Here is a 46,245-nt window from a genome sequence, read left to right on the forward strand (position 1 = left end):
ATGAAAAAAGCCAAAGAAGGAAAATGTGGCGAAGGTAAGTGCGGCGGCGAGATGAAAAAAGCGGCTGAAGGTAAAGCCAAAGAAGGCAAATGTGGTGAAGGTAAGTGTGGTGGTGCTAAATAATCAATCTGATGATTAGCAGGCTGATTTAGCAGCAGAAATCGATTTATAGCTTTCATGCCGATTAAATCTACGCCAATATAAGGCCTGTTATACAGGCCTTTTTAGTTGGTAACTTTCATTAATTTAACTGATTAATTGTGTGTTTGAGGTGATAAATGGCAAAACAAGCAACAGTGGGACTGGGTTTGCGCCGAGAAATGCTTGATGAGTTTTGTCAGCATGTGCCTGATGAAATAAACTTTTTCGAAGTGGCGCCTGAAAACTGGATGACCCTAGGCGGTAAGTTTGGTAAGCAGTTTAGGCAACTTACAGAGCAACATGAATTTTTTTGCCATGGTTTATCTTTATCTATCGGTAGCCCACATGCGTTAGATACTGAGTTCGTTAAGCAAGTAAAACGCTTTTTAGATAGCCATCAAATCAATATCTACTCTGAGCACTTAAGTTATTGCTCTGGTAGCGGCCACATGTATGACTTAATGCCGATCCCCTTTACCGAAGAAGCGGTAACTTATGTTGCAAAGCGTATTAACCAAGTTGAAGATATTTTAGAGCGGCCGTTTATTTTAGAAAATGTGTCTTTCTACGCTGCGCCCGGCGCGAAAATGACTGAGCAGCAATTTGTTAATGCTGTGCTGGATGAGGCAGATTGTAAACTGCTGCTTGATGTTAATAATATTTATGTAAACTCAATAAACCATCAATATGATGCCGCTGAATTTCTCAGCTCAATGCCGACCAAGCGGATTGAATATATGCATATCGCGGGTCATTATGAAGAATCATCCCAGTTAATGGTCGATACCCACGGCGCTGATGTGATTGATCCTGTTTGGCAATTATTGCAACAGAGTTATCAGCAACATGGGGTGTTTCCGACATTATTAGAGCGTGACTTTAATATCCCCAAAACCGCTGAATTACTGCAAGAGATCAATCAAATTCATCGCTATCAACAAGCCGCAAAAGCGATCAAAAGGAGTGCTTAATGGATTTTATTAACACTCAACAAGCCTTTATGGATTATATTCGCGATCCCAGCAAGCCACTGCCACAAGGCATGACATTTGAGCGAATGAATGTTTACCGTGAGCTATTTTTCAATAACATCAATGGCTTTGTGTCAGGCGCGTTTCCGGTACTGAAAAGTCTTTATACTGATGATGCATGGACCAAACTCATTCAACAGTTTTTTGTAAGTTTTGACTGTAAAACCCCCATATTTATTGAAATATCCCAAGAGTTTATCTGTTTTTTGCAAACTCAATATCAGCCTGCGGATTACGACCCTGCCTTTATGTTGGAGCTAGCACATTACGAATGGCTAGAGTTATATATTGCCACTGTTTTCGATGATGTTAATGAGCAGCCAATTGCCAAAGACTTGATTACCGAGCTACCGCTAAAGCTGTCAGTGACCGCCACTGTGGCGCAATATCAATATGATGTGCAGCACATCAGTGTCGATTACCAACCCACAGAGCCCAGTGAGCAGGGGCAAAGCTTTTGTGTTTATCGCGATGAACATGATGAAGTTAACTTTTTAAAGTTAAACCCATTAACAGCCCAAGTGTTAGCCTATATTGCTCAAGCCGAGCAATGTTACTTTAATGATGTATTGACATGGCTTAGCGAGACCTACCCACAGATGACGCCGGAAACCTTATCTAATGGCTGCTTGCAAATGTTGCAACAATTGGCCGACAAAAGGGTTATCTGTTCGTTAACACAGGCTGAAACAGTGGATAAAACTCCTACTTAATTTGTGGTTTATATTAAAAGTCTTTTTACATACAATAGCGCGAATTTTGTGATCCAGTTCACGCTGCTGTAAGGCGGCCAACATTACTGTTAGGAAGTAAAAACTATGAGTCAGCCGTTTAAAGACCCATTTAACATTATGTATTTTATTGGTTTTATTCTTGTTTTATTGTTACCAACGCTACCAGCGTCTCTATCTGCCTTGCGACTTGCAGGCTTAATTTAACTGCCAATCTCAGTTATTATACCGCTCAGTTAAGTCATAGAGTCGGTTATCCAAAAACCATTCTATTGAATGGTTTTTTTTGATTTGGGCTTGGAGTCATATGGCGTTAAAACGAGGCTTGTTCCTCATTACTGGTTTAACGAGCTTAACGCTTGGCACCATTGGTATTGTGGTGCCCTTATTACCAACAGTGCCTTTTATCTTGCTGGCTGCTTATTGTTTTGCCCGCTCAAGTACGCGGATGCATCACTGGTTGATGACTCATCCTTGGTTTGCTCAAGGGTTAAATGATTGGCAAGATAAACGAGCAATCAACAAACGGTTGAAGAAAAAAGCCATGATAATGACCACCTTAAGCTTTGTTGTGAGCATTTTAATTGTGCCATTAGTTTGGGTGAAAGTGATGCTCGCTTGCATGTTATGTTGCCTACTGGTTTATCTGTGGCAGATCCCAGAGTTAGATTAAAAGTTACCTTTAATTTGCTCGTTAGTTGCAACTATCTTAAAACATGCTTAGTATCACTGCCATTGAGTGATATGCCAGAAACTATATTTTCAATTTCAAGCTAATGATATTGAAAATGATGGCTATTAAAACATTCCTTTTACAATAGATTATCTAATATGACTATGAACTCAGAACGTTTAGCGCTTATCAAAAACAGTATTAAAGCTATTCCTGATTACCCAATCCCAGGCATTATGTTTCGCGATGTCACCAGCCTTTTAGAAGACTCTGAAGCTTATAAAGCCACTATCGCTTTATTTGTAGAGCATTATAAAGATCAAGGTTTCACTAAAGTTGTCGGTACTGAAGCGCGTGGATTTTTATTCGGTGCGCCATTAGCATTAGAGCTTGGTATTGGTTTTGTACCCGTACGTAAGCCGGGAAAATTGCCGAGAAAGACGATTGCGCAAACATACGATCTTGAATACGGTAAAGACACCTTAGAAATTCACGTAGATGCGATCACCCCTGAAGATAAAGTATTGGTCGTTGATGACTTACTTGCTACAGGCGGCACCATTGAAGCAACGGTAAAATTAATCCGTGAATTAGGCGGCGAAGTTAAGCACGCTGCATTTGTTATTTCTCTGCCAGATATCGGCGGCGAAAAACGTCTTGAAGGTTTAGGGGTTGAGTTATTGACCTTATGTGAGTTTGAAGGCGAATAGCCAAGCACGCATAATATGTTAGCGGCTTTGTTGAGCTTAACTCAATAAAGCCTGATTTTTGCTCTGCATCGATTGAATCTTCAGCAAATTATCCAGCCTTTTAGAGTAGCAATAGCCTGTGATTGATGAGCATGCTATTGTTATTTTTATTTTCGGGTACAATTAATTACCATTGGTATTATTTAGATCATCCCGTTTCATTAAAGCTTGGGGAATTCCATGTCTTATCAGGTGTTAGCCCGTAAATGGCGCCCTGCCAAATTTGAAGAAATGGTAGGGCAGTCACATGTTCTACTGGCACTTACAAATGCACTCACACAGCAACGATTACATCATGCGTATTTATTTACTGGCACTCGAGGTGTGGGTAAAACCAGTTTAGCGCGCCTATTTGCTAAGGGGCTTAACTGTGAGCAAGGGGTCACTTCTACACCTTGTGGCGTGTGTTCAAGTTGTGTTGAAATTGCCCAAGGCAGGTTTGTTGATCTTATTGAAGTGGATGCGGCCTCAAGAACTAAGGTCGATGATACCCGTGAGCTACTTGATAACGTGCAATATAAGCCTTCAAGAGGCCGTTACAAAGTCTACTTAATCGATGAAGTACATATGCTGTCTCGAAGTAGTTTTAATGCCTTACTGAAAACCCTTGAAGAGCCGCCTGAGCATGTGAAATTTCTACTGGCCACCACAGATCCGCAAAAATTGCCGGTGACTGTGTTGTCTCGCTGTTTACAATTTAATTTAAAAAGTCTGTCTCAAGATGAAATTACTAAGCAGCTAGATTTTATCTTAACTCAAGAGCAATTAACCTTTGAGCCCCAAGCATTAACACTATTGGCAAAAGCGGCTAACGGCAGTATGCGTGATGCCCTGAGCTTAACCGATCAAGCGATTGCCTTTGGTAGCGGCCAAGTGATGCACCAACAGGTGCAAACCATGCTTGGCAGTATTGATGCCCAGCAAGTCTTAGTGCTGCTAAAAGCCTTATGTGATGCCGATATTGCTAACTTAATGCAAACTATTCAGCAAGTGCTGAGTTTTGGCGCAGATGCCGATGAGGTGCTGCGCAGTTTATTGGAATTACTCCACCAAATTACCTTAACGCAGTTTGCGCCAGCCGCGGCGCAGCAGTCGTTATACAGCGAACAAATTTTAGCCTTTGCTCAGCAATTAACCCTTGAGCAAGTGCAGCTTTACTATCAGTTATTGTTAACGGGTCGCAAAGAATTAGGCTTTGCTCCTGATCCTAAATCAGGTCTTGAAATGGCGTTACTTAGAGCCGTGGCATTTGTACCTGAAAAGCCCGTTAAACGTTGGCACACCGATGAGCCAGTAACGATTTCATTGACGCCAGACCCCGTGACCCCAGAAACGGTTAAATCGGCGCCGGTTAGCTCGAAGGCTGACACTGCTACAAATAATGCAGGCGCTTCAGTTGCAGACAATGAAGCAATAACGGCTACTAAGCCAGCCCAAGTAAGCAATACTGCAGTTGATAGCAGTTCTGTGTCTGCGGCAATAACGCTGCCACAAACTGCAAGTATCGCAGCTGAGGACGATAATCTAAATGCTGCTCCCGAGATAGCCGCAGAGCAAGCTATTATCCTTAGTCAAGCTGACAGTTTAGGTTTCAATCAGCAAGCAGCGACTGAAACGCAAGCAGTTGACTCAGGCGTTATTGCAGCGCCAGCAGTTAAAGCCGCTGCAGTAGAAACACCTAGAGTAGAAACGCCAGCAATTGAAACTCAGCCTGTCACATCAACAACATCGTCAAATGAGATGCCCATTGATGCCTACGAGCAGTTTGCTCAGGCAAGTGACGAATCTTATGCTGAATTTGATAACGACGATCACAATCAATATCAGCAGGCAGAAGCAAGTGCTCCGCAAGCTAATGTTCAGCAAACTAGTGCCGCGCAAGCTAAGCTTGAGCAAACAACCGTTGATACTACAGAAGCTGACTTAAGCGACATGGATGCTTTACTTGATGCTGTGCTCGCTACCAATGATTCTTTAAAGGCGGAATTAAATTCGCTAGCCGAAGAAGGTGAACAAGCAAAAAAGCAACAGGCGGTAGCCAATCCAAGTATTAAAATTCCTGCACCCAAAGCGAAAATGCAGTCGATTGAAAATACCGCCACAGTTGATGCTACTATTGATGTAACCACGCAAGTAAACACAAGTGCAGCAAATGATGCAGCAGATAGACCGCCATGGGAAAAGCCCACTGAATTACCTGCAGCTTCAGTTTTAACTGCAATAGCAACAACTGAGCCTGAGGTGAGCCATAGTGCAGCAACTAACATGGCAGTTGACAATGCACAAACTACTATCGCCGCCGTTGAAGTGCCAACAAGCGCTGTTAATGAGGAGCCGGGAAGTCGTCAGCATGCACACACTGCCATAGCGTCAGCTGAGAATAATGCCCCAGTGGCTGAGACAGCAGTCGCTCACGTATCGACTGAAGTGGCATTAAACGGTCACCATGAAATCTCAGGTGATAGCCTAGATTTGCACTGGTACAAAATTATGTCGCAGTTAAGCATAGGCGGCAGGGTAAGACAGCTCGCCGTTAACTCGGTATGCCAACGACTGGACAATCCGATCCCGTTATTACTTAAACCGGATCAAAAACATTTATCCGCCGAAGTGGCGATTGAGCAATTACAAATTGCCTTATCGGAGCTTTTGGGCGAAGACACAAAGGTGCAAATTCAGGTTGGGCTTGATCCACAACATGAAACCCCACTTGAATTGCGTAAAAGATTTCATCGAGAGTTATTAGCTAATGCAAATTACGCTTTAATTAACGATGACAAAGTACAATGGATGTTTACTCGTTTAGCGGCTCAGCTAAATCCAGATACTTTAGTGTATCCGGTTGAAAAGCTACAGGCGATAGGGCAACAAATTCCAGCATTGACTGTTCAATAAAACAGCTAAAGCGTTATAGGCGTCAAAACTTTGATAGCAATAGCCGCGGATTTATTGCCAATTTATTTTTTTTCAGTAAGATTAGCCCCACTTTGGCTGCTTGCTAATAACCTAATTAAGAGAAAAGACTATGTTTGGAAAAGGCGGTATGGGCAACTTAATGAAACAAGCCCAAATGATGCAAGACAAAATGGCTAAAATGCAGGAAGAAATCGCACGCACTGAAATGACCGGTGAAGCGGGTGCAGGTTTAGTTAAAGTGACCATGACGGGTTCACACAACATTCGTAAAGTTGACATCGACCCTAGTTTGATGGAAGACGACAAAGAAATGTTGGAAGATCTTATTGCTGCAGCATTCAATGACGCAGCACGTCGCATCGAAGAAAACCAAAAGACAAAGATGGCTGAAGTCACTGGCGGTATGCAATTACCTCCAGGAATGAAAATGCCATTCTAAATCTTAAAGGTTTTAAGATTCAAAAGCCCAAGTTTATCTTGGGCTTTTTTGATCGCGTTTCGTTCAGATTAAATTTTCTGCTAAATTGTACCGCCATGTCAGAGTCTTATAAGGATATATTATGCTAACCAAGGTCGGTGAAACCGTTATAAAGTCGAAACACTTAGCCAGTTGTCATTGCGGCGCGGTTGTATTATCACTTTCATTACCCAATGGCATTGAAAAGCCAAGACGCTGTGATTGCTCAATTTGTCGCAGAAAAGGCGCCATTGTGGGCTCGGTAGAATTAGCTGGCATTCAAATCGTAAAAGGCGCGGATGCTCTCAAGTTATATCAATTTAATACCCACACTGCTAAGCACTACTTTTGTCGCCATTGCGGTATTTATACCCACCATCAACGTCGCTCTAATCCTACAGAATATGGCTATAACATTGGCTGCTTAGAAGGTGTTAATCCTTTTGATATTGATGATGTTGTGCTTAACGATGGTATAAATCACCCCGCAGACAGCTAAGCGATAAAAGCATTAATTTGTTAACCCAAGGTTAAAAATATTTGACATGGTTAATTGTTAGCCTAAACTAAAAGTGTGTCAAAAATAGTTAACACCAAGTGAGGTTTAATTAACATGAGTAATGCAAATAAATTACTGCAATGGCTGCAAGAAACGAGCTTTCGAGAAGTCACTTTATCCGTTGATTTACTGGTAACGGGCTATATTTTCTATTTTTATGGTAGCAGCTTATTTCATGCTAGCCCTGAAGAATTAGCTTCAATACAGTGGATTTCAGGTATCTTTTTAGAAATTATAATTTATTCAGTAGTGCTAATGGTGGTGAGCTACATTGCTCTGGCATTAATCACAGACGATGAACTGTCACAACCTATGGATGTACGCGAAAAACAAATTAATCTCATTGGCTATAAGTATTCAGCGATTATTTTGAATGTAGGCGTGATACTGGCCATAGTGCAATACAGTGTTGAAGCCAATGACCTTGGTCTATCACAATTGGGCTTTGCTCATGCGCCGCTGCATATTTTAGTGGTGTCTTTTTTGTGTGCTGAGCTGGCATTTTATGTGGTGCAGCTATACAAGGGGCGTACAGGTGATATTTATGAGTAAACCGGCGATTTCTAACGCTATCCGCACCTTGCGTTTTTTAAATGGTGAAATGACACAAAAGCAGCTTGCTGAATTAATAGGTGTCACTAGGCAAACCGTGATGGCCATTGAGTCTAATAAGTATTCACCCACTCTTGAAGTGGCTTTTAAAATTGCTGAAGTGTTTGAACTGCCGCTAGATCAGGTATTCAGTTATCACCCCGAAAGTGATACTAAGTCCTAGCACTAATAGTTAGCAAGCTAGCTAGCCTTGGCAACAGTTAATACTGACAAAGAAACGCTAACCGAACTGACGAGTTCTGTGTTGTGAGTAGCATTAGCAATAACATCATTCTTTTGTCGCAATCATAATTACAGTACCATACGCACATTGATGCTGATTGAATGGTTTATTAACTTAAATCAGCACGCTTAATTAATAAAATAAGGCAATGAAGTATTTATGAAATTTAGTCCACTGGTTGATGAGCTTATCGAATCTTTGCGCTGCTTACCGGGTGTCGGACCAAAATCAGCCCAACGCATGGCGTTTCAATTATTAGAGCGTAACCGCAAACAGGGCCATAAATTAGCCAGTGCGTTAGAACGTTCAATGAGTGAAGTGGGGCATTGCCAAGCCTGCCGTACCTTTACAGAAGAGCAGCTATGTCCGATCTGTAGTAGCCCTAAACGGGGTAATTCAGAAGTAATTTGTGTGGTTGAAACCCCAGCTGATGTGTTAGCCATTGAAGCGGGTGGCCATTTTAGCGGCCGCTATTTTGTGTTACTTGGGCATTTATCACCCCTTGATGGTGTGGGCCCTGAAGAGCTTGGCTTAGCGTTATTAGAGCAACACCTTGCATCAGATGATGTCACAGAGTTGATTTTAGCAACCAACCCCACAGTAGAAGGTGATGCCACGGCGCATTTTATTGCTGATATGGCCCGTAGACATAATGTAGTGATCAGCCGAATCGCCCACGGAGTCCCTGTTGGTGGTGAGCTTGAGTATGTTGATAGCACCACGTTAGCGTTGTCATTCAATGGTCGTATTCCGCTGTAGTTGCGAACTGTAGTTATAAACGATAGTTACGAACTGTAGTTATAAATGATAGTTGCGAACTATAGTTGTGAATTTGTGTCTTATTTTAAAGCCCAGCTTATGAGTGAGTAAGCTGGGCTTTTTGTTTCCAATATTAGCCGTTATTAGCTCAAATCGATTGCTAATCGCCAGTTATTTCGCCAGTTCATGGTTTTTTTTCAGCAATAAAATAATTTCCCCTTGAATTCTATTTATCGCGCCCCATTTCCTAGGTAACAAAGATTTTTATACCGTGTTGGATACAACATGGTTGATGTATTAACGTAAACAAGGGAAATTTTCATGTCTCAACAAGAAACGCATGGCTTTCAAACCGAAGTAAAACAGCTTCTACATCTGATGATCCATTCTTTATATTCAAATAAAGAAATTTTCTTACGTGAACTAGTCTCAAATGCTGCGGATGCGGCAGATAAGCTACGTTACTTAGCATTAACTGATAACGCATTATATGAAAGCGATACTGAACTGCGTGTTCGTATTAGTACCGATCAAGAAAAAGGCACTGTTACTATTGAAGATAACGGTATCGGTATGACACGTGATGGTGTGATTGAACATTTAGGTACGATTGCAAAATCAGGTACTGCAGACTTCTTTAAAAACTTATCAGGTGAAGAGTCAAAAGATTCGCAGCTTATCGGTCAATTTGGTGTAGGTTTTTATTCTGCCTTTATCGTTGCTGATAAAGTCACTGTACGTACCCGCGCAGCAGGTGCAGCAGTTGATCAAGCGGTTCTGTGGGAGTCAGCAGGTGAAGGTGACTTTACCGTTGATACCATCACTAAAAATAGCCGCGGTACTGAAATTACCCTTCATTTACGTGATGAAGAAAAAGAATTCGCTGATGATACTCGTTTGCGCTCAATCATTACTAAGTACTCTGATCATATCTCAGTACCAGTAGAAATGTTTGAAGCTGGCCTACCAGAAACAGATGGCGAAGATGGCGAGAAAATCCCTGCTACTGAAGGCGAGTGGAAGCCAATGAACAAAGCCACTGCGCTTTGGACTCGTAGCAAATCAGATATATCAGATGAAGAATATCAAGAGTTCTACAAGCATATTTCTCACGACTATGCTGATGCAGCAACGTGGTCTCACAACCGTGTTGAAGGTAAGCAAGAATATACCAGCTTATTGTATATTCCAACCAAAGCCCCTTGGGATATGTTTAACCGCGACGTTAAGCATGGTCTAAAACTTTTTGTACAGCGTGTATTTGTGCTGGATGATGCTGAACAGTTTATGCCAACTTATTTACGTTTTGTTAAAGGCTTAATCGATTCAAATGATTTGCCACTCAACGTATCGCGTGAAATCTTACAAGATAACAGCGTAACTAAAGCATTGCGCACTGGTGTGACTAAGCGCGTTCTTGGCATGCTAGAAAAAATGGCTAAAAACGATGCTGAAAAGTATCAAGCTTTCTGGGCTGAATTTGGTCAAGTATTAAAAGAAGGCCCAGCTGAAGATTTCGCTAACCGTGAGCGTATTTCTGGTTTACTGCGTTTTGCTTCAACCCATAACAATTCACCAGTGACAGATGTGTCATTAGATGATTACATCAGTCGCATGAAAGAAGGCCAAGATAAGATTTACTATATCGTGGCTGATAGCTATGAAGCGGCAGCTAACAGCCCGCATTTAGAGCTACTGCGCAAGAAAGACATTGAAGTTCTATTAATGTCAGAGCGCATCGATGAATGGCTAATTAACCACTTAACTGAATTTAAAGACAAGAAACTGCACTCAGTAACGCGTGGTGATTTAGAGCTAGGTGAACTTGAAGATGCTGCTGAAAAAGAAGCTCAAGAAAAGTTAGCTGGCGAAGCTGAATCATTAGTATCACGTATTAAAACAGCGCTAGAAGGTAAAGTATCAGATGTTAAAGTGACTTCTCGCTTAACGGATACCCCTGCATGTGTGGTTGCCGGTGAAGGTGAAATGTCATCGCAAATGATTAAGCTTATGCAATCAGCAGGTCAGCCTGTACCTGAGTCTAAGCCGACATTTGAAATTAACCCACAGCATCCGCTGGTTGAGCGTCTAAATGACGAGCAAGATGAGCTAGCATTTGCTAACTGGGCAGATTTGTTATTACAACAAGCTCAGCTTTCAGAAAAGGGCAGCTTAGCGGATCCATCGGCATTCATTAAGTTAACCAACCAAATGCTAGTGGCGAGCTTAAAATAGTCATTAGTATTGCAATAAAGCGGGCTTAGGCCCGCTTTTTGTTAGCTATCACGAAATAGTTAAAAGGAATCAATATGGAACATATTATTAATTTAACTAAAGAAAATATTCAGCAAATTGTTGATGCTTCGATGGATAACTTTGTGGTGATGTCTTTTTGGGCACAACAGCAACCGCAAAGTGTACAAATGCTACAAGTGATGGAACAGATTGCCAATGAGCAAGCTGGGCGCTTTATCCTTGCGAAAGTGAATTGTGAAGCTGAGTTAGAAATTGCTAATTACTTCCAAATTCAGAGCTTACCTACCCACCTAGTGCTGAGTAAAGGTCAGCCGGTTGATGGTTTCGCTGGGGTGCAAAGTGCAGCGCAAGTGAATGAATTACTTGATAAGCATCTTCCTGCGTTATGGGTAACAGATTTTAATGCTGCAAAAGCGATTTTGGTTGAAGCAGGCATTGAAAAGCCAAGCGACGAAAAACTTGAACAAGCCTTAGCATTACTGAAAAGTGCCTTTGCTGAATCTCAGCAACAAGCAGAAGTGGCCTTAGTGCTTATCGATGTTTATTTACAATTGGGCATACTGGCTGAAGCTAAGACCTTATTAGATACGATAGGGCTTGCAGATCAAGACAGTTACTATCAGAACTTAAAAGCCAAGTTAGCCCTAGCAGAAGACGCTGCAGATACCCCTGAAATTCGTCAGTTACAACAATCATTACAACAGCAGCCTGGTAATATTGAACTGACTATCGATTTGGCCAAAGCATTGAATCAAGCTAATCGTGGCGAAGAGGCTCTTGAGTGTTTATTTGCCATTTTAGAGAAAGATTTATCCGCTGCGGATGGAAAAGTTAAACAAGTGTTTATGGAAATATTGACAGCACTAGGGCAAGGCAACGCCATAGCCAGTCAGTATCGCCGCCGTTTATACAGTTTACTGTATTAAACACGGAAAATTTTCGTATTAGATATTGGTCTAAATCTTGAGGTTTTACCTTCTAAAGACCGTCTAAATGTGCGAAAATCGCCGCCTAAAAATATGAAAGCAATATAGAGGACTTTTGAGATGCGCATTATACTATTGGGTGCCCCTGGTGCCGGTAAAGGTACACAAGCTCAGTTCATTATGGAGCAGTACGGTATCCCACAAATCTCAACTGGTGATATGCTGCGTGCAGCAATTAAAGCTGGCACTCCGTTAGGATTAGAAGCTAAATCAGTGATGGATGCGGGCCAGTTAGTATCAGATGACCTAATTATTGGTTTAGTTAAAGAACGTATTGCCCAAGATGATTGTGCAAAGGGTTTCTTACTTGATGGTTTCCCTCGTACTATTCCTCAAGCAGACGCTATGGTTGCTAATGGAATTGAAATCGATCACGTGATAGAAATTGATGTGCCTGACGAAGAAATCGTTAAGCGTATGAGTGGTCGTCGTGTTCACTCAGGCTCTGGCCGTGTTTATCACATTATCTTCAACCAACCTAAAGTTGAAGGTAAAGATGACGTCACTGGTGAAGACTTATCTATCCGTCCAGATGATGAAGAATCAACTGTACGTAAGCGTCTTGGTATTTATCATGAGCAAACTAAGCCGCTAGTAGAATACTATGGTAAAGTCGCAGCTGCTGGTAACACTCAATACACTAAGTATGATGGTACTCAAACTGTTGCCGCTGTTAGCGCGCAAGTAAAGCAGTTGTTAGGTTAATACCTACAAAGTAGTATTTTTATACTGTTGAATTATAAAAAAAACCTGCATTGCAGGTTTTTTTATGTCATAAATAAAATCATCGTCACAAAAACTGAGAATGATTGACATCTATCTTGGTGTTGATTGTATTTGTGTTAAAATTAGCGTTTGGTAATAAGAACGTTTCTATTAAAGCGTTACTGTTTTCAAAAGCTGTGAATAACCCATAATCCTTATTGCATGGATGCCTACTCAAGAGAGTTTAAGATGAAGTTCCCTGGTCAACGCAAATCTAAGCACTATTTCCCAGTAAACAACCGAGACCCATTATTGGCTCAGTTAACCCAGCAAGAGCAGTCTGTATCTACCTATATTTGCGGTATTGACCAAACTCTTGTGGATATTGAAGCAAAAGTCGAAGATGAGCTACTGGGCCGTTACGGGCTTCCAAAAGGCAACTCAACTCTTATTGATGATCAGCAAGCTCACGAACTTTATAATGAACTAAAAAACAATGAGATGATCAGCGATGAATTTGCTGGTGGCACCATTGGTAATACCGTTCATAACTACTCAATTTTAGCTGATGACCGTTCGGTATTATTTGGCGTTATGAGCCAGAATATCATGGTCGGTAGTTATGCCTATCGCTACCTTTGTAATACCTCCTCTAAAGTGGACTTAAACTACCTGCAGCCAGTAGATGGCCCTATCGGTCGTTGTTTTACTTTGATCTCTGCTGAAGGTGAACGTACCTTTGCGATTAGCAAAGGTGCAATGGATAAGCTAACCCCAGAATATATTAATAAAGACGTGGTTCAAGGTAGTTCAGCGCTAGTTTTAACTGCGTATTTAATGCGTGCCAGCGAAGGTGATTTAATCACTGAAGCGGCAATGAAAGCGATTGAATATGCTAAAGAAGCCGATGTGCCAGTGGTATTGACCTTAGGTACCCGCTTCTTAATTCAAGAAGACCCTAAATGGTGGCAAGATTTCATTTGCGATAATGTAACAATTTTGGCGATGAATGAAGACGAAGGCGAGGCCTTAACGGGGTTCAGCGATCCGCTATTAGCCAGCGAAGCGGCCTTAGAGTGGTGTGATATGGTGTTGTGTACTGCAGGACCGTTAGGTTTATATACAGCAGGCTATACTGAAGACTCTGAAAAAAGAGCCACAGCCCATTTATTATTACCGGGCGCAATTCCTGAATTTAACCGTTACGAATTCTCGCGTCCTAAACGTAAATCAGACTGTACTACACCGATTAAAGTGTATGCTCATATCTCGCCTTATATGGGTGGACCAGATTATATCCGCAATACAAACGGTGCCGGAGATGGAGCGTTATCAGCATTACTGCATGACTTAGCAGCTAATACTTTCCATAAAACCAATGTACCGGGTTCAAGTAAGCATCAGCGTGATGGCCTGTGTTATTCATCTTTCTCGCAAGTGTGTAAATATGCTAACCGCGTCGCTTATGAAGTATTAGCCCAGCATAGCCCAAGATTATCTCGTGGTTTACCTGAGCGTGAAGATAGTTTAGAAGAGTCATACTGGGAAAGATAACCAGACAGGTTTTCCGTTTATATAATCAGTGACTAAATCAAGGGCAATCACCAAGTGGTGATTGCCCTTTTTGTTTGCATCAAGATAAACAAGTACTTGGTAGACGCTGAAAAATTCAGTAGGATGTTGAATATGCAGAAACATACCTCATTTTAAGTAATTCTGGTTTTAAAAATACATTGGAGAGCATTGTGAAGGGACAAATCTTAAGAGAAATGAAAGTACTTAAGGCGATTGAACCTGCTTATGAAGTCGAGCGCCGCGTAGCATTTCTTAAAACCAAATTGGTCGAGGCTCACAGCCATTGTTTGGTATTAGGGATTAGTGGTGGCGTTGACTCATCTGTAACCGGCAGATTATGCCAGTTAGCGGTAGACAGCTTAAATGCTGACAATCCACAGCAGGCTTACCAATTCATTGCGGTGCGTTTACCATATCAAGTACAAAAAGATGAAGATGAAGCTCAGCTTGCATGTCAATTTATTCAACCCTCAAAGCAGGTAACAGTGAATATTGCTGATGGGGTTATTGGTGTGCATAACGCAACGGTTTCAGGACTTGAGGATGCCGGTATTCAAGTCGCTAATAATGATAATGTTGATTTCATTAAAGGTAACGTCAAAGCCCGTATGCGAATGATTGCTCAATATCATATTGCAGGCCTAACTGGCGGCTTAGTCATTGGCACCGATCATAGTGCAGAAAATATTACCGGTTTTTATACTAAATTTGGTGACGGCGCCTGTGACTTAGCACCCTTGTTTGGTCTTAATAAGCGTCAAGTTCGCCAATTAGCCAGTTACCTTGGAGCGCCAGATATATTAGTGACCAAAGCGCCAACGGCAGATTTAGAAGACGATAAACCGCAATTAGAAGATGAGGTGGCATTAGGGCTAAGCTATGATCAAATCGATGATTTCTTAGAAGGCAAAGAGGTTGATAGCTTTGTTGAAGATAAACTTATTGCGATTTACCAGCGCACCCAACATAAGCGTCAACCTATCCCGACGATTTATGACTAATTTAACTTCCCACTAGCTTAGAGCAAGGATTGTTTAAGTGAGCTTAAATAGCGCCTTAGCTGCTCAATTAACACATTGGGAAACTGGCGGTAATCTAAATATGGCGTGATGAGTATCTGCTCATGCGCCATTATTTTTTGGCTTTCATCTATGGCGGTTAACGCAGATATAAACGATTGATCGCTTATATTAGCGAATGCAGCTTGGCCACAAATGATATGAATATGGCTATTCACACTAAGCTTAGTAGCATTAATGATAATGTTACATTGACTAAAATCTACCCGCTTTAAATCATCAGCAGCTTGCGGATTAAATAATTGGTTGCGGCAATCTCGCCATGTATCTGGCGCTTTATCAGTAACAGCAATCTTGGCCATGATAGTAAATATTTTTCGCCAATGATTGCCATTATCGTTAATGATTTGCTCGATAGCATTTGTATTTTGCCAATGCCATGCTTTGGAGACTTTAGGTGGCGTTGGCAAATAGAATGTGATTTCAGCTTTTTCAGAGCCTAATAAAATAGCTTTTGAGCTAAGCTCGGCGTTTGGCTTAGTCGCGTTATTTGTGATAACAGCAGGCTTTGTATGAATGCTTAGCTGAGTTGATTTCATTGTGGGTTTGCTACTCAATATTTTCGGCCTGATGGCATATTATTATTTGTAAATTCAGACTCTTTTTAGACTATCATTAAAACTATACGGACAAAAATTAATTTCATAGGACTGGCGAATGAAAGCAATAGTAATCGGTTCGACTAAACATCTGTTATTTTTTGCTATTTATGGTTTTATTGCCAGTTTACTGCTTTTTATCGCCGCCGTGGTGTGGTTTTTAACGGCTCGCTCTGAATTAGAGATTTGGCATACAACACGCTTGAAAAGTGAGTATCATCAACAGTCTGGCTTAACAGACTTTTCCCAGTATCTTGCTCTTGAAGACAAGCTATTTAATGAGTTAGACCGCAAAATATACCAACAATATACTCCTAAGCTGGCTTCACCTATTAATCGTTACGAAGCCAATAGCTTATCAGATCCAAATCATTGGGATGTAAACTGGAATCGCTCTTTTGAGTGGTCAAACCCCGATGCCAATTATGGCATTTTATTTCTCCATGGTATGTCAGACTCCCCTTATGCGATTTCAAACCTAGCGCGACATTTTAGCGCTTCAGCCGATGTTTTAGGACTACGTTTACCAGGGCACGGCACTATTCCTGCTGGCTTAGCAGATATCACTTGGCCAGATTTAGCCAGCGCAGTAGCATTAGCGACTCAGCACATGAAGCAAAAATTGGCCGGTAAACCGTTATATGTCGTGGGCTTTTCTACCGGTGCAGCACTGGCATTAAACCTTCAACTAGAAGCAATTGCTGTTAATAACCCTACAGATTATCAAGCAATGATGTTTCTTTCGCCAGCTATAGGGTTAGCGCCCATTGCAGCAGGCGCAAAGTGGCAAGCGAGGTTAGGGCGTTTAATTAATCAAGAAAAACTGTTTTGGAATACCATTGAGGTTGAATACGACCCTTTCAAATATATCTCATTTGCAGTGAATGCCGGTGACGTTGTTTATCAACTGGCTGAAAGAAATCAATATTTAATAAAACAATTTGATCAGCAGCAATTAGCCAATATTCCTCCTATTTTAACCTTCCAGTCAATTGCAGATGATACCGTTTCTACTAACGCGGTGGTCGAGCATTTGTATCAATATTTACCCTCAGATAAGCATAGCTTAGTGATATTTGATATCAATCGTAACCGTAATAATCATCAATTGATCACTAAAAACTTGTTAAACGAAATGGGGCCACTTTGGCTCAACATGCCCATGAACTACCGTTTAAGTTTAATTGAAAATAGCCAGCAATCTGAGTATGGCGTGCAAGAGCAAAACTTGGTTGAGAGCGAAGAGGGAGCAGCAGTAGACTTAGCACTGAAATGGCCAGCTGGGGTGTATTCATTATCGCATGTTGCCTTGCCTTTTCCTGAAAATGACCCCTTATACGGACCACATTATCAGCCTCAAAGTCAGCATATTCAGATAGGGCAGGCAATCTTTAAAGGTGAGCGGGGATTGTTTGGGATCCCCGCCGCAGAGATGTTAAGACAGAAATGGAATCCATTTTATCCGTATATGTTAGATAGATTGGAGCAGTTTATTGAGCCGTGATTATCGCGGTAGCTAAACTCGTCACTAGCTTAGCGATTATGGTTTTGATATGAAACGTTAGTGGGCTACTCTGGGTCACTTGGATCATTAATCACATCAATAATGACTTTATTTCGCCCTTGCTCTTTTGCTTTGTATAGGTTGTCATCTGCAACTTTTATCCAGTGATCAATGTCTTTAGAAAAGTTGGCGTTAGCCGTTATCGCGCCAATACTGGTGGTGACTGAAAAGTGCTGTTCATCCGTTGGCGAGTTAATTATTACTTTGGCTAACTGTTCTCTAAAATGATTGAGATGCTGCTCAATTTTAAGGGCATTGGATAAAGGCAATATCAAAATAAACTCTTCACCACCATAGCGAGAAACGATATCGGTATCGCGTTTAAATTGCTGTTTTAATAGTTTAGATACGACTCTTAAGCATTCGTCCCCAGCCAAATGACCGTAGCTATCATTGACCTGTTTAAAGTAATCTAAGTCAAGGATAGCAATGGTAATGGCATGCTCACCTCGCAGACAAAAATCCAGCAAGCTATCAAATCTATCTTCTGCATAACGGCGATTATAAAGCCCCGTTAGTGGATCTTTATCCACTAATGCCAATAACTTTTGATTGGCTTTTTCAAGCTCATCGGTGCGAATCGCGACAGTTTCTTCTAGCTCCAGTTGGTGCTTAAGTAAGTCACGTTTACTGGCGGTGAGGCTCTTGTACAGGTTATATACTTCTTCTGATGTACTTTCATTATCAATTTGTTCTTTTAATTCAGTACCACTGATTTGTCCGAATTGATTAGCCACAATTTCTAATGAGTTAGTGAGTAAACGACACACTCTGGAGGAGATTAAAAAGGTCAAAATGATGGAGATGAATAGCATCAAGTAGGTGCCTAGCATTTGTGTTTCGGCGGTTTTAACTAACGGAGACAGTGGCTGTAATACATACAACTTCCAACCATTGTTTAGTCGATTACTGATGTACACGTATTCAGGTGATGTGGCGGTTAAGTTGTGAATATTGATCACATTTAAACTGGTGCGGTAATTTCCTTTTTCATTTGAATAGGTAAATTCTACGTGAGTGCTTAAGTTTAGAGAAGGGGTGGAATAAATGATGTTGTTATTGTTATCAACGATGATAATAAACTCTTTATCCCCTGTTCCATTTTGATTATCTATCTTAGAAAAGAACGCTAAATCCAGCGAGCCTTCAATAATTCCACTGACCTTTGATTGATCATTATTGTGATAAAAAGGCGCACTAATGGCGATAATTGAATCGTCACCAAAACCGCGGCCTTTAAACACAGGCGAAACAAACAAGCGCTGATTATAAAAAGACTCAATAAAGTAGTCTCTATCTGAAATTGATAAATCCAGTGGTTGCCCTGTTTTATTGAGCATAATACTGCTGGGGCTTGCGGCAATCACTTGAGCATCAGTGTCTGCCAGCAGCATAGTAATAAAACTAGGATAATGCTGATGCAGTTTGATTAAAACTTGTTGTAATTCACTGTAGGATGACGTCGTTAAGCTGATTAAATCTGCCGCATAATCAATGACCATTTTATGTTCATTAAGGTATTGCTCGGTTGCCGTACTAATATGTTCGGTGGTGTCAGTTAAATTTCGCTTCAGTAACTCTTGTTGTTTTTCAAGAAACAAATAATTAAAAGTCAGTGCTGATAATAACAAGCAAAGGGTGATCATTAACGTCATAAAGTAGGTGACTTGAGCGTTAAAACTACGACGTTTTTGGTTGGTTTTTGTGTCGTGTAACTGCCACGTATTAGGAATAAACAAGATGAACAGTGACGCCAAGCCAGCGTAAATTAAACCGTTGATGCTTTGCTTGATAATGGCGAATAACATGTGGCTATCTGGAAAATCAGCAAGTGTCACCATGTATATGTAGGTTAATGGCATACCAAGAGCTAACCAATAAATACCACTGCTATATAAGGGAAACAGGCCTTTTCTGCGAGCAATGCCAATGAATATTGCTTCGGTACAAAATAGTAAATATACATGGGGGCTACCCCAAGTGAGCATTAATCCACTTGCGCTGAGTATGGCGGTGACTAAACCATACCAAGGGCCTAAAAGCACAGCTGAAATAACGGTAAAAGTATTACCTAGCACTAATTGGACATTGGCGAATATTGGAATGGGGTAGCAATTAATTACCATTCCTAATAGGCCAAAACAGAGTGCAATCAGGAGGTTTTTTTTATTTATTATAGGAAACTGCAATCGAATACCATGTGATCGAACTGTTATGTAAAAATTTTATACTCGTCAAGCATTTAACTCAAGTGGAAACGATATTGTGGCCCCCGTAATGTGAAAAATCTGAATTCTGCTTGTGAGCTCAATACCCATTTGAGGCAATACTTTCCTGCTGCTTATCTTAGTCAATCACTAAATTCAGTTCGACCTTGGTCTACATTAGCTTAATTGGTGATGTAGACATAACTTCAGCATTTCATAGGTTAAGCTGTTGTTAATAAGTAACTATTTTGTTTTTTCTATAACTGGCCAAACCAAATCTTAGACTAAGGTCGTGATTGTGGTCACATTTTGAGTTGTTAGATTAACTATCGACTTAAAAAATAATTAGCACTGGGGAGTCACTATGAGTTTCGAAAATCAAGATACAGCAAGTGGGTACTGGCGTGAGAATTTACGCTTAGTATTGGGGTTGCTGGCAATTTGGGCTGCAGTATCATTTGGCTGCGGTATTTTACTGGTCGATGTTCTTAATGAAGTCCACTTCATGGGCTTTAAATTGGGATTCTGGTTTGCACAACAAGGTGCCATGTATGTGTTTGTTGCACTGATTTTTGTGTATGTAGCGAAAGCGAATGCTTTAGATAAAAAATATAACGTACACGAAGACTGAGGAATAAATCATGGATGTTCAAACTTTAACTTATATTATCGTGGGCTTGACGTTTGCCCTGTACATCGGTATCGCAATATGGTCTCGTGCTGGCTCAACTAAAGAGTTTTATGTCGCTGGTGGCGGCGTGCCGCCAGTTATGAACGGTATGGCAACAGCGGCGGATTGGATGTCCGCGGCATCATTTATATCACTTGCCGGTATTGTTTCATTTACTGGTTATGATGGTTCTGTCTATTTAATGGGCTGGACCGGTGGTTATGTTCTGCTAGCGCTTTGCATGGCTCCATACTTACGTAAGTTCGGTAAATTTACTGTGCCAGACTTTATTGGTGATCGCTATTACTCACAAGCTGCGCGAACTGTTGCAGTCGTGTGTGCGATTTTCATCTGTTTCACCTACATCGCCGGTCAAATGCGTGGTGTTGGGGTGGTATTCTCCCGTTTCTTAGAAGTCGAAGTTGAAACTGGGGTTTATATCGGTATGGCAGTGGTGTTCTTTTATGCTGTTTTAGGCGGTATGAAAGGGATTACTTACACTCAGGTTGCGCAGTATTGTGTGCTTATTTTTGCCTTTATGGTACCAGCCATTTTCATCTCGGTAATGATGACAGGTCATGTGTTACCGCAAATTGGCTTTGGTGCAGAACTTGTTGATGCAGCAGGTAATGGAACAGGAGTTTACCTGTTAGATAAGCTTGATGGCTTGTCGGCAGAACTTGGCTTCTCTCAATATACTGAAGGCTCAAAGAGCATGATTGATGTGTTCTTTATTACTGGTGCCTTGATGTTTGGTACCGCTGGTTTACCCCATGTCATCGTGCGTTTCTTTACAGTGCCTAGAGTAAAAGATGCGCGTGTATCAGCAGGTTGGGCATTAGTATTTATTGCTATTATGTATACCACAATTCCAGCATTGGCAGCTTTCTCTCGTGTAAATATGATTGAAACCATTAATGGCCCAGAAAAAACCGGTGTTGCTTATGAAACAGCGCCTGAATGGATTAAAAACTGGGAAAAAACTGGCTTAATTACTTGGGATGATAAAAATGCTGATGGCAATATCTATTATGCTAAAGGCGATACCAATGAAATGAAAATTGACCGCGATATCATGGTATTAGCAACGCCTGAAATTGCATCTCTGCCAGCATGGGTCATAGCATTGGTCGCTGCTGGTGGTCTTGCGGCGGCACTGTCTACATCTGCGGGTTTATTATTAGTTATTTCTACCTCGGTATCCCATGATTTATTGAAGAAAAACTTCATGCCAGATATCTCAGATAAGAAAGAGCTTTTATTTGCGCGAATTGCCGCGGCGCTAGGTATTGTCATGGCGGGTTACTTTGGTATTAACCCACCAGGCTTTGTGGCCGCGGTTGTTGCGATTGCATTTGGTCTAGCTGCCTCGTCATTGTTTCCTGCCATTGTTATGGGGATCTTTTCAAGAACCGTTAACAAAGAAGGTGCGATTTCAGGGATGGTTTTAGGTTTACTATTTACTGCAAGTTATATCGTGTACTTTAAGTTTGTTAACCCAAGTGCCAATAGCAGTGAAAACTGGTTCCTAGGTATTTCGCCTGAAGGTATTGGTATGCTAGGTATGATGATTAACTTTGGTGTTGCATTTGCTGTTAGCAAAGTCACTGCAGCGGTACCTGCTGACGTGGTTGCTATGGTTGAGTCAATTCGATTCCCGAAAGGCTCAGGTGAAGCGCACGACCATTAAGATTCATACAATATGAATTTTAAAATGTGAGTATTTAACTCTCGGATAAAAAAGCGCTTCGGCGCTTTTTTTATTGGTGACAGTGTTCAATTCTTTATGAACAAATGCTGTTAGCAAGTGTTTAATATTAGTGAGTTAAATATTGCCACTTATGGCCATTGGTCGAATATCAGCCTCAATATAATTTACGTATATTAAATTAATAAGACAGAAAATGATTTGGCAGTAAGTAAGAGGCCCGCGATGAAAGATGCCAGTGAACTGCAACCCATTGTTCAATTTATTAAAGAGTTAGTGCCATTTGATAGTCTTTCAGAGACAAATTTAACGCGCTGCTGCAAGCAAATCACCATTGGTTATTACAGTAAAGCATCGGCTGTAGTGCCCTTAGATGCCAGTCATCCACAACTTTATATTGTTCGCTCTGGCGCATTTGAAGTAAGAGACAATCAAGGTGAGTTATTAGATAGGTTGGGCGAAGGAGACTACTTTGGTTTTCCGTCTTTGCTATCTGGTGAAAAAGTCAGTAACCAAGTGCAGATTTTAGAAGACAGTTTGGTGTATCACTTAGATCCCGAAACCTTTGATTTTTTGCGTAGTGAAAGCCGCAGCTTCGATCGCTTTTTTAATCGTGCCTTTGCCAGAAGAATGCGTCATCAAGCTAGATTTAAAGCAAAAGACTTAACCACAACCAATCGTATCAATAGTTTAATGTCTGCCGATCCTCTAATTATAAATTGTAATGCCAGTGTCAGTGAAGCGGCGAAAAAAATGCGTTTAGCCAGAGTGTCATCAGTGCTAGTGATGGATAATCAGCAATTGATTGGTATTCTTACCGATCGAGATTTACGTAATCGAGTGCTTGCTGAAGGCTTTGATGGCAATTTGCCGGTTCATCAAGCGATGACTCCCAATCCCACCAAACTTGAAGCTAACGCCTTAGTATTTGAAGCAATGCTGTTGATGAGTGAACATGGCATTCATCACTTACCCATTATGGAACAAGAAAATGTGGTGGGGATATTAACCAGTACTGATATTTTACGCGGCCAGAGTTCACAGCCCTTGCTATTAATCGGCGAAATCGAGCGGCAAACCAATATTGATAGCCTGATTAATGTCAGTAAACAAATTCCGGTATTACTACAAAATCTAATCAGTGCAGATGCCCGAGCAGAAGAAGTGGGTAGAGTATTAACCTCGGTTACCGATGCATTAACCCGGCGATTAATTATTTTAAATCAGCAAATTTTAGGTGAAGCGCCAATGGCCTTTTGCTGGTTAGCGTTTGGCTCACAAGGCAGGCAAGATCAAGCGGCCTGTTCAGATCAAGATAACGGTATTTTGCTGGCCCATGAGCCTGATGAGCATGCAAAAGGCTATTTTGACGCCTTAACCCATGCGGTTTGTAAAGGGCTGGATCAATGCGGCTATATATATTGTCCCGGGGATATTATGGCGCAAAACCCCAAATGGCGTTTGTCACTGTCCCAATGGCAACAACACTTTGAAAAATGGGTGCTATCACCCGAACCTAAAGCCTTAATGCATGCCAGTATCTTTTTTGATATGCGCTCCGTTTATGGGCCGCAGAATTTATTTGATCAGTTACAACAGCACGTCTTAAGCAACACCAAAGATAATGATATTTTTCTTGCTGGAATGGCGGGTAACTCACTGGTTGAAACGCCGCCGCTAGGCTTTTTTAGAAAGTTTGTGTTAGAGCGTGACGGCAGTGAAGTAAAAGGTATGGATTTGAAACATAAAGGCGTAGCGTTAATCAACGATATCGCCAGAGTGTATGCTTTAAGTGCAGGTATTACTGAAGTGAATACGCCTAAGCGGATCCGAGCATTGATGGAAGCCAATATCATTAACCGTAAAGATGCCCTTAATCTAGCGGATGCCTTAGAGTTTATTGCGCATATGCGGTTATCCAATCAAGGTCAGCAGCATACACAACAACAAGAAGTCACCAATTACTTAAAACCGCAGCAAATGTCATCGTTATTGCGACATCAACTCAGGGATGCTTTTAAAGTGGTTCATGATGCGCAATCTGGCTTAAGAATGAAGTTTATGCGAAGTTATTAATGGTATTTCTATGTGGGTTGGCCTGTGATGTTAATTTAGCTTGTGATGTTAATAGTGTGGAGTAAACAACTTAGTGAATGAGTTATGGCTTAAAACGCGCTTACAGTTAGAACTTCTCGGTCAAAAAGACGAGCTTGCGGCTTACCAGTCGAGCGTTAAGCCATGCCTTAGTGCTACGATTGCGGATCTACCGATTATGGCAATAGATCTAGAAATGACCGGGTTAGATCCTCATAACGACCAAATAATCAGTATTGGTATCGTGCCGATAGAGCATGGCGCCATTCCGTTATCAAAAGCCCTGCAAGTGATGGTGACAATCGATGGAAGTGTAGGACAGAGCGCAGCTGTGCACGGGATTATCGATAATCATTTAACAGAAGCGTTATCACTAACACAAGCCATGGCCTGGTTGCTTGCACAAACTCAAGGCTCAATTTTATTAGCTCATCATGCACCAATGGACATTAGTTTTATCCAAAGCCATTTAGAAAAAGTCTATAAAAGAAGCATTAAATTGCCTTTTATTGATACCTTAGCGATAGAAAAACAACGACTTTTACGCCAACATGATGTGCTGCAAGAAGGTAGTTTACGACTGGATGCTTGTCGAAAACGATACGGTCTGCCGACTTATTATGGCCATGATGCCCTCACAGATGCACTAGCGTGCGCCGAATTGTTTGTGGCACAAATAGCCTCTATTGGCGACAGTAAAACCATGAAGGCGGCGCAATTTATTAGTATATAAAGGCAGTAGCCTGAACTTAATCAAATCAGTTTAAATCCAGTAAATAGATATAAAAAAACCAGCACAAGGCTGGTTTAATGGTTTAGCAAGCTGAGTTTACTTTGATTTGTTCATGAAGAAATCAACAGCTGGCTTGATAAGCTCTAAGGCAGTGACTTCACAAGGTGGGAGCTCGGCTGTAGGTGGGTTAATCGGTGTAGTACGCTCACCCCATTTAACTAATGCAGCCGCTGAGGTTAAACCCGCGCCAAAGGCACATGATAAAACAGTTTGACCTGCTTTCAACTTACCTTGTTCAAGAGCATCACAAATCGCAATAGGGATAGTGGCTGCCGAGGTATTGCCATATTTTGCAATATTAACAAAGGCTTTTTCTTTTGGAATTTTCATGCGGCCGATTAAGGTATCAATAATACGTTCATTGGCTTGATGAGGAATAACAAAATCAACGTCTTCTTTATTGATATTGCACTTTTCAAGCACTTTAGTGCTTAGACCGCCCATGCCATGAATCGCGCGTTTAAACACTTCTTGGCCATTTAGATGAATGAAGAAGTCTAAAGAAGATGAATCAAAGCGATCCATTTTGGTACCAAAACCAGAGGCTAAAATATCACGCGCAGCAGGGTCATTATTTAACTCGTAACCTAAAACACCGCCTGGTTGGTCGCTTACTTCTAATACCACCGCGCCGGCGCCATCACCAAATAATACAGCGGTTTCACGGCGAGACCAATCAAGGTAAAAAGACAAACGCTCTGCACCAATAACCAACACTTTTTTATTTTGACCACTTTTGATCATTGAACTACCAAGACCAAGACCGTATAAGAAGCCACTACAGGCCGCGTTGATATCAAACGCGCCGCAAGTTGCACCAATATTGGCTTGCACCGTTGAAGCAATGTTTGGAATTAAAGTGTCAGGGCTTGCTGTTGCTAAGATGATTAAGTCAATCTCACTGCCATCAATACCTGCCGCTGATAACGCATTTTGCGCTGCAACGGTTGCAAGTTCTGAGGTATTTACGTGGCTAATACGTCTTTCGCTGATCCCGGTACGAGTTTTAATCCACTCGTCTGACGTTTCCATAAATGTGGCTAAATCGTCATTGGTCAGAGTTGCTGGTGGGACACATTTTCCCCAGCCGGTAATATGAGCATACTGCATGTGGTGATCTCTCAAATAAAAATTAAAAAATAATCTGGTAATAAAATGTCTTCATTTAATAGAGGGACTGTTACTCCCCACTAAACCTACTTTAAATGCTGGACCACAAGTGCCTTAATGGCTTCTGCTGCATGTAAAATATGTTGTTGTAATAATTTGGTCGCTTTGCCGATATCTTTGCGTTTGCACAATTCGAAGAGTTCGCGATGCTCTCGTTCCGCCGTTGGTATTCCACCGGTTAAAAGTAGCTGTAAACGGATATAGCGATCACAGTTATTATTTAAACCATGGACAACTTCGAGAGTATGAGGTCGATTAGCGGCTTCATATAAGCACGTATGGAACTGAATATTGAGTTCGCTCCAAGTTGCAACTGAGTCCTCTTGCTTAAAAGCCGACTCGAGTTTGGCTAGCACCTTGTCAGCCCGCTCAAAATCATCATCTTGTAGATTAGGAATTGCTTTTGCAAGCAAATCACTCTCTATCATAGCGCGTAGCTCAAATAATTCTGTGACCTGCTCAACAGAAAGCATTGTCGCAGTGGCACCTTTATGGGCTTCAAACTTGACTAACCCTTCAGCCTCTAACTGTACTAAAGCCTCACGAACAGGAATACGACTGACATTAAGTTGCGCAGCAATTGCTGACTGTCTAAGCGGTTCACCCGCTTTGATATAGCCAGAAAGTAATTGTTCTCTCAAAACTTCTACTACAGCTTGGGTGCGAGTTTTATGAATTATTGGCGTTATTTGACTCATTACTTCTTATAATTGTCACAAAATATCTACGGAAGGGTAACCTTTACTGGCGTTATTATAAAGTATCGATGTAAAAAATCTTCCTTTTATAATACATGTGCATATTTAACTAAGTAGTGGGATAATCACTGTAATTGAAATTTTAGGAGTAGTACCGTGAATAAAGCCATTTTTTTAGACCGTGACGGCGTTATCAATATCGATAAAGGCTATGTGCACTTGGTTGATGACTTTGAATACATTGAAGGTGTGTTTGAAGCATGCTTAGCATTTAAAAAAATGGGCTACATGGTCGTGGTGGTGACAAACCAATCTGGTATTGCTCGCGGTATGTATAGTGAAGATGATTTTCACCATTTAACTGAATGGATGGATTGGAACTTTGCTGATAAAGGTGTGGAGTTGGACGGTATCTATTATTGCCCCCATCATCCAGAAAAAGGCCTTGGGGATTACAAACAAGATTGTGATTGCCGCAAACCTAAACCCGGTATGCTTAATAGTGCTGCAGAATTTTTAAAAATTGATATGAGTCAATCTATCATGGTGGGTGATAAAGCCGATGATATGCGCGCTGCTAAAGCGGCAGGCATCCTAACATCGATTTTAGTTAAAACCGGTAAAGTTGTTGATGAAGCTGGGGTAAGTGAAGCCACTGCGGTAGTAAATAGTATTGCAGACGTGCCAGCTTATTTAGAGCAAATTTTATAATAAGCAAATAAATACTTATAAAATGCAACTAACAGGCTAGATTGCCCATGCTAGCCTTGTTGTTTTCTCATTGGAACCTTGCCATAGACCTAACGGTTTAGGTAATTAATAAAGCGCGTTAAGTCTGTTTACGCTTTAACTAAATTACTTTAATCCCACTGCCTTGCAAACTCATCATTAATTCTCTAACTGAGAGTATAAATCCAATGAATTCTGACATGGCGTTTTTGGCATGTTAACCAAATCAGCTTGGTAATGTTCGCAGAGTGCGGTTAACATTTTTTGCCACGGGGCATTGCCTTGATAGTTGGCTAGGTTGTGCCACTGCATAGTGTCAGTATTGACTAAAATGAGCCGTTCAACCTTAGGCAGCATGGCGAGTTGCCACTGATTTTCATATACAGAGCGCTGCTTCAAAGCGATATTTTTTTTATAAAACTCGGGTTTCATTACCGCTCGGCCATTGTCTCTTACTTCATATTGTGAAGCGGTTTCTGACATGACTTTATTATCATCGATGAAGCTGGTATTGATAGCGCGAACAGGCAGTGAAGACTCAACAAAAACAAATCGCGTATCATCTAAATCTGTCTGCATCTGTGGAAGCGCTATACCGTCAAATTGCCAATCATTATTTGTCGAATCTGATTTTAAACTAGCCACGATAGTTGGTGCTATATCAATAAGAGAGAATAACCCTGGCACCTTACCTGTGTGGTTAATCGGTTCGCTATGGCGATATCGCAAACTTGCAAGCAATACTTGTGATTGCTCCTGAGACAAGATATTGGTCCCATGGCCCCATGCGGCTACATTGAGTTTTTCAATTTTATCTCTAGGGTTGTTATTGTTATTTTGTACTTCCGTTGCCGCAGTCAATCTATCTTGAGCTAATAAAAAACCTTCACCGTGGTCTGATAGTAGATACACTATGGCATTCTCTAACATGCCACGTTGGCGTAAGCCGCTCATAAAATTGGCTATCTGTATATCTACTGTTTTAATCAATTCTCGATGCATATAATGATTGTAGTTACCGTCCCAGCGTGATTTATCCAATTCAATAAAGTCTTTTGAAGTGAACGGCCAATGTAGCTGACAAAAATGCACCGCTAAGAAATTGGGCGTATCGACAGATAACGCATTGAGCACTTCTTGATTAAACCGCATAGGATCATAGGCTTTACCATAGGCGCGATTAATATATAAATAGGGAAACATATAGCCAGAAATTGGGGTGTTGATGGCAAGGTTAATTAGGGGGATATCTGCTACGTTGGCGATTATGGCATCAGCGGCCCCAACTTTGGGACCAATAACACGATCAAAGCCATAATGCTCATCTATTTGATTAAAGCGGCGCTCATCCATTGCATAGGTTGTTTGATACCCTTTACTTGAAAGTGAGTTTAGTAGCGGCAAATCTTTATTCACTAATTCAGGTGGGGCTAAGTTAAACCTTGCTCCATTATTGACAGGGTATTGTCCCGATAATATACCCATCCATGCCACATATGTTCGTGCTTGTGGTGTATAAGCTTTATCGTAAATTAATGATTTTGATAATAGCTGATTGAGCTTTGGTGCTATTGAATTATCAGCTCCTCTGTGTGCAAGGTGGTCAGGGCGCAGCCCGTCAATACCGATAACAAAAATATTAGGAAGCTTATTAACCGCTTTGCTAGTGCTTGAAAGCGTGTCGTTATTAAAGAAATTAACAAAGCCAATGCTAACAATTAATAGGCTAATTAAAACAAGGGTTTTATGGGTAGATAAGCTGCTGAAGAGGGCATACATAAAATTACTTAGGAGTAAAAAAAACAGCCCCCAAAGTAGCCAAGGTTCTACTAATATTGTGCCACGAAATATCCCCAACAAAGAGGTGGGGTATAAATATGAGTTTGCCGCAACGACAAGAATACAATGGAGTAGTAGGATCACAATCCAGATCTGTGTCTTAATATTGTCATTGTGGCAATACTGAAACCAAGGCCGGCATGAGAGGGTAATAATTGCAGCCCAACAGGCATGTAGCAATATGACCATAGCTGCGAAGAAACTAAGATCGTACAGTAAGCCTTTACTGAACAAGTGCTGAGTTTTGATATGTGTCATCGCATTAGCAATAGAGAAGGGGGAGTGGTCTTGTATTAACTGTTTATAGTTAAATGCAATCACAATAAGAAAAATTAATACCGCCAGTGTTCTAAAATACGTGCGCATCAAAGATATTGATGGGGTGGTAGGCTTAGCATTGCTTGATGCGGTATTAGGCATGGCTTATCTCTTATGTTTAATTCCGAGTCATTTTAATCTAACGCTTCATTTTTGTTTTGGTGTAGCCCTTGAACATCATGTTTAGTTTGATGCTGCATTTTTGATTGAGCTTGTATTTGGCTGAATTGAGATGCTGACATGTTACTGAGAGATGAATGGTTAGCGGTTGAGTCGATGTTAATTTGAAAATCCTTGAAATGAGTCAGTAACATATCTTCATTACCCGAAGGCCAATCACCAAGAATAAGGTATCGTTCGGCCAATGTTGCCCCTGATTCTTTATCTGTTTTAAGCGCCAGCCGAGCATTGGCAACAGTCCATGCAGGATAGATGATTAGCAATAACAATAGAGTGATCAAAGCGATTAATGCCACTTGTATAAAATGATCTGTACTAAGGTTGGTTTTCAACATATCCGTTTATTAACTCATCAGATGTAAAAGACCCGTGCAAGTGGGTCACTCAAAGTGGAAAATAATAACCAAAGTATAGATTAATAATGGATAAACAATTTAAAAATAGTCATTAAAATGGTTACAAAGAAGCTAATTAGTCTGAATGCTTGTTATAAAGCCTGTAGTGTACTAAACCTTGAACTATGGCTACACCACGTTACTAGCCTATGATATTAATCTGAGAAGTTATGCTTACGCATAATTATATTAGGGTTCAGGTGCTATGAAATCACATCTACTTAGCGGTCTTATTGATTGTTATTTTTATAACGTGGTTAATCGCACGGTGTTGAACAGCATTTCGTTATTTAAAAATTTCTTTTTTACAACCTGTTTATTATTCAGTTTTAATGAATTTTTATTTGCCGCTGTAGAAGATGATCGAAATCTTAATCTACCTCAACAACAGCTTTCCTCGCTTAATAGTAATACAGCGTTGATTTGGTTTAATGAGCAAGGTCCCAAACCTACTGCAACAAAGCTATTTTCTTTAGCCGAGGATATGGGGGTTAGTAATAAAGATTCGACTTTGTTTGCGATGACAGATAACAATTCTTTAAGTGATTTAGATCGCCATTACTCACAGTTTTTAATCAATATGCTGAATCAGACAACAGTCAAAGGTAGTAATAAAAAATTACTCAGCCTTGAACAGTTGCATCTAGCATCAGACCGACAGCAATTACCGCAGTTGCTTGCAAGTATGTTGCCTGAGCATAAGCAGGTGATATTACTCCGTGAGAGAATCAGGCAATATCAACAACTCGAAGCCTATGTGTGGCCATCAATCACTCAAATACATTTTCGATTAGGGCAGCGAAATACAGATATTGCTAAACTGAGATGGATGCTCACACAGTTAGAGGATATTCCACCTAAGGAGCCTAATGGCTATCGTGATGCGATATATGATCCAATAATTTCAAATGGTATTAAACATTTTCAATTAAGGCACGGTCTTGACGCCAGCGGTAAATTAGATAAACAAACATTACAAGCCTTAAATGTACCGCCATCACAGCGTATTACTCAAATGCGACAAGCTCTATTTCGTTGGTTTGAATTACCGGCTAAACTCCCACCCAATTATATATGGGTAAATATTCCATCATATCAGTTACATGTGATGGAACATGAGACAAGCGTCATGAGCATGAGAGTTATAGTGGGCAAACCAGCAACCCCGACACCACCTATGCAGACCCAATTAACCTTGCTTACCGTAAACCCCACATGGACGCCACCTGCTAGTATTGTTTATGGTGAATTATTGCCTAAACAGAGCCTATCACCAGGTTATTTAGCCAGTCATGATTTTGAATTACGTAAGGTATCCTCAAGTGGTTCTGCAGTACTGCCTATAGGAAACATGCCGCGTCAGCAAGTTGCCAGTTTATTAACAGAATATCGATTGGTGCAGCAATCTGGCGCGAATAACGCCCTCGGTAAGTATCGATTTTCAATCCCCAACGATGAAGCTATATACCTGCATGATACGCCTGCAAAATCATTATTTTCACATTCGCAGCGGGCGTTAAGTCATGGTTGTGTGCGGCTAGAAAATGCCCGAGGTTTAGTTAATTACCTATTGGATCGACATATTAATCAAACATCTTCTGTTATCGATATCGCTTTAAATCGCAAGCATCCAAAGTATTTTCCGTTATCAAAGCCACTACCTGTTTTGATGACATATCTAACGACTTGGATTGACGCAAAGGGCGTTTTACAATTACGCCCAGATATATATAAGCTTAACTAAAATTTACCGTAATACTTTCTTAGTTTGAGGCTATGCTTTATTTAACAGATTAATCATAATTGTTTACATGAGCTGCTTTATTAAATAAAGGTAGCGCTTTTAGCTGTTTCTAATAAATATTCATACAGAGGATATTAAAATGGCGAGCTCCTTCATATTGTAATTTATCTAACTTGAAGATAATCATCAAATTTCTATATTTAACCTTCTGCACTTTGCTGATCTAGATCAATAAAGTATCACCTTTATACTTTACTACTATGGAAAGTGGTAAACATAGAAGAATTAGCTATTTTTAAATATATTTGCAATGTCACCTACTAAAAAAGCAATACTTTGCTACCTTTAAATGTAGCAGCAATGTAATAGCGATGTGATTATCTTGTGTTGGTGGTGCATTGTTCAGGTTGCTGGTTAACAGACTGCTTTTAAAATCGAATTTAATTTAGCAGTTGGCAATAAACAATGGCACTGCCATAAGGATCAAGTTAAGGGACGGATACCCATATTCACCATGGTGCCTCATTTGGCTGTTAGGAGAATATTATGAACCTTACAAACATACTGAAAGACTTTATAGAAGACGAAAGCGGTTTGACTGCTGTTGAATATGCTATTGCTGGTGGTTTAGTGGTCGGTGGCATGATTGCAGCGTTTAATCTGTTAGGTGATAACGCGACAACTAAAATTGAGTGTTTAGCGTCAGCAGTGAATGGTGCCAGTGCAGATTGTACTACTGGTAGTTAGCTACTGCATTTAATTTAAAGCTATAAATTTGCCCAGATTCGCAGTTTAGCTGGGCAATTACCTTATCAACTTCCCATGAATCAGGTTGACGCCATGAGTGAATACCAACTCTTACTGCAGTTGTGTTTAGCTGGGCTGTTCTTTTTAATCGCCATAGCCTCAGATTTAGCGACCCAACGTATACCCAATCTATTATGTTTAATTGCTATTTTTACTGGTTTTGCCATTAATGGTTATTACGCACAGCTGAATGGTTTGTTGCTTGCAAGCTTTGGTTTTGGCTTGGCATTTTTAATGCTTTTTCCGGTATTTGTGATACGGGTGCTAGGGGCTGGAGATGTAAAACTGATGATGGGTATTGGCGCTTTGATGGGGCCAGAGTTACTGCTTTGGAGTATTTTGTATGGCATCGTCGCAGGCTCTATCACCAGTTTATTACTCGTAGTATGGCGAACAGGGCTGGCTGGATTAGCAAAGACGCTTAAACGTTACTGGGATTGTATTTACTGTAAAACCTATTTTAAACCAGAAATGGGCGAAGCCGCAGGTCAAAAGGTCCCCTATGCGCCAGCATTAGCCATTGGCTGGGCCGTAGCGTGTAGCATAAATTATGACTTACAGAATGTGTATATTCAGCTAAGTCATTATTTAGGAATGGAGGCCTGATATGTTGCAACCTGAATCAAATAACCCAGCGAATTTTAACATACCGTCAGATGATGTCCCCGCAGAGGCTATGCATAGCACAGATGCCAATAAGTTAGCCCCTAAACCTATCACCATCGAAGCGACAGGGCTTTCGGAATCTTTATTACTTGATCTGGTTACCAAGCATATTTTTACTTCAGGTGTGCTAACCAAGGAGCAGATGGTCGCTAAAATCGGTATTACTGGTGGTATTTTGCAACTGCTACTGGATACCGCCAAGAAATTGGGCTGGGTTGAAAACCGTCAAACCACTCTTGATGGACAGATGCGCTATGCATTAAGCCATACCGGTGAAATTCATGCGAAATTGGTATTTAGCCGCAGTGGTTATTTAGGCTTAGCCCCTATTCCTCTTAAGCAGTATGTTCCTGTTTGTAAACAACAATCTAGTCGATCGCGCCCGATAACCTTTGAAATGTTAGAACGAGGGCTTAAAGATCTCGTTCTACCTGCGGATTTACTGTTTAAAATTGGCCCTGCGATGAACTCGAGTCGGCCTGTATTGATTTATGGTCCACCAGGAACGGGTAAAAGTTACCTATGTCGTCACCTTAATTTAACCTTGGGCGATGATGTATTAATTCCTTATGCTATTGCTATAGGTAATGAAATTATTCAGGTGTACGACCCCGAATTGCATCACCGTAGTGAAGTGGACTTAGAAGATAATCCATTAGATTTGAACAGTGGTCATGATCCAAGATGGATAAAATGCCAGCGTCCCCTTCGAATCACTGGTGGTGAACTCACAGCGGAAATGCTGGAAGTGCAATTTGATACCCATAGCCGCACTTATATGGCACCACTGCAGCTCAAAGCCAACAATGGTATTTTGCTGCTTGATGATTTAGGACGCCAACGTATTAGCGCAAAGCAATTATTTAACCGTTGGATTATTCCGATGGAAGAACACCGAGACTTTTTAAGCCTGCAGTCTGGTGAGCATTTTGAAATCCCGTTTGAATTGATTTTGCTCTTTTCTACTAACCTTGATCCTAAAGAGTTAGTTGATGAAGCATTTTTACGTCGCCTTGGTTATAAAATTCATTTTGACGCTTTAGATAGTGAACTATACCGAAAGATTTGGTTCCGGGTTTGTGATGATTTAGGTCTTGTTTGTAGTGATGCGAATTATGAGTACCTCATCAGGGAGTATCATATTAAATACCATAAACCTCTCATTCCCTGTTACCCACGAGATCTGCTTGGGATCATGTCAGATCAAATTTGTTTTATGAAACTTGAATCAGTAGTAACTCAGTCGCTCATTGACTCAGCTTGGTCAATTTACTTCGTATAATAAACAACAAGATAGCACTTTATAGTTAACATAAGGAGTTCACTATGAATAGCAAAACGATAATGTTCATCGTCTTGTCGCTAGTTTTTGGTGCGATTGCCGTTTTCCTCGCTCAAAACTGGCTCAAGTCTAATACCCCGATGAATCATGCTGGTCAAACTACTACGGTAGTGACTCTATCTAGCTTGGTGCCAATGGGAACCATTATTGATAGGAAACATATGGTGCTAACAACTGTGCCTGAAGATATAGCGCCAAAAGGGTCTGTTACTAAGTTTGAAGACGCTGAAGGAAAGGTAGTTAATCAAAAACTTTACTCTGGTGAAATTCTACGTCATGAAAAACTGACGACTAAAGGTGAGGGAAGTACCTTAGCTAGCCTTATTCAACATAACATGAGAGCCGTTACCATTAGGGTCAATGATGTTGTCGGGGTTGCGGGTTTTTTATTACCCGGTAATCGAGTTGATGTAATTAACCTATATAAAGAAGGTAACTATAAAACCGATATCGTGCTGTCCAATGTCAAGATTTTAGCCATTGATCAGCAAGCCTCAAATGATGAAAACAAGCCAATGTTAGTGCGTGCAGTGACATTAGAGTTAAGTATGGATCAAGCTGAACAGCTTTTGGTTGCTAAAGGACGTGGGTCGTTGCAGTTAGCATTAAGAAACCCTAATGATGATGCACAAGTAGAGGTTGCATCGCTAAATCAGGATAGCAAGCTTCAAGAGAAAGTGTTAATGACCAAGGCTATTCAGCTGGAGGAGGTTACGCCGTCCTCCACACCATTAGAGAAAGTTGTATTTGTTCAGTCTAATACTAAAGCCAAGGTGCTAGTACTTAAAGGGATGAATGAACAAGAGATTAAGGTCAATAATTAGTCACTTGAAAACTTAATTTATACAACCTAAAGGTTGAAAAGGAGACGGATATGCTGCATTCATCAGGCAAGCTTTGGCAGCTAGGGTGCCTATTATTAGTAGTCATTTCGATATCGTTGCACCAATCAGCGCTGGCTGGTGGGCCAATTGGTGGTGAAAAAGAACTAAAACTCATTCCCATTTTTAAATCTCGAGTATTGGTATTGCCTAAGTCTGTTCATCGAGTGTCAGTGGGTAATCCTGATATTGCCGACATAAAGCTATTACCTAAAAATGAGCTTTATGTATTGGGTAAAAAACTGGGCAGCACAAATATCATGGTTTGGGACAAAAACGAAGTGCTTACCAGCGTAATGGATATTGAAGTGACTCATGATTTGAATGGCTTAAAATTACGCTTACATGAATTTTTACCAGCAGAAAAATTAGCGGTTCAAACTTCTCAAGGACAGCTATTGCTAAGTGGACAAGCCTCGAATTTACAGAAAATGAATACGGCGGTTGAGTTAGCACAAGCCTATGTCGATTCAGCACCTACAGTAGGGAAACCTAAAAGTACCGTGCTGAATATGATGACGATTGGCGGAGGCCATCAAGTGATGCTTGAGGTGGTTGTAGCTGAAGTTCAACGAGAAGTTGCCCGTCAATTTGATTCTAAATTTTTGATATTCAATCAAGGGGATAAGCTATCAGGTGGTGTTGTTGGCGGCGGCGGTGTTGTTGACACTGGTATTGGCGGTGTACTCAGTAAAGGTTTTTTTGCCCAATACATAAATAATGATTTGCTAATGAATTTTGCTTTAGATGTAGCCAAGCAAAATGGTCTAGCGAAAGTATTAGCCGAACCCAACGTAACCGCAATGAGCGGCCAATCCGCTGAATTTTTATCAGGCGGAGAGTTTCCTATTCCGGTCCCTGATAGCGATGGCAGCACCACAATTCAATATCGTGATTTCGGTGTCGGGGTTAAATTTCTTCCTACGGTGTTAGATTCAGGGCAGATAAATTTAAATTTAAATGTCGTGGTGAGTGAAGTCAGTAATGCTAACGCGGTTTCAATACAGAGCAACAATACTTCGGCAATTATGGTCGTTCCATCGCTGGTTAAACGTAGTACTGCTACCACGGTCGAATTAGCTGATGGACAAACCATTGCCATCAGTGGCCTTATCAGTGACACCTTACGTGAGAATATTGATAAGGTTCCTGGTTTAGGTGATGTTCCTGTTTTAGGTCAGCTTTTTTCTAGTAAAAGTTTCCGAAGTGGCCAAACAGAATTAGTAATTTTAGTGACCCCAAGACTTGTTCGGCCTTTTAACAAAAAGGATATCGCGCTACCAACCGATGGATTTGTTTCTCCATCAGATATGGAGTTTTATTTACTCGGTAAGATTTCAACTAAAGAACAGCCTGATCAGAAAGTTGATACGCCATACGAACCCGTGATGTCTAATGTCAAAATTGAAAATAGTGGTACCCAACAAAAATATGGGCACTCACTTTAGATTGGAGCGTTTAATATGAGTTACTTTAATTTAAGGACAACTTTGATAAATAAGGTTGTATTGCTTTCTATGGTCTTGCTCTTATCTGCTTGTGAGAGTGTCCATAATTTCACTATGAATGACAGTTATCACCAGTTAAAAAATGTGCAGATACTTGATCCTGATGCCTCAGAGAGAAACGACGGTTTGGTATTAAGTCTTGAAGGAAATTACGGTCGTCAGGTGATGCTCAAATACCGTCAAAGTAGCGAAGCCCCCATTAGTGCAAAAGAAATGGGTTCATCATCAATCATCATGGATTAGCCATAAGTATTGGGGGTTGCAATGTATAGCACGACTAATTGTCATTCTAAGGGAATCTTTAGTGGCAAAAGACGTCAATGCGGTGCGATTTTAGTGATGTTTACCATCGGCTTATTTTCATTATTAGCCGTTGCGGCATTAGCACTCGATGGCGGTCACTTGCTACTGAGTAAAGGCCGGCTTCAAAATGCAGTCGATGCATCGGCATTGCATGCAGCCAAGATGCTTGACGGTGGCGCAACGCTTGCTGAGGCCCGCCAAGCAGCAGTGAGTATGTTGTCGCAAAATATGGCATTTAAAGAAAATAATGAACTTGAAACTAATATTAGTTTCTCACCAACCGATTACAGCAATAATGCGGTAACGAGTAACATAGTCGTTGAATTTTCTTTATTACCAGACCCGTTTTCGCCCATTGCAAATGAAGACAGTGAGTATGTCCGTGTCAGGGTTGAAGATGTCGGCTTAGATAATTTTTTCGCGCAGTTACTTAGTTTTAATAAACGTGTCAGAGCTTCCGCTGTAGCAGGGCGCAGTACCGACATTATTTGTAATAACAGACTGGTTCCATTGTTGGTGTGCGCGGTTAATGATGATCCAAATTTTACCACCACGAATGCCAGTGGTGTAGTAGTACCTGCCCCTTACGGTATAGCCACTAATAGTTTATACGCCATGAAGTCTGGATCTGCACAAGCAAGTGATCCCGCTATCGGCCCTGGTAATTTTCAGTTGCTGGCTTTAGATGGTAATGGTGCGAATATACTGCGCTCCTCGCTTGCTGGTGAATATAGTCCTAATTCTTGTATTGGAGCGGGTGATGTTGTTCCTACCCAGCCAGGTAATAATGTCGGTCCAGTGTCTCAAGGTATCAATACCCGTTTTGGTGAGTGGCAGGGGGGAGGGCTGAACTCAACCGATCACCCAAGAGATAGGAACATTTGTCAAGGAGACCGAATTAATCTTGACGGCGATGGCAATATTACCAACCCGACAGCGGCGTATTATAGCCATGCTCAATATCTAGCCGATAACGACATCAATAGTTGTATTGATAGCAGTATCGCGGCAAATAATCGCCGAGCAATGCCCGTAGTTATCGGTGTTTGCAATGGTATGACTAACGGACGAAATAATATCGAAGTTAAAACAATAGGGTGCTTTTTCTTAGTTCAAGATGTTGGTCAAGGAGGGCAAGAGTCATTTGTGGTTGGTGAGTTTGTTAATGAATGTCCAGGCACAGGTAATGCGTCCGTTGATCCTAATTTTGTCAGTAATAATTATACGATTGTGCTGTATAGAGATCCCGATAGCCCTGATTCCTAGGAGATTGGTATGAAGCGTTTATCACAAAAAGGCGTAGCGGCGGTAGAGATGACTATTCTTTTGCCCTTTATGTTGTTACTGATTTTTGCCACCGCAGAATTAGGGCGGTTTTTGTATCAATATAATACCCTGACTAAATTAGTACGTGATGCCGGAGTCTATTTAGCTGCTCATGCAGATACTCGCCAGACCAGCAATTTACCCTTTCCATTTATTGATGCAGAGTGCGGAAATTGTATTGCTGAAACTAAAAACCTATTAATTTATGGCACCACAAATACTGGAACAACGCCGCGTTTGAACGGGTTATCAGGCAACGATATAACCATTACTGAAGCTCCAGCTGGAAGCCGTAGGTTGGTTATTTCGGTGTCTTATAATTGGCAGCCACTGTTCGGCGAAAAGTTGGTTTCACTGGGTATCGGTAATGATGTTGATCTCAGCTTTAATTTGAACACTCACTTTGCGGTGACAGCATTATGAAACGTGTAAAAGGGATCTATTCAGTTGAGTTTGCCATTGTTGCCGGCGTATTTTTTCTATTGCTGTTTAGCGCGATAGAAGTTGGTAGGTTGCTATACACCTATAGTGTTTTACAAGAAGCATCGAGGCGAGCTGCAAGGTTGGCTATCGTTTGTCAGCCAATCACTAATATCGATAATTTAGCATTATTTAACGGCGCCAAGTTAGTGCCTGATTTATCAGCGGCTAACCTTGATATTAGCTATTTATCGCGTACTGGCATCCCTGTTACTGGCGCTGATATTGAACTGGTAAAGGCTGAGATAAAAGATTATCAATTTAATTTTTGGGTACCTGGGTTATCTATCAACTTAAATTCACCAGTATTTACCACCATCCTTCCACGGGAAAGTCTTGGTGTATTTCCTGGAGGAACGACGGTATGTCAATAAATAACTTTATTAATAAAATTAACGACTATAGTAAATATATGACTGACAGAAGTAAGTCAAAGGTTGATTAAATGGAAAAACCACTAGAATTGTTTTCAACAACATCAAGTGCTCCTTCAAAAGCAGGTGACTTAATGGATTTTTATATGTCCTCGCCACTTAATGTGCTGTTAATTAACGCACAAAAGGCGTTTTTACCTCAGATAGAGGCTAATTTGACACAATGTGTCAATTTAAACTGGGAAAAAACGTCAGATTTAAGCGGCAGTAAAAATGTCGATGTCACTGGTAAGCCATTTAATTTGATATTACTTGTTATACCTAACGACGAAGAGTTAGCAACACAAGTGTTAGCTTGTGCCTCCAGTTATCAAACCGATGTCATTATATTGGGACAGGACACACCTCAAAATGTGCTTCGTCATGCATTTCAATTTGGTGTAAGCGATTTTATTCCTCTTGATGCTCCAGATGTAGAATTACTCAATGCACTGAAGCAAATAGCTGTAAAGCAAAGTGATCAAGCAGAGCTAGCACCCGTTCTAGCTGTGATAAATGGTAAAGGGGGCTCAGGAGCGAGCTTTATATCCTCATGCTTAGCGGCCATTTCAGCAGAACTTGGTAATGTTGATGTGGCGCTTCTTGATACAGATCTGCATCACGGGGCCTTAGCCCACATTCTTGGGGTGGAACCCAATTATTATCTTTCGGATGCATTACAAGCGTTAGATGATCTTGATGAGGTTGCATTAAAAAGCGCAATGACATCCATCGGGCCGTTACATTTATTAGCAGCTGCGCCGTTTTCATTATTAAATTTAAATAACGATATCAAATTAGAGAACATGTATGACCTGTTAACCAAATGCAGGCAGCATCATCAACAAGTCATTTTAGATTACTCTCGTGGACCAGAATATTGGAATATTGAATTACTCCGCAATGCAGAGATTTTGGTTGTTGCCCAGCAAAACCTGATTATTATCAGAGAAGTCAATGCGTTAATACAGCAACTGGTTAATCTTATCGGCATTGAAAGAAGCCGAATTCATATCCTCGTTAATCGTTATGATAAATCCAATACTCAAATAAAGTTAAATGATATAAAAAAAGCGCTTGGCATTGATTCGATTTACGTAGTTGCAAATGACTATAAGTTAGCAAGTGAATGTGTGGATATTGGTAAACCGATTACAACAATTGCTAAAAAACAACGAATGTATTTAGATTTGCAAAAATTAACCCAAGAGTTAATTCCTTCTAACAGTAATCTACAAAAAAAATCATCGAGTTTGTGGGATCGTTTAATGGGAAATTAAAGTATGGATAATCAAACGAGTCTAACTAGCACTGACGTGTATCAGCCACTAACGATTGAAGAGCAGCAACTTAAGATTAAGTTATATGACAGATTATTGAGCGTAATGGACCTGTCTTTAATCGAAACGGTTTCTTCAGATCAAGCACGTGTTCAAATTAGTGAAATATGCGAAAGGCTTATTAATGATTTGCATGTACCAATCAATCTGACGTCTAGAAAGAAATTAATAAAATTAATTATTGATGAAGTCTTGGGGTTAGGCCCGTTAGAAACATTATTAGCCGATCCAACTATCTCAGATATCTTGGTTAACTCCTTTGACAGAGTCTATGTAGAACGACTAGGTAAGTTAGAAAAAGTGAATATCAAGTTTCATAGCGATGCTCACCTGCTCAATATCATCGATCGTATTGTATCTAGCGTCGGTAGACGTATCGATGAATCATCCCCTATGGTTGATGCTCGACTCGCTGATGGCTCAAGGGTTAATGCTATTATCCCACCTCTAGCGTTAGATGGCCCATCTCTGTCTATACGTCGATTTGCAGTGGATAAATTAACCGCACCTGAATTAATTAAGTTTGGTTCAATCACTGCCGATATGGTGGAGTTATTACAAGGTGCAGTTAAAGGTAAATTAAATGTACTGGTGTCTGGCGGTACTGGTAGTGGTAAAACCACGCTACTGAATATGCTTTCGGGCTATATTCCAGCTAATGAACGCATTGTCACCATTGAAGATTCAGCAGAACTTCAACTCCAGCAAGAGCATACTGTCCGTTTAGAAACTCGACCACAAAATATCGAAGGTCGTGGCGAAATCACCCAACGTGACTTGGTAAAAAATTGCCTTCGAATGCGCCCTGACAGAATTGTCATTGGTGAGGTGCGTGGTGGAGAAGCATTGGATATGCTGACCGCAATGAATACCGGTCACGAAGGTTCACTAACAACATTGCATGCCAACAGCCCACGAGATGCCCTCGGCAGGTTGGAGTATATGGTTTGTATGGCCGGATTTGATATGCCTGTGAGTAATATCAGGACACAAATAGCATCGGCAATTGACTTGGTTGTACAGCTTGAAAGGCAAGAAGATGGCCGCAGAAGGGTGATAAGTATCCAAGAAATCAATGGTATGGAAGGCGACATCATAACCATGTCAGAGATATTTCGCTTTTCACGTGAAGGCGTTGATGAACAAGGTCAAATTATTGGTCATTTTAATGCCACAGGTGTAGTGCCCAACTTCCATTCTAAATTAAAGCAGCATGGTATTGATCTGCCATTTAAGCTATTTAATTGCGGTGACCCATTCGCTAATTTTTAGGAGTCTTTTATGCCTTCCAATGAAATTATTTTCCTAGTTTTAATTTTTATTGCCGTAATTTTCCTTTCTCAGGCGTTATTTTTACCTGTCTATAGTCCGCAGCGGGCAAATACAGCCCAAGTACGTAAGCGATTACAGCAACTATCCCAAGAGTCTGGTGATGGTGTACTTGAGACTTCTTTACTGAGAAAAAACCGATTAAGCAAAGTTGGTAAGATTGGTCGAGCTTTAGAAAGCATCGGTTTTATTGAAGACTTAAGTTACCGTCTCGAGTTGGCTGATTATCGACTTTTAGGGCATCAATTTTTATTTTTAGCTTTATTTGTTGCCACATTAGTGGGGATAGTAAGTTGGTGGTATTTTCGTGTACCACTGATGGTATTTTTTGCAATGTTTATCGTGTTCTTGTTGTTTTATTTTAAATTAAATCGTGATATTGCAAAAAGAATGGATGCGATAGAGGCAAGTTTTCCTGATGCGCTTGATGTATTAAGGCGCGCTTTACAAGCGGGTTACTCGTTTTCTGATGCCATAAAACTGGTTACAGAGGAAATGGAAGGTCCATTAGCCAAAGAGTTTAGCTTGATGTTTGCCAACATCAATTACAGTAAAGATACCAAAAGGGCTATTCTTGGATTTATTGAGCGGGTACCAAGTGTGTCCGCGATGGCATTTTCAAGTGCGGTGATGGTGCAGAAAGAAACCGGCGGTAATCTAGCTGAAAACATTGATAACTTGGCACAGGTTATTCGTAAACGTTTTATGTTCAGGCGTCGAGTAAGAACGTTGTCGGCTGAGGGACGTTTATCTGCGTGGATTTTAATCTTATTACCATTTGTATTGTTCGCTGTTATCTATTTACAAACACCTGACTATGTGGGAGAGCTGACTGGCACCGAAGATGGCAAGACATTGTTAATGTGGGGCGCAATTGGGATGACGTTAGGTGGCCTTTGGATCAGTAAATTGATTAGGATTGATATGTGATATGGACTATTTACTTGGACTCATTAATCAGACATTCGACAATCCCCAACATGTTGAGTGGGCGATATACATTGTTGCTGCGATAGTCGGTATTACATTTGCTCTATCAATTTCGTTGTTAGTAAGCGGGGTATACTCGCCTGTGCGTAAACGCTTACAACAAATTTCTGGCGTTAATACTCAAAGCTCGGCTGTTGAAAATAACGAGGTAAATAAAACCCTGGAGCATGGAATTGGCCAATTAGGCAAAGTGCCATTTTTGAATTTATCAAATAATGAAACAAGGCGGTTGTTAATTCATGCGGGGCTACATTCCGATAGCGCATTGGCCATCTTTAGCGCGATACGTTTACTACTGTTGCTAATAGGTGCAGTACTTTCTATCGTGGTTTTAAAAATATTTCCGGATTTATCGACATTGATCAGTATTTATCTAGTGTGTTTGATTATGGGGGGATTTTTTTTGGCGCCTTCTTTAGTTTTAACCTACTTAGCGAATAAAAGAATGCGGTCTTTACGTGTCGGCTTTCCTGATGCACTTGATTTGCTGGTGGTGTGTTGTGAAGCGGGTTTAGGGCTATTAGCAGCATTGCAACGTGTAGCTCGCGAACTTTCATTAAGCCACCCTAATTTATCCAGCGAATTAGAGTTAGTGTGTAATAAAGTTAGAGCAGGTCTCACTATTAGGGTGGCTTTAAGTGAATTTACCGAGCGAACGGGCTTAGAAGACATTAAAGGGCTTAACTCTGCAATATCCCAAAGTATGCGTTTAGGAACAGGGATTGCAGCGACATTAAGGGTTTTTTCAGAAGAATATCGAGACAAAAGACTACAACAGGCAGAAGAACAAGCTGCAAAGATGGCGGTAAAAATGATTTTCCCAATGATGTTTTGTATCTGGCCGTCCTTTTTTATTGTCGCAGTAGGTCCTGCTGTACTTAAAGTAATGAAAGTATGGGGGCAAGCCTTTTAATATGAATATTCTATATATTAATTTTACTGGATTCAGCAAGAGGCGAGGTATATGTCAATGATGAAACGTGACCTAAAAATGCTTTTCACGCTGGCAATACTTAGTTTTAGTCTTTGTGGTTGTGCATCAGTTGATGAGGATCTTGAACTGACAAAAACACCGCAGCGTCAAGATTTGTATCAAGGGAAATCTCAGATTGCAGTCGGGGGATCACCTCAATCAGAAATTGAGGCTCTTAATCAAGCTCAAGATGCAGAACGCTCCGGCGATTTAGATAAAGCATTATACGCCTATATACAAGCATTAGACTTCAATCAGCAAAACGCTGACACATTTTATCAAATTGCTCGAATACACGTTGCTAAAGGCAATAAAGACATAGCGTTAAAAGCCTATAACGAAGCGCTGACAATAAACCCTGATCATAGGTTAGCAAATGCAGAGTTAGGAATTCTTGAAATAGATAGACGGCAATATGTATTGGCAAGAAAGCATCTTGAGAAAACCATCTTTCTTGATCAACAGCGATTATCGGCAATTAAGAGTAAGGCTGCTGGAGCAGATTATACTTCTTTAGATGAGCTATCACCTTTAAGAGTATATAACGCACTGGCTATTTTGGAAGATCTGGAAAACAACAATGAAGCAGCAAGAACATATTTTAGACTCATACTAGCATTCCAACCTCAATCAGCAATTATCGCTACCAATTTAGGTTATTCATTTTATCTTGTGGGAGACTTTGATAATGCAGAGTCATATCTCAAGCAAGCACTAAGAGCTGATCCGAGTTTTACCCGAGCATGGTCGAATTTAGGTTTGGTTTATATCCGCCAAGGAAATTATAGAAGGGCACTGGCAAGTTTTGAACAAACCATGACAACAGCGGATGCATTAAATGATCTTGGCTACTTTTTGATGTTAGAAGGCAAGTACGAACAAGCGATAAGTTTATTTAAGCAAGCAATAGATACTTCACCGACCTATTTTGAACGAGCTCATAAAAATTTGAAAATTGCTTTAGCATCTAAGATTAATTAAAGCTGTGGCTAGATAGATATAAAGTGACTGAATTGAAACTTTACTGATAATGAGGTGGAGCTAGTAACTATTAACCAGCATCAAGTTGAAATGTCATTGAGATGACATACTCATCTTCAAGTTTTAGCCGTAAGCGCTAAAATAATGGATTAACCCTGCATCAAGTTGAATTGATATTGGGATTACACATTCATCGTCGAGCTCTAGCCGTAAGCGCTAAAGTAATGGTTTAACCCTGCATCAAGTTGAAATGTCATTGAGATTACATACTCATCTTCAAGTTTTAGCCGTAAGCGCTAAAATAATGGATTAACCCTGCATCAAGTTGAATTGATATTGAGTTTACACATTCATCGTCGAGTTCTAGCCGTAAGCGCTAAAGAAATGGATTAACCCTTCATCAAGTTGAAATGTCATTGAGATTACATGCTCATCGTCGAGTTCTAGCCGTAAGCATTAAACTGGTATTAATGAAGTTACAGCGCTAGTTGACGTATTGCAGACGTAGCAGCATATATAGAGCAGAGCCTGTAACTAGTGATTAAAACCAAATAAACAGCGATAAAATAGCCAGATTGTTTTATTTTAGCGCAATACGCTCAATTAAAAAGCACTTGAATCAATGTTTGTCAATTAATTTGTAAAAGCCCTTGCATGAAATTTTAGTTTCCCTATAATGCGCACCACTGACACGGAACAAGGCGTCTAAACGCTAGTTACCGAGTCCGCTCTTTAACAATTTATCA

42 protein-coding genes are annotated in these 46,245 nt (G+C 40.7%); 36 read left to right on the forward strand and 6 right to left on the reverse strand.

The genetic code is table 11. The features are described from left to right. Positions 1-278 precede the first annotated feature (278 nt). From BCU94_RS08065 to nadE, 15 genes are all read left to right on the forward strand, one after another. Positions 279-1,112, forward strand: coding sequence for a DUF692 domain-containing protein (locus BCU94_RS08065; RefSeq protein WP_102436342.1), 834 nt, complete (start codon positions 279-281; stop codon positions 1,110-1,112). Continuing rightward, the gene (locus BCU94_RS08070) at positions 1,112-1,885 is read left to right on the forward strand and encodes a putative DNA-binding domain-containing protein (RefSeq protein WP_102476093.1); all 774 of its coding nucleotides are present in this window, start codon (positions 1,112-1,114) and stop codon (positions 1,883-1,885) included. Before BCU94_RS08065 ends, BCU94_RS08070 begins: the two co-directional genes overlap by 1 nt. Before the next feature lie 325 nt (positions 1,886-2,210). Continuing rightward, a complete protein-coding gene (locus tag BCU94_RS08080; RefSeq protein ID WP_102436336.1) occupies positions 2,211-2,576 on the forward strand; it encodes a YbaN family protein in 366 nt (121 codons plus the stop codon). A 158-nt stretch (positions 2,577-2,734) separates the two neighbouring features. Continuing rightward, the gene (gene apt / locus BCU94_RS08085; RefSeq protein WP_198589273.1) at positions 2,735-3,286 is read left to right on the forward strand and encodes an adenine phosphoribosyltransferase; all 552 of its coding nucleotides are present in this window, start codon (positions 2,735-2,737) and stop codon (positions 3,284-3,286) included. A gap of 219 nt (positions 3,287-3,505) precedes the next feature. Continuing rightward, positions 3,506-6,220, forward strand: a complete 2,715-nt coding sequence (dnaX, locus tag BCU94_RS08090) for a DNA polymerase III subunit gamma/tau (protein ID WP_102476094.1) — start codon at positions 3,506-3,508, stop codon at positions 6,218-6,220. Between the two features lie 130 nt (positions 6,221-6,350). After that, positions 6,351-6,680 (forward strand): YbaB/EbfC family nucleoid-associated protein, encoded by a 330-nt coding sequence (locus BCU94_RS08095; RefSeq protein WP_076542292.1) that lies wholly within the window; start codon positions 6,351-6,353, stop codon positions 6,678-6,680. A 121-nt stretch (positions 6,681-6,801) separates the two neighbouring features. After that, entirely contained in the window at positions 6,802-7,197 is a 396-nt protein-coding gene (locus BCU94_RS08100) for a GFA family protein (protein WP_102436332.1), read from the forward strand. Between the two features lie 114 nt (positions 7,198-7,311). Then, a complete protein-coding gene (locus BCU94_RS08105; RefSeq protein ID WP_102476095.1) occupies positions 7,312-7,809 on the forward strand; it encodes a hypothetical protein in 498 nt (165 codons plus the stop codon). Next, positions 7,802-8,032 carry a helix-turn-helix transcriptional regulator gene (locus BCU94_RS08110; protein WP_102436328.1) on the forward strand — a complete coding sequence of 77 codons (231 nt, stop codon included), beginning with the start codon at positions 7,802-7,804 and terminating at the stop codon, positions 8,030-8,032. The genes BCU94_RS08105 and BCU94_RS08110 overlap by 8 nt, the downstream gene beginning before the upstream one ends. Positions 8,033-8,251: 219 nt before the next feature. Continuing rightward, positions 8,252-8,851: a recombination mediator RecR gene (recR, locus tag BCU94_RS08115; RefSeq protein WP_076542258.1), complete on the forward strand. Its 600-nt coding sequence runs from the start codon at positions 8,252-8,254 to the stop codon at positions 8,849-8,851. A 321-nt stretch (positions 8,852-9,172) separates the two neighbouring features. Continuing rightward, positions 9,173-11,086: a molecular chaperone HtpG gene (htpG, locus tag BCU94_RS08120; RefSeq protein WP_102435782.1), complete on the forward strand. Its 1,914-nt coding sequence runs from the start codon at positions 9,173-9,175 to the stop codon at positions 11,084-11,086. Between the two features lie 74 nt (positions 11,087-11,160). Further along, positions 11,161-12,033, forward strand: a complete 873-nt coding sequence (locus tag BCU94_RS08125; RefSeq protein ID WP_102435780.1) for a tetratricopeptide repeat protein — start codon at positions 11,161-11,163, stop codon at positions 12,031-12,033. Positions 12,034-12,153: 120 nt separating this feature from the next. Then, positions 12,154-12,798 (forward strand): adenylate kinase, encoded by a 645-nt coding sequence (gene adk / locus BCU94_RS08130; protein ID WP_076542252.1) that lies wholly within the window; start codon positions 12,154-12,156, stop codon positions 12,796-12,798. A 249-nt stretch (positions 12,799-13,047) separates the two neighbouring features. Next, positions 13,048-14,352: an inosine/guanosine kinase gene (locus tag BCU94_RS08135; RefSeq protein ID WP_102435778.1), complete on the forward strand. Its 1,305-nt coding sequence runs from the start codon at positions 13,048-13,050 to the stop codon at positions 14,350-14,352. A gap of 191 nt (positions 14,353-14,543) precedes the next feature. Beyond that, positions 14,544-15,374, forward strand: a complete 831-nt coding sequence (nadE, locus tag BCU94_RS08140; RefSeq protein WP_102435776.1) for an ammonia-dependent NAD(+) synthetase — start codon at positions 14,544-14,546, stop codon at positions 15,372-15,374. Between the two features lie 17 nt (positions 15,375-15,391). Here the strand turns inward: nadE and BCU94_RS08145 are convergent, their stop codons facing one another. Next, on the reverse strand, positions 15,392-15,991 hold the full coding sequence (locus BCU94_RS08145) for a hypothetical protein (protein ID WP_241904976.1): 600 nt from the start codon (positions 15,989-15,991) through the stop codon (positions 15,392-15,394). A gap of 118 nt (positions 15,992-16,109) precedes the next feature. Between BCU94_RS08145 and BCU94_RS08150 the strand changes: the two genes are divergently transcribed. Next, the gene (locus BCU94_RS08150) at positions 16,110-17,555 is read left to right on the forward strand and encodes an alpha/beta fold hydrolase (protein WP_102476096.1); all 1,446 of its coding nucleotides are present in this window, start codon (positions 16,110-16,112) and stop codon (positions 17,553-17,555) included. A 65-nt stretch (positions 17,556-17,620) separates the two neighbouring features. Here BCU94_RS08150 and BCU94_RS08155 read toward each other — a convergent pair whose 3' ends face one another. Continuing rightward, positions 17,621-19,741, reverse strand: a complete 2,121-nt coding sequence (locus BCU94_RS08155; protein ID WP_102476097.1) for a diguanylate cyclase — start codon at positions 19,739-19,741, stop codon at positions 17,621-17,623. A 445-nt stretch (positions 19,742-20,186) separates the two neighbouring features. Here BCU94_RS08155 and BCU94_RS08160 point away from each other — a divergent pair, with 445 nt between their 5' ends. The 4 genes from BCU94_RS08160 to BCU94_RS08175 all read left to right on the forward strand — a co-directional run bounded on the left by BCU94_RS08160 (position 20,187) and on the right by BCU94_RS08175 (position 25,027). Then, positions 20,187-20,453, forward strand: a complete 267-nt coding sequence (locus BCU94_RS08160; protein WP_076542242.1) for a DUF4212 domain-containing protein — start codon at positions 20,187-20,189, stop codon at positions 20,451-20,453. A gap of 10 nt (positions 20,454-20,463) precedes the next feature. Beyond that, complete coding sequence (locus tag BCU94_RS08165; protein WP_102435770.1) at positions 20,464-22,182, forward strand: sodium:solute symporter family protein; 1,719 nt, start codon at positions 20,464-20,466, stop codon at positions 22,180-22,182. A gap of 243 nt (positions 22,183-22,425) precedes the next feature. After that, the gene (locus BCU94_RS08170) at positions 22,426-24,276 is read left to right on the forward strand and encodes a DUF294 nucleotidyltransferase-like domain-containing protein (RefSeq protein WP_102435768.1); all 1,851 of its coding nucleotides are present in this window, start codon (positions 22,426-22,428) and stop codon (positions 24,274-24,276) included. 73 nt (positions 24,277-24,349) lie between these two features. Next, on the forward strand, positions 24,350-25,027 hold the full coding sequence (locus tag BCU94_RS08175; RefSeq protein ID WP_241900982.1) for an exonuclease domain-containing protein: 678 nt from the start codon (positions 24,350-24,352) through the stop codon (positions 25,025-25,027). A gap of 96 nt (positions 25,028-25,123) precedes the next feature. On the opposite strand, the gene BCU94_RS08180 is transcribed toward BCU94_RS08175, so the two are convergent. Together BCU94_RS08180 and BCU94_RS08185 are read right to left on the reverse strand one after the other, a co-directional pair. Beyond that, the gene (locus BCU94_RS08180; RefSeq protein ID WP_102435766.1) at positions 25,124-26,197 is read right to left on the reverse strand and encodes a ketoacyl-ACP synthase III; all 1,074 of its coding nucleotides are present in this window, start codon (positions 26,195-26,197) and stop codon (positions 25,124-25,126) included. Between the two features lie 86 nt (positions 26,198-26,283). Continuing rightward, positions 26,284-26,955 carry a GntR family transcriptional regulator gene (locus tag BCU94_RS08185; protein WP_102435764.1) on the reverse strand — a complete coding sequence of 224 codons (672 nt, stop codon included), beginning with the start codon at positions 26,953-26,955 and terminating at the stop codon, positions 26,284-26,286. 156 nt (positions 26,956-27,111) lie between these two features. Here BCU94_RS08185 and gmhB point away from each other — a divergent pair, with 156 nt between their 5' ends. After that, the gene (gene gmhB, locus BCU94_RS08190) at positions 27,112-27,666 is read left to right on the forward strand and encodes a D-glycero-beta-D-manno-heptose 1,7-bisphosphate 7-phosphatase (protein WP_102476098.1); all 555 of its coding nucleotides are present in this window, start codon (positions 27,112-27,114) and stop codon (positions 27,664-27,666) included. A 177-nt stretch (positions 27,667-27,843) separates the two neighbouring features. Here the strand turns inward: gmhB and BCU94_RS08195 are convergent, their stop codons facing one another. After that, positions 27,844-29,943, reverse strand: a complete 2,100-nt coding sequence (locus tag BCU94_RS08195) for a sulfatase-like hydrolase/transferase (RefSeq protein WP_102476099.1) — start codon at positions 29,941-29,943, stop codon at positions 27,844-27,846. A 32-nt stretch (positions 29,944-29,975) separates the two neighbouring features. Then, positions 29,976-30,356 (reverse strand): hypothetical protein, encoded by a 381-nt coding sequence (locus BCU94_RS08200; protein WP_102476100.1) that lies wholly within the window; start codon positions 30,354-30,356, stop codon positions 29,976-29,978. 265 nt (positions 30,357-30,621) lie between these two features. Between BCU94_RS08200 and BCU94_RS08205 the strand changes: the two genes are divergently transcribed. The 15 genes from BCU94_RS08205 to BCU94_RS08275 all read left to right on the forward strand — a co-directional run bounded on the left by BCU94_RS08205 (position 30,622) and on the right by BCU94_RS08275 (position 45,499). Beyond that, positions 30,622-32,160, forward strand: a complete 1,539-nt coding sequence (locus tag BCU94_RS08205) for a L,D-transpeptidase family protein (protein ID WP_102476101.1) — start codon at positions 30,622-30,624, stop codon at positions 32,158-32,160. A 546-nt stretch (positions 32,161-32,706) separates the two neighbouring features. Next, positions 32,707-32,907 carry a Flp family type IVb pilin gene (locus BCU94_RS08210; RefSeq protein WP_102476102.1) on the forward strand — a complete coding sequence of 67 codons (201 nt, stop codon included), beginning with the start codon at positions 32,707-32,709 and terminating at the stop codon, positions 32,905-32,907. A 93-nt stretch (positions 32,908-33,000) separates the two neighbouring features. Next, positions 33,001-33,573, forward strand: a complete 573-nt coding sequence (locus tag BCU94_RS08215) for an A24 family peptidase (protein ID WP_102476103.1) — start codon at positions 33,001-33,003, stop codon at positions 33,571-33,573. Position 33,574: 1 nt separating this feature from the next. After that, on the forward strand, positions 33,575-34,915 hold the full coding sequence (locus tag BCU94_RS08220; protein WP_241904977.1) for an AAA family ATPase: 1,341 nt from the start codon (positions 33,575-33,577) through the stop codon (positions 34,913-34,915). 44 nt (positions 34,916-34,959) lie between these two features. Continuing rightward, positions 34,960-35,799: a Flp pilus assembly protein CpaB gene (cpaB, locus tag BCU94_RS08225; RefSeq protein WP_102476104.1), complete on the forward strand. Its 840-nt coding sequence runs from the start codon at positions 34,960-34,962 to the stop codon at positions 35,797-35,799. Between the two features lie 50 nt (positions 35,800-35,849). Next, positions 35,850-37,304 (forward strand): type II and III secretion system protein family protein, encoded by a 1,455-nt coding sequence (locus tag BCU94_RS08230; RefSeq protein ID WP_102476105.1) that lies wholly within the window; start codon positions 35,850-35,852, stop codon positions 37,302-37,304. A 69-nt stretch (positions 37,305-37,373) separates the two neighbouring features. Further along, positions 37,374-37,607 carry a hypothetical protein gene (locus BCU94_RS08235; protein WP_102476106.1) on the forward strand — a complete coding sequence of 78 codons (234 nt, stop codon included), beginning with the start codon at positions 37,374-37,376 and terminating at the stop codon, positions 37,605-37,607. Positions 37,608-37,628: 21 nt separating this feature from the next. Beyond that, positions 37,629-38,933, forward strand: coding sequence for a pilus assembly protein TadG-related protein (locus BCU94_RS08240; RefSeq protein WP_102476107.1), 1,305 nt, complete (start codon positions 37,629-37,631; stop codon positions 38,931-38,933). A 9-nt stretch (positions 38,934-38,942) separates the two neighbouring features. Then, entirely contained in the window at positions 38,943-39,416 is a 474-nt protein-coding gene (locus tag BCU94_RS08245; protein ID WP_102476108.1) for a TadE family protein, read from the forward strand. Further along, complete coding sequence (locus BCU94_RS08250) at positions 39,413-39,847, forward strand: TadE family protein (protein WP_102476109.1); 435 nt, start codon at positions 39,413-39,415, stop codon at positions 39,845-39,847. The genes BCU94_RS08245 and BCU94_RS08250 overlap by 4 nt, the downstream gene beginning before the upstream one ends. A 134-nt stretch (positions 39,848-39,981) precedes the next feature. Beyond that, positions 39,982-41,166, forward strand: coding sequence for a pilus assembly protein CpaE (locus tag BCU94_RS08255; protein WP_241904978.1), 1,185 nt, complete (start codon positions 39,982-39,984; stop codon positions 41,164-41,166). Between the two features lie 3 nt (positions 41,167-41,169). Continuing rightward, positions 41,170-42,498, forward strand: a complete 1,329-nt coding sequence (locus BCU94_RS08260) for a CpaF family protein (protein ID WP_102476111.1) — start codon at positions 41,170-41,172, stop codon at positions 42,496-42,498. 9 nt (positions 42,499-42,507) lie between these two features. After that, positions 42,508-43,485, forward strand: coding sequence for a type II secretion system F family protein (locus BCU94_RS08265; protein ID WP_102435758.1), 978 nt, complete (start codon positions 42,508-42,510; stop codon positions 43,483-43,485). 1 nt (position 43,486) lies between these two features. After that, positions 43,487-44,458, forward strand: coding sequence for a type II secretion system F family protein (locus tag BCU94_RS08270; RefSeq protein WP_102476112.1), 972 nt, complete (start codon positions 43,487-43,489; stop codon positions 44,456-44,458). Positions 44,459-44,515: 57 nt separating this feature from the next. Continuing rightward, complete coding sequence (locus tag BCU94_RS08275; RefSeq protein WP_102476117.1) at positions 44,516-45,499, forward strand: tetratricopeptide repeat protein; 984 nt, start codon at positions 44,516-44,518, stop codon at positions 45,497-45,499. Positions 45,500-46,245 lie beyond the last annotated feature (746 nt).

This window comes from Shewanella sp. 10N.286.52.C2, assembly GCF_002874545.1.
Classification (GTDB): Bacteria; Pseudomonadota; Gammaproteobacteria; order Enterobacterales; family Shewanellaceae; genus Shewanella.

Bases quoted from the DNA above. Each gene is read 5' to 3' on its own strand.
- BCU94_RS08095 (WP_076542292.1), top strand. From the start codon at position 6,351: ATGTTTGGAAAAGGCGGTATGGGCAACTTAATGAAACAAGCCCAAATG.
- BCU94_RS08240 (WP_102476107.1), top strand. From the start codon at position 37,629: ATGTATAGCACGACTAATTGTCATTCTAAGGGAATCTTTAGTGGCAAA.
- BCU94_RS08185 (WP_102435764.1), bottom strand. From the start codon at position 26,955: ATGAGTCAAATAACGCCAATAATTCATAAAACTCGCACCCAAGCTGTA.
- BCU94_RS08180 (WP_102435766.1), bottom strand. From the start codon at position 26,197: ATGCAGTATGCTCATATTACCGGCTGGGGAAAATGTGTCCCACCAGCA.
- BCU94_RS08135 (WP_102435778.1), top strand. From the start codon at position 13,048: ATGAAGTTCCCTGGTCAACGCAAATCTAAGCACTATTTCCCAGTAAAC.
- recR (WP_076542258.1), top strand. From the start codon at position 8,252: ATGAAATTTAGTCCACTGGTTGATGAGCTTATCGAATCTTTGCGCTGC.
- BCU94_RS08110 (WP_102436328.1), top strand. From the start codon at position 7,802: ATGAGTAAACCGGCGATTTCTAACGCTATCCGCACCTTGCGTTTTTTA.
- BCU94_RS08205 (WP_102476101.1), top strand. From the start codon at position 30,622: ATGAAATCACATCTACTTAGCGGTCTTATTGATTGTTATTTTTATAAC.
- BCU94_RS08155 (WP_102476097.1), bottom strand. From the start codon at position 19,741: ATGGTAATTAATTGCTACCCCATTCCAATATTCGCCAATGTCCAATTA.
- BCU94_RS08170 (WP_102435768.1), top strand. From the start codon at position 22,426: ATGAAAGATGCCAGTGAACTGCAACCCATTGTTCAATTTATTAAAGAG.
- BCU94_RS08210 (WP_102476102.1), top strand. From the start codon at position 32,707: ATGAACCTTACAAACATACTGAAAGACTTTATAGAAGACGAAAGCGGT.
- BCU94_RS08230 (WP_102476105.1), top strand. From the start codon at position 35,850: ATGCTGCATTCATCAGGCAAGCTTTGGCAGCTAGGGTGCCTATTATTA.
- BCU94_RS08080 (WP_102436336.1), top strand. From the start codon at position 2,211: ATGGCGTTAAAACGAGGCTTGTTCCTCATTACTGGTTTAACGAGCTTA.
- htpG (WP_102435782.1), top strand. From the start codon at position 9,173: ATGTCTCAACAAGAAACGCATGGCTTTCAAACCGAAGTAAAACAGCTT.
- BCU94_RS08195 (WP_102476099.1), bottom strand. From the start codon at position 29,943: ATGCCTAATACCGCATCAAGCAATGCTAAGCCTACCACCCCATCAATA.
- dnaX (WP_102476094.1), top strand. From the start codon at position 3,506: ATGTCTTATCAGGTGTTAGCCCGTAAATGGCGCCCTGCCAAATTTGAA.
- BCU94_RS08265 (WP_102435758.1), top strand. From the start codon at position 42,508: ATGCCTTCCAATGAAATTATTTTCCTAGTTTTAATTTTTATTGCCGTA.
- BCU94_RS08220 (WP_241904977.1), top strand. From the start codon at position 33,575: ATGTTGCAACCTGAATCAAATAACCCAGCGAATTTTAACATACCGTCA.
- BCU94_RS08270 (WP_102476112.1), top strand. From the start codon at position 43,487: ATGGACTATTTACTTGGACTCATTAATCAGACATTCGACAATCCCCAA.
- adk (WP_076542252.1), top strand. From the start codon at position 12,154: ATGCGCATTATACTATTGGGTGCCCCTGGTGCCGGTAAAGGTACACAA.
- BCU94_RS08070 (WP_102476093.1), top strand. From the start codon at position 1,112: ATGGATTTTATTAACACTCAACAAGCCTTTATGGATTATATTCGCGAT.
- BCU94_RS08100 (WP_102436332.1), top strand. From the start codon at position 6,802: ATGCTAACCAAGGTCGGTGAAACCGTTATAAAGTCGAAACACTTAGCC.
- BCU94_RS08145 (WP_241904976.1), bottom strand. From the start codon at position 15,991: ATGAAATCAACTCAGCTAAGCATTCATACAAAGCCTGCTGTTATCACA.
- BCU94_RS08215 (WP_102476103.1), top strand. From the start codon at position 33,001: ATGAGTGAATACCAACTCTTACTGCAGTTGTGTTTAGCTGGGCTGTTC.
- BCU94_RS08235 (WP_102476106.1), top strand. From the start codon at position 37,374: ATGGTCTTGCTCTTATCTGCTTGTGAGAGTGTCCATAATTTCACTATG.
- BCU94_RS08105 (WP_102476095.1), top strand. From the start codon at position 7,312: ATGAGTAATGCAAATAAATTACTGCAATGGCTGCAAGAAACGAGCTTT.
- BCU94_RS08065 (WP_102436342.1), top strand. From the start codon at position 279: ATGGCAAAACAAGCAACAGTGGGACTGGGTTTGCGCCGAGAAATGCTT.
- BCU94_RS08160 (WP_076542242.1), top strand. From the start codon at position 20,187: ATGAGTTTCGAAAATCAAGATACAGCAAGTGGGTACTGGCGTGAGAAT.
- BCU94_RS08245 (WP_102476108.1), top strand. From the start codon at position 38,943: ATGAAGCGTTTATCACAAAAAGGCGTAGCGGCGGTAGAGATGACTATT.
- apt (WP_198589273.1), top strand. From the start codon at position 2,735: ATGACTATGAACTCAGAACGTTTAGCGCTTATCAAAAACAGTATTAAA.
- BCU94_RS08125 (WP_102435780.1), top strand. From the start codon at position 11,161: ATGGAACATATTATTAATTTAACTAAAGAAAATATTCAGCAAATTGTT.
- BCU94_RS08255 (WP_241904978.1), top strand. From the start codon at position 39,982: ATGGATTTTTATATGTCCTCGCCACTTAATGTGCTGTTAATTAACGCA.
- BCU94_RS08200 (WP_102476100.1), bottom strand. From the start codon at position 30,356: ATGTTGAAAACCAACCTTAGTACAGATCATTTTATACAAGTGGCATTA.
- BCU94_RS08260 (WP_102476111.1), top strand. From the start codon at position 41,170: ATGGATAATCAAACGAGTCTAACTAGCACTGACGTGTATCAGCCACTA.
- BCU94_RS08150 (WP_102476096.1), top strand. From the start codon at position 16,110: ATGAAAGCAATAGTAATCGGTTCGACTAAACATCTGTTATTTTTTGCT.
- cpaB (WP_102476104.1), top strand. From the start codon at position 34,960: ATGAATAGCAAAACGATAATGTTCATCGTCTTGTCGCTAGTTTTTGGT.
- BCU94_RS08275 (WP_102476117.1), top strand. From the start codon at position 44,516: ATGATGAAACGTGACCTAAAAATGCTTTTCACGCTGGCAATACTTAGT.
- BCU94_RS08250 (WP_102476109.1), top strand. From the start codon at position 39,413: ATGAAACGTGTAAAAGGGATCTATTCAGTTGAGTTTGCCATTGTTGCC.
- BCU94_RS08165 (WP_102435770.1), top strand. From the start codon at position 20,464: ATGGATGTTCAAACTTTAACTTATATTATCGTGGGCTTGACGTTTGCC.